The 40,482-nt window shown below is 66.8% G+C and carries 29 protein-coding genes; 13 read left to right on the top strand and 16 right to left on the bottom strand.

The genetic code is table 11. The features are described from left to right. The 3 genes from ACREE8_RS24990 to ACREE8_RS24980 all read right to left on the bottom strand — a co-directional run. On the bottom strand, window positions 1–1,561 hold a 1,561-nt coding region (locus tag ACREE8_RS24990), incomplete at its 3' end, for an MDR family MFS transporter (RefSeq protein WP_431575736.1). A 26-nt stretch (window positions 1,562–1,587) separates the two neighbouring features. Next, window positions 1,588–2,712: an HlyD family secretion protein gene (locus ACREE8_RS24985; RefSeq protein ID WP_431575735.1), complete on the bottom strand. Its 1,125-nt coding sequence runs from the start codon at window positions 2,710–2,712 to the stop codon at window positions 1,588–1,590. Window positions 2,713–2,717: 5 nt separating this feature from the next. Beyond that, window positions 2,718–2,909, bottom strand: a complete 192-nt coding sequence (locus ACREE8_RS24980) for a hypothetical protein (protein ID WP_431575734.1) — start codon at window positions 2,907–2,909, stop codon at window positions 2,718–2,720. Between the two features lie 148 nt (window positions 2,910–3,057). Here ACREE8_RS24980 and ACREE8_RS24975 point away from each other — a divergent pair, with 148 nt between their 5' ends. From ACREE8_RS24975 to ACREE8_RS24965, 3 genes are all read left to right on the top strand, one after another. Then, a complete protein-coding gene (locus ACREE8_RS24975; protein ID WP_431575733.1) occupies window positions 3,058–3,663 on the top strand; it encodes a TetR/AcrR family transcriptional regulator in 606 nt (201 codons plus the stop codon). Between the two features lie 141 nt (window positions 3,664–3,804). Then, window positions 3,805–5,001, top strand: coding sequence for an aromatic ring-hydroxylating oxygenase subunit alpha (locus ACREE8_RS24970; protein ID WP_431575732.1), 1,197 nt, complete (start codon window positions 3,805–3,807; stop codon window positions 4,999–5,001). Window positions 5,002–5,139: 138 nt separating this feature from the next. Continuing rightward, window positions 5,140–6,876: a hypothetical protein gene (locus ACREE8_RS24965; RefSeq protein WP_431575731.1), complete on the top strand. Its 1,737-nt coding sequence runs from the start codon at window positions 5,140–5,142 to the stop codon at window positions 6,874–6,876. A 51-nt stretch (window positions 6,877–6,927) separates the two neighbouring features. Here the strand turns inward: ACREE8_RS24965 and ACREE8_RS24960 are convergent, their stop codons facing one another. Further along, on the bottom strand, window positions 6,928–8,505 hold the full coding sequence (locus ACREE8_RS24960; protein ID WP_431575730.1) for a trimethylamine methyltransferase family protein: 1,578 nt from the start codon (window positions 8,503–8,505) through the stop codon (window positions 6,928–6,930). A 259-nt stretch (window positions 8,506–8,764) separates the two neighbouring features. Here ACREE8_RS24960 and gcvA point away from each other — a divergent pair, with 259 nt between their 5' ends. Then, window positions 8,765–9,670, top strand: coding sequence for a transcriptional regulator GcvA (gene gcvA, locus ACREE8_RS24955; RefSeq protein ID WP_431575729.1), 906 nt, complete (start codon window positions 8,765–8,767; stop codon window positions 9,668–9,670). Here the strand turns inward: gcvA and ACREE8_RS24950 are convergent. The 7 genes from ACREE8_RS24950 to ACREE8_RS24920 form a co-directional block, all read right to left on the bottom strand. Further along, the gene (locus ACREE8_RS24950) at window positions 9,661–10,089 is read right to left on the bottom strand and encodes a low affinity iron permease family protein (RefSeq protein ID WP_431575728.1); all 429 of its coding nucleotides are present in this window, start codon (window positions 10,087–10,089) and stop codon (window positions 9,661–9,663) included. The two genes, gcvA and ACREE8_RS24950, sit on opposite strands and share 10 nt — an antisense overlap. A 31-nt stretch (window positions 10,090–10,120) precedes the next feature. After that, the gene (locus tag ACREE8_RS24945) at window positions 10,121–14,230 is read right to left on the bottom strand and encodes a tetratricopeptide repeat protein (protein WP_431575727.1); all 4,110 of its coding nucleotides are present in this window, start codon (window positions 14,228–14,230) and stop codon (window positions 10,121–10,123) included. A 47-nt stretch (window positions 14,231–14,277) separates the two neighbouring features. Next, window positions 14,278–16,653 carry a tetratricopeptide repeat protein gene (locus tag ACREE8_RS24940; protein ID WP_431575726.1) on the bottom strand — a complete coding sequence of 792 codons (2,376 nt, stop codon included), beginning with the start codon at window positions 16,651–16,653 and terminating at the stop codon, window positions 14,278–14,280. After that, complete coding sequence (locus ACREE8_RS24935) at window positions 16,650–18,443, bottom strand: tetratricopeptide repeat protein (protein ID WP_431575725.1); 1,794 nt, start codon at window positions 18,441–18,443, stop codon at window positions 16,650–16,652. Before ACREE8_RS24935 ends, ACREE8_RS24940 begins: the two co-directional genes overlap by 4 nt. Window positions 18,444–18,462: 19 nt before the next feature. Then, window positions 18,463–19,392 (bottom strand): aminotransferase class IV, encoded by a 930-nt coding sequence (locus tag ACREE8_RS24930; protein ID WP_431575724.1) that lies wholly within the window; start codon window positions 19,390–19,392, stop codon window positions 18,463–18,465. 116 nt (window positions 19,393–19,508) lie between these two features. Further along, on the bottom strand, window positions 19,509–20,651 hold the full coding sequence (locus tag ACREE8_RS24925) for an NAD(P)/FAD-dependent oxidoreductase (protein WP_431575723.1): 1,143 nt from the start codon (window positions 20,649–20,651) through the stop codon (window positions 19,509–19,511). A gap of 25 nt (window positions 20,652–20,676) precedes the next feature. After that, entirely contained in the window at window positions 20,677–21,999 is a 1,323-nt protein-coding gene (locus ACREE8_RS24920; RefSeq protein WP_431575722.1) for an MATE family efflux transporter, read from the bottom strand. Between the two features lie 191 nt (window positions 22,000–22,190). Between ACREE8_RS24920 and ACREE8_RS24915 the strand changes: the two genes are divergently transcribed. The 5 genes from ACREE8_RS24915 to glcF all read left to right on the top strand — a co-directional run bounded on the left by ACREE8_RS24915 (window position 22,191) and on the right by glcF (window position 27,654). Next, window positions 22,191–23,156: an SAM-dependent methyltransferase gene (locus ACREE8_RS24915; RefSeq protein WP_431575721.1), complete on the top strand. Its 966-nt coding sequence runs from the start codon at window positions 22,191–22,193 to the stop codon at window positions 23,154–23,156. A gap of 156 nt (window positions 23,157–23,312) precedes the next feature. Then, window positions 23,313–23,438 (top strand): type B 50S ribosomal protein L36, encoded by a 126-nt coding sequence (gene ykgO / locus ACREE8_RS24910; RefSeq protein ID WP_151119403.1) that lies wholly within the window; start codon window positions 23,313–23,315, stop codon window positions 23,436–23,438. A 163-nt stretch (window positions 23,439–23,601) separates the two neighbouring features. Continuing rightward, window positions 23,602–25,089 carry an FAD-linked oxidase C-terminal domain-containing protein gene (locus tag ACREE8_RS24905; RefSeq protein WP_431575737.1) on the top strand — a complete coding sequence of 496 codons (1,488 nt, stop codon included), beginning with the start codon at window positions 23,602–23,604 and terminating at the stop codon, window positions 25,087–25,089. Window positions 25,090–25,095: 6 nt separating this feature from the next. Beyond that, the gene (locus ACREE8_RS24900) at window positions 25,096–26,337 is read left to right on the top strand and encodes an FAD-binding protein (RefSeq protein WP_431575720.1); all 1,242 of its coding nucleotides are present in this window, start codon (window positions 25,096–25,098) and stop codon (window positions 26,335–26,337) included. A gap of 6 nt (window positions 26,338–26,343) precedes the next feature. After that, window positions 26,344–27,654 carry a glycolate oxidase subunit GlcF gene (gene glcF / locus ACREE8_RS24895; protein ID WP_431575719.1) on the top strand — a complete coding sequence of 437 codons (1,311 nt, stop codon included), beginning with the start codon at window positions 26,344–26,346 and terminating at the stop codon, window positions 27,652–27,654. Window positions 27,655–27,770: 116 nt separating this feature from the next. Here the strand turns inward: glcF and ACREE8_RS24890 are convergent, their stop codons facing one another. Then, window positions 27,771–28,856 (bottom strand): M14 family metallopeptidase, encoded by a 1,086-nt coding sequence (locus ACREE8_RS24890; protein WP_431575718.1) that lies wholly within the window; start codon window positions 28,854–28,856, stop codon window positions 27,771–27,773. Between the two features lie 143 nt (window positions 28,857–28,999). Between ACREE8_RS24890 and ACREE8_RS24885 the strand changes: the two genes are divergently transcribed. Both ACREE8_RS24885 and ACREE8_RS24880 read left to right on the top strand, forming a co-directional pair. Further along, on the top strand, window positions 29,000–29,596 hold the full coding sequence (locus ACREE8_RS24885; protein WP_431575717.1) for a tetratricopeptide repeat protein: 597 nt from the start codon (window positions 29,000–29,002) through the stop codon (window positions 29,594–29,596). 103 nt (window positions 29,597–29,699) lie between these two features. After that, on the top strand, window positions 29,700–30,434 hold the full coding sequence (locus ACREE8_RS24880; RefSeq protein WP_431575716.1) for a hypothetical protein: 735 nt from the start codon (window positions 29,700–29,702) through the stop codon (window positions 30,432–30,434). 20 nt (window positions 30,435–30,454) lie between these two features. Here the strand turns inward: ACREE8_RS24880 and ACREE8_RS24875 are convergent, their stop codons facing one another. Further along, window positions 30,455–32,524 carry a molybdopterin-containing oxidoreductase family protein gene (locus ACREE8_RS24875; RefSeq protein WP_431575715.1) on the bottom strand — a complete coding sequence of 690 codons (2,070 nt, stop codon included), beginning with the start codon at window positions 32,522–32,524 and terminating at the stop codon, window positions 30,455–30,457. A 201-nt stretch (window positions 32,525–32,725) separates the two neighbouring features. Between ACREE8_RS24875 and rarD the strand changes: the two genes are divergently transcribed. Continuing rightward, a complete protein-coding gene (gene rarD / locus ACREE8_RS24870) occupies window positions 32,726–33,619 on the top strand; it encodes an EamA family transporter RarD (protein ID WP_431575714.1) in 894 nt (297 codons plus the stop codon). Between the two features lie 346 nt (window positions 33,620–33,965). Beyond that, complete coding sequence (locus ACREE8_RS24865; protein WP_431575713.1) at window positions 33,966–36,302, top strand: RHS repeat-associated core domain-containing protein; 2,337 nt, start codon at window positions 33,966–33,968, stop codon at window positions 36,300–36,302. A gap of 922 nt (window positions 36,303–37,224) precedes the next feature. Here the strand turns inward: ACREE8_RS24865 and pyk are convergent. The 3 genes from pyk to ACREE8_RS24850 all read right to left on the bottom strand — a co-directional run. After that, window positions 37,225–38,643 (bottom strand): pyruvate kinase, encoded by a 1,419-nt coding sequence (gene pyk / locus ACREE8_RS24860; protein ID WP_431575712.1) that lies wholly within the window; start codon window positions 38,641–38,643, stop codon window positions 37,225–37,227. A gap of 154 nt (window positions 38,644–38,797) precedes the next feature. Next, window positions 38,798–40,072 carry a glycerate kinase type-2 family protein gene (locus ACREE8_RS24855; RefSeq protein WP_431575711.1) on the bottom strand — a complete coding sequence of 425 codons (1,275 nt, stop codon included), beginning with the start codon at window positions 40,070–40,072 and terminating at the stop codon, window positions 38,798–38,800. A 37-nt stretch (window positions 40,073–40,109) separates the two neighbouring features. After that, window positions 40,110–40,482 (bottom strand): DMT family transporter (locus ACREE8_RS24850; RefSeq protein ID WP_431575710.1); only part of this gene is annotated, 373 nt, incomplete at its 5' end.

Raw genomic sequence — 40,482 nt, 5'->3', positions numbered from 1 at the left:
GGATAGCACCCTGCAGATAGAAGGCGTCGCTATAGCCCATGATCGAGGCCTCCTGATGTACGTCGCGGCCGATGGCGACGACGGCGTCCTGCCAGGCGGTGGCGCGATCGGAAATGCCATGGCTGAGGAAATACCGGGTCAGCTCCGCCAGGCGCTGGCGCGTGGCGGGATCGAACAGCGAGACCGAGCTGGTGATGATCTCCGAGTGGAATTTCTCGCGGTTGGTCAGGAAGGTCTGCAGCAGGGCGATGCCGATGGCGCCGCCGAGATTGCGGGTCATGTTGAAGATGGCCGAGGCCGACCCGGCGAACTCGCGCTCGATCCCGGCGACGGCGATCGCGGAGAGGGGTGCCAGCGAGATGGCCTGGCCGACCGCGCGCACGATATTAGGCAGCAGCAGCTCCGGGCCGGCGACGTCGGTGGTCAGATGGATGTTGATGAAGTTGCTGCCGGCAAAGAGGGCCAGCCCGATCCCGACCAGCAGCCGGGCATCGATCCATTTGGTGAGCTTCGGCACCAGGGGGATCAGGAGCAGCTGCGGCAGCCCGACCCAGGCCAGGACCTCGCCGATCTGCTCCGCATTGTAGCCCTGCATCTGCGACAGATAGAGCGACAGCACGAACACCGATCCGTAGAGCACCATGCCGACCAGCATGGTGGCGAGCGTCGCCAGCCCGAAATTGCGCCGCAGCAGCAGGCGCAGATTGAGCAGCGGCTTCTTGACGGTGAGCTCGATCCAGAGGAAGGCCGAGAGCGCGACGGCGGCGATCACCGAGAGCCGGAGGATGAAGGGGGATCCGAACCAGTCGTCCTTGTTGCCCTCCTCGAGCACGGTCTGGAGCGCGCCCAGCCCGATCGCCATTGTGATGACGCCGAGCCAGTCGCCCTGCTTCAGAAGCCCGAGCTGCATCGGTTCGCGTTCGAGCGAGAACCAGAGCATCGCCAGCATCACGACGCCCGGAACCAGATTGACGTAGAAGATGTAGTGCCAGCCGAAATTCTCGTTGAGATAGCCGCCGATGGTGGGGCCGATCGCCGGTGCGAACACGGCCGAGACGGCGAATAGCGCCATGCCGATCGGCTGTTTCGAGCGCGGCAGCATGGTGATGATGATGGTGAAGGCCATCGGGATCAGCACGCCGCCGGCAAAGCCCTGGAGTGCCCGCAGCACGATCATCTGGCCCAGATTCTGCGCCATGGCGCAGGCGGCCGAGAACAGCAGGAACAGGAAGGTGTTGGTCAGCAGATAGGTGCGGGTCGAGAAGACCCGCGAGAGCCAGCCGCTGAGCGGAATGACGATGATCTCGCTGATCAGATAGGCGGTGGAGATCCAGCCGCCATCGTCGATGCCGGCGCCGATGGCGCCCTGGACGTCGGCGAGCGCGGAGTTCACGACCTGGATGTTGAGCACGGCCAGGAAGGCGCCGAGCGCCGAGCCGATGACGGCGAGCCAGGTCTTGGTCGTGACCTTCGGCTCCGCATTCTCGTTGCTGGCGGATTTGGGCAGAGGGGTCGCCGGCAGCATCCGGCGCAAGGGCGGAAGGGATTCGACAGCTGACATGGCAAGGGTTCCGACGCCCGAGCCGGTCAGGGCTCGGCCACCTGTTGTTCGGTTCGCTCGGCGACCTGGGTCCTGGACTGGGCCTCGGCCATCACGGTCGCCTTGGTGTCGATCGAGGCTTCGACCGACATGCCGACACGCAACAGGCCGACCATCGGATCGTTGGTATCGAGCACGATCTTCACCGGGATGCGCTGAACGATCTTGGTGAAATTGCCGGTCGCATTGTCGGGCGGGAGCAGGCTGAATTCGAGGCCGCTAGCCGGCGCCAGGCTGTCGATGCGGCCATGGATGACGGCGCCGGGGAAACTGTCGACCTCGATCGTCGCCGGCTGCCCGTCGCGCATTTCGGTCAGCTGGGTCTCCTTGAAGTTGGCCACGACAAAGGTGGTCTGCAGCGGCACCAGCGCCATGAGCTGGGTGCCGGCCTGAACATACTGCCCCGTGCGCAGGCTGCGCGCGCCGACCACGCCGTCGATGGGCGCGGTGATCGTGGTGTAGGAGAGATTGAGCGTCGCCTGCTGCGCGACCGCCTGGTTGTGGGCGAGCTGGGCCTCGGCCTCGCTGCGCTGGGTCTTCAGGACCTCGATCTGCTTCTGGGTGGCGACGAGCGCCGCGCGGTCATGCTGCAGCAGGGCCGTCTGCTGCTGCAGATCGGCGTTCGCCAGCTGGGCCCGCTGCACCGTGCCGTACCCGGTCTTCATCAGGTCCTGATAGCGCGAATGATCCTGCTTGGCGAAAGTGACCCCGGCCTCGGCCGAGGTGATGTCGGCGGTTGCCTGGTCGACGGTGGCCTCCTGCAGGGCGAGCTGTGCATCGATGTTGCGGATCGAGGCTTCGGCCGCCTCGACATCCGCCTGAGCCTGGGCGAGTGCGGTGCTGAAATCGCGGTCGTCGATCTTCGCCAGCACCTGGCCCGTCTTGACAGGCTGGTTGTCGTCCACCATGACCTCGGCGATGTAGCCCGAGATTTTCGGCGCGATGATGGTGTAGTCCGCCTGTACATAGGCGTCGTTGGTGCTCTCGAGGAAGCGACCGGAGGTCCAATAGCCGTAGCCATAGACCCCGCCCGCGACCAGGATCGCCGCCGCCCCGACGCCGAGGGCGCCGCGACGGGCCAGGCGCTTGAGTGACGGTTTTGTCATCTTCATGGTCATCACCATTCGGGGCAGGGCGCCGGGGCGGGACCGGCCGCGGCACCGTGCCGGCGCTGTCCCACCACCCAGCTCATCCGGGCCAGCAGGCAGCGCAGCGCCGATTCCTTCACATGGTCGCCCGACATCACCAGCTTGGTGGCCGGGTCTTCCAGCAGCTCATCCAGGGACGGTTCGGTGCTCCAGTCGCTCATGACAATCTCCCTGACGTTCCCGTAATTTGGTAAATTCGCTACGGTACGTATCTAAACAGGAAATGCGGCGAAACAAGGCGGGGCAGCCTTGCAAAAAACGCAACGCACCGTATCCTATTTAAGGAGCGTGAGGAGAAGGAGACCATTGATGTCGAATCTCGCCGAAGACCGCGGGCCCGGCCGCCCGCGCTGTCAGGACACGCGCCAGTCCATCCTTCGCGCCGCCTACGAGATGTTCGAGGAGGGCGAAGACCAGCCTTTCACCATCGAGGCCGTGGCCCGGCGCTCGGGCGCCGCCAAGACCACGATCTATCGCTGGTGGCCGAGCAAGGGGGCGCTCGCGATCGAGGCCTTCCTCGCGATCGCCGAGAAGCGCAGCGGCTTTCCTGAAAGCGGCTCGGCGATTGCCGATCTGAGGACACAGGTGAAGCTGCTGGCGAGGCTGCTGCGCGGCCGGGCGGGGCGGCTCGTGGCCGGCATCATCGCCGAGGCGCAGAACGATCCGGAGACGAAGAAGGCCTTCATCGAGGGCTATCTGAAACCGAGACGGCTGTCGGCGGCCCGGCTGATCGAGCGCGGCATGGCCAATGGCGAGCTGCGCCCCGGGCTCGATGTGGAGACGGTCTGCGACGCGCTTTATGGCCCGCTCTATCTGCGGCTCATTCTGAAGAACGGGCTGGGCGACGATGGCGCGATCAATCAGCTCGTCGATATCGTTCTCGACGGGATCCGGGTCGCGCCGGCCCGGCAATAGCTCCAGGAGGGGGCTGGGAGCCGTTCGCTCGCAGCCTCATTGTACCAGGACATGGCTCGACGAGGGCCGGCCCCCGCTCTGGCGGCGGGAGGGTGATTCTCACTACACTCCGGCACCGGTCCCACCTGCTCGAAGTGTCCCATGATCCCCGTCACCCTGCCAGCCTGGATCTACGCCAATGACGAGTTCTTCGCGCTCGAGCGCGAGGCGATCTTCCTCAAGACCTGGCATCTGGCCGGCCATGTGAACGAGCTGAAGCAGCCGGGCGACTTCCTGCGCTTCGACCTGCTGGGCGAAAGCGCCATCGTGCTGCGCGACAAGCAGGGCCGGCTGCAGGCCTTCCACAATGTCTGCCGCCATCGCGCCTTCCGGCTGCTCGAGGGCGACAGCGGCAATTGCGGGCGCGCGGTGCGCTGCCGCTATCACGGTTTCCTCTACGATCTCGACGGCCGCCTGATGGGCGTGCCGAGCGAGGACAGCTTCCCGGGCCTCGACAAAGGCGAGTTCGGCCTGCGGCCGGTCGAGATGGAAATCTTCTTAGGCCTGGTCTTCATCCGCTTCGGTGGCGACGGCCCCTCGATCGCCGAGCAGTTCGAGCCCTATCGCGAGGCGCTGGGTTTCTATCGCATCGCCGAGATGGAACCGATGGGTGCGCACAGCCATACGCCCATCGCCGCCGACTGGAAGGTTGCGGTCGAGAACAACTCCGAGGCCTATCACGTGCCGGTGGGTCATCCGGGCCTGCAACGGCTCTATGGATCGACCTATCGCTATGAGGTGAAGCCGCTCGGCGTCTCCCATGGCGGCGGCCGCCTGATCGATCGCCCTTCGCCCAGCTGGAGCGAGCGCCATTACCTGAAGCTGCTGCCGCCGGTCGAGCATCTGCCGGAGGATCGCCGGCGCGCCTGGCTCTATTACAGCATGTTTCCCAGCCTCGCCTTCGACGTCTATCCCGACCAGATCGACTATTTCCAGATCCTGCCGCTGTCGCCGGGTCGCTGTGTCGCGCGCTCGCGGGCCTATGCCGTGCCGGATGCGCGGCGCGAAATGAAAGCGGCGCGCTGGCTCAATCAGCGAATCAACCGTTTGGTCGGCGCCGAGGACAAGGGTCTGGTCGAAGGCGTCCAGGCGGGTCTGAACTCCAGCGGCTATCGCAGCGGGATCCTCTCGGCCAAGGAGGTCCGGGTGCAGCAGTTCCAGTCCCTGATCCGGGCGGCGATCCCGGTCGCGGGCCAGGAAACGGCGCCCGAGGCCGGCAGCGTCGTGCGGCGCAACCGCGAGCTCAAAGCCGCACAGGTTTTGCGTGAATCGCGCTCGGAAATGTCTGTTTCTGCGTGAATTCGGCGCAACCCCGCGCGCCTTAATCGGCCATTCACCTTCCTGGCGTTGGATCGGTTCCGCGGGCGCCGATAAGGGCTCCCGCAACAGGACCGGTGCGCTCTGCCGGCTGTCCGACCACCAGGCCGCGCGAGGACCATGGCACGTCTCTGGGGTAACATCGCCTCGATGTTCGGGATCGGCGGGCAGCCCGCGACGGCTGGCGCCCAGCCGCCGGGCGAGGCTGCGCCAGTGGACCCGACGCCGGCCCCGGGCGATCCGGCCCCGAGCCCGAATCAAGCCGCCGCCGGCGATGCCGCGGCCACGCTCGAAACCCACACGCGCGTCGAATTCGGCCAGCGTCTGACCACGCTCGCGAGCTATGGCAGCGCCATTTCTGCCGGCCGGGTGAAGCTGATCAATCTCGACGAGCTGAAGCGGGAATTCGGCCCGCGCTGGCATGAGATCGCCGACCGCGTGGCGGTCACGATCGCGTCGGTCCTGAAGAACCGGCTGGGTCCGCGCGACGCCTTCATCCGGCTCGACGAAGCGCATTTCGTGCTGCTGTTCGGCACGCATGACGGCGCGCGCGCGGCCGCGATCTGCAGCCTGATCGCTGCCGAGATCAAGCAGAAACTCTTCGGCGTCGAGCGCGATCTGGGGACAATGAAGCTGGCCACCGCCACGGTGCAGGTCGATGGCAGCGTGGCACTCGATCCGATCGATCCGCTGGCGACCCTGACCTCGATGCTGGATGCGGCCCCGGCGGTGACGGAACATGGCGATGCCAGGGAGGCGGCCGCGCCGAAGGGCAAGCCCGATCCCGAATGGCGCGAGGTGCGATTGCCGCGCGACCTCGCTGCGGGCGACGGACCGCGCAGCGTCCCGATCAGGATCAGCCCGCGCGCGCTCAACGATCTCATCAAGACGTTGGGTGCCGCGGTCGGCGATTGGCAACAGACGGGGACGTGCGCCGAGCACATGATCTTCGATGGGGCCGAGATGCAGCGCCAGATCGCCGAGAGCGCCCGCCGCCAGGAAACGCTGCGCCAGATCGAGGCCGCGGCCAGCGGCATGACCGTTCCGGTCGCCAGGGCCGGCGGCACGCCCGACGGGTCGGAGCGCGACCTGATCGTCTCGCAGCTTCGCGGCGCCAATTTCCGCTATCAGCCGATCTGGCATCGCGAGACCCAGGCGATCACCTCCTATGGTCTCAATCTTCGATTCCTGGTGGGCGATGCCCAGCTTTCGGTGAACGAGCTCATGGATTGGGAGAGCGACCCCGAGGTGGTGGTCGCGGTCGATCTGCTGGTGGCGAAGAAGGCGCTGGCCGATCTGGCATCCATGCTGCGCCAGGGCACCAAGGCGATCCTCTCCTTGCCGATCCATCGCGCGGTCCTGGATCTGCCGGTTGCCCGCGCGCAATTGCTGGCGCTGCTCACGGCAGCACCCGTGCCGATGCGCCAGCTCATCCTGCTCGACATCCTCGATGCCTATGCCGGCGACTGGGCCATGCTGCCAGCTCTGGTCGCCGGTCTCAGGCGCGCGAGCCGCGAGGTGGTGTTGCGGCTGCCGCTCGATCACACCGACTTCAGCCGCGTGCTGGCGGCCGGCGGCCGCACGGTCGGCGGCGATCTGCGCGAGCATGCCTGGCCGCATGCACGGGCGATGCGGGGCCTCGCTGAATTCGGCAAGGCCGCCCGCTCGGCCGGCCTCAAATGCTATGTGCTGGGGATCAACACGCAGCCGCTTGCCATCGGCGCCATCGCGGCCGGATTCGATTTTCTGGCGGGCCACGCCGTGTCGCCGGAGATTCCCGAGCCGGTCGGCGTTGTGCCGCTCGACGCAGCCCACGTCTCCCGCGGCGCGTCGGCCAATCGCAGCCTCAAGCGCTGACACTGCTTATTGGCGCGCGGCCGCCCCACCAACCCCGCGCGCGCCGAACGGCTATTCCGCGGCGGCGGCCGTCTTGCGCATCGCCTCGCGCGGCAGGCGCACCGGGAAGCGCTGGCGGATCGAATCGTCGACCGCCGTCGAGATATGCGCCGGATAATGGTTCGAGAGGATCTGCCGGGTCTTGCGGATCGCGCGATCGACGATCCCCGGGCGGCCCTGCTCGACCCATTCCTTGGGCGTGGTGCGGTCGCCGACCAGCGGATAGACATATTCCGTCTGCATCAGCCGCAAGGTCTGATCGGCGCCAAGATAATGGCCCGGGCCTTCGAGGCAGGTCTGGCGGATGGTCTCCATCGCGATCGATTCGTCGGTGACCTCGATGCCTTTGATGGTGCGCTGGACGGCGCCGATGATGTCGTTGTCGATCAGCAGGCTCTCGAGGCAATAGCCGAGCAGGCTGGCATGCATGCCGGCCGACTCATAAATCAGATTGGCGCCGGCATTGCCGACCAGCGCGTGGTTGTAGGCCTTCTCATAGCCGGCCTGCGCATCGGGCACCTTGGAGTCCGTCATGCCCGAGGCCGTGCCGGCGGTCAGGTCGTAGAACTGGCCCATCTGGGCAGCACCCGCCGAGAGCAGCGCCTGTTCCGGGCTGCCGCCCGACATGGCGCCGGTGCGCAGATCCGAGACGAAGCACCAGGTGCCGAAGATCGCGGGCGCGCCCGGCTTGATCGCGTTGACATAGACGAGACCCGCCAGGACCTCGGCCACTTCCTGCACGATGGCACCGGCGAGCGAGGCGGGCGCCGTCGCGCCGGCCTGGCCGGCCGAGAGCAGCAGCACCGGCATGCCGCCGCGCACGGCGACCTCGAGGCAGCGGCAGGCATCGGCCGCGAACTTCAGCGGCGGAACGACGAAGCAGTTCGACTGGCTGACGAAGGGGCGCTCGCGCCACTTGTCTTCGCCGCCCGCGATCGAATGCAGCATCTGCAGCGAGGCTTCGAGCTGCTCGGGTGCCACCCAGCTGGTGCCGACATGTTTGGTGGTGCCGAAGACGCTGGCGTAGCAGGTGTTGAAATCCATCTCGAAGGGATCGGTCAGCTCGCGGCAGACGATCGCGCGCTGGAAGAAATGGATATGGTCCAGCGTGTCGACGATGCGGGCGACGTCGTAGAGGTCCTTGGTGGTGGACTCGCGATATTCGCCGGTGATCGGATCGACCATATGCACAGCCGCACCCGCCGTGCCGAAATAGACCTTGCTGCCCCAGGGCTCCATGTCGTAGCGCGGATCCTGCGCATAGAGCGGAAACTTGCGCGCGGCTTTGGCGACCGTGTCTTCGATGAGCGCGCGCGGAAAAGTCAGGCGGCCATTGCTGTTGAGCTTGGCGCCGGCCTTGGTCATGACCTCGATGCCGCTCGGGATCGGGTCGGCCATGCCGATATTCTCGAGCACGTCGAGGGCCGCGTGATGGATCTTCTGGATGTCGGCATCGGTCAGCGGTTTGTAGCGGCCGCCTTCGAGGCCCGGCCAGACCGGACGCTGATTGTCCGCCAGAGGTGCCGCCCGCATCGCGCGCCGCGCCTCGCGTCCGCCGCGCCGTCCCGCTCTCGATTCCGTCTCGCTCATGATCGCTCTCTCGCTCCTGGGGCGGCGGGCCCCCCGAGTTCCCTCGAGACCCGCGCAAACATAAAGGGCAGCCCGAAACCGGGGTGCCCTTGTCAGATGATCGTTCCGCTCTGTTTCAGTCGTGGCGGTTCCAAGCCTTGGAAAAGCCCGATCCGCGGGGCCAGCCTCGCAACTGACGGGATCATGAAGCTTTGCGCGGAGGGCGACAAACGACTAAAGTTCCCTCTTAGGCCAAGACTGGCTAATAGGTCAATTATTCATGGCTAAAAAACTACCACCGCTCAATTGGTTACGGACTTTCGAGGCAGCCGCCACGACCATGAGCTTCACCGCGGCGGCGCGCGAGCTGGGGATCACCCAGTCGGCCGTGAGCCAGCAGGTCCGGCTGCTGGAAAGCCACCTCGGACGGCCCCTGTTCCATCGCCTGCCGCGCGGCTTGCGCCTGACCGAGGCGGGCGACGCGCTGCTCCCCCTGCTGGGCGATGCCTTCACCCAGATCGCCAATGGCACGGCCGAGATCTTCGGCGATCTCGCCCGGGTCCGGCTGATGGTGCGCGCCACCACCAGCTTCGCCGCGCTCTGGCTGGTGCCGCGCCTCCCACGCTTTCGCGCGCGCCATCCGGATATCGAGTTCCGGCTGACCAGCTCGATCTGGGCGGTGGACTATCCCGATCCCGCGGTCGATCTCGAGATCCGTTATGGGACGGGCCGCTGGTCGGGGCTGAAATCCGACCGGCTCACCTGGGACGAGCTCTTCCCCGTCTGCAGCCCGGATTGGGCACAAGGCCCGCAGCAGATGAAGCGGCTCGAGGATCTGGGCCGCCGCACCCTGCTCCATGTGTTCGGCTTTCGCGACGGCTGGCCGGAATGGCTCGCCAGGGCGGGCCTCACCGACAAGATCGACGGCGCCAGCGGGCTCGAGTTCGATCTGGGATTGGCGGCGCTCGATCTCGCCGAGCGCGGTGTCGGCGTGGCGCTGGGCCGGACCTGCTATGCGGCCGAACGCATCGCCGCCGGCCGGCTGATCGTGCCGTTCGACATCACGCTTCCGACCGACGAGGCCTTCTATCTGGTCTCGGCCGAAGGCCGTCCCTCGACCGCGGCCGCGGTCGCCTTCCGGACCTGGGTGCTGGAAGAAGCCGCGACGGCGCGCCGTCAGGGCTGATCCTCGTCCAGTTCCTGGCGATCGGTATCGTGGCGGCCCTGCTTGAGTTCTTCGCGGGCTCGCGCGGCGAGCGAGGCATAACGCTTGCGCAGCCGTGACAGCTCATCTTCGTTCAGCTCCTCGAGATCGAGCAGCGCGTTATGAGCGCCTTCGACCGCGCGGATCAGCTCGTCGAGCTTGAGCTGGACCGCGTGTGAGTCGCGGTTCTGCGTGTTCTGAATGAGGAACACCATCAGGAAGGTGATGATGGTGGTGCCGGTGTTGATGACCAGTTGCCATGTATCGGACCAGGCAAAGACCGGCCCCGTGACGGCCCAGACGAGGATGACGAGGACCGCGGTCATGAAGGCCGAAGGATGGCCAGAGGCCCGGGCGGTCCAATTGGCGAAGCTGCTGAAGCGGCTGTTGCGATATTGCATGGGACCGGGCCTCCTGGGCGCGGGATGACGATCAGACCGGGGGTTTGAGCTCCGGAAGATCGATGGGTGCCGGCTTCAAGCCGGCGCAATGGCGCCGCCACATGACGCGATAGGCCGTCTCGAGCTTGCGCGCGAACCCGTCGGTATCGAAGAGCGGCGTCGTCAGGCGATTGCCGGCGAGCTTGGCCCTGAGTGCCGCGAGGGCGCTGGCATCGCGACCGTAGCGCAGCACGATCTCGCGATATTGGTCGAGGTCACGGGCGACGAGCTCCGGCAATCCCACCGCATGTAGCAGGCTGGCCGAGACGCGCGCCGGGAAATAAGCGCCCTCGAGCGTCACCACCGGGACCCCCGCCCAGAGCGCGTCGCTGGTGGTGGTGTGGCCATTGACGATGCGCGGATCGAGCGCCAGATCGGCGAGGCCGATCCGGCGCAGATGGCGCTGCGTGGTGGCGCGATCGGCGAAGATGAGCCGCGCCGGATCGAGGCCGCGCGCGGCGGCCTCTTTCTTGAGGTTCGGCTCGATGCCGTCATTGCCGCGCCAGAGCCACAGCACGGCGTCCGGCAGGGCCCGCAGCAACTCCATCCAGATCCCGAACATGACCGGCTCGATCTTGTAGCCCTGATTGAAGCTCGCCAGCACCAGCGCCTTCTCCGGCAGGCCCTGGGCGGCGCGGCTGGTCGCCTCGGCCCAGATCGGACGTTCCCGGTCATTGACCTGATAGGAACCGGGCAGACGGACGATCTGTTCCGCGAAATAGGACTGCGCCGCGGCCGGCGTGACGACCGCATCGCCCAGCACGTAATCGAAGAAGCGCGCGCCGGTGGTGCCGGGAAACCCCAGCCAGGTCGCCTGCAGGGGCGCCGGCCGCAGCGCCGGGATCTCGAGCCGCGCGCCGCTGGTCCAGCCCTTGAGATCGACCAGGATGTCGATGCCGTCCTTGGCGATCGCCTGTGCCGCGCTGCCGGGGTCGAGCGCCGAGAGGTCGCGGAAATGATCGGGCTCGCTCTGCGCGTTATTCCGATAGTCGCTGCCGTCATCGGCATTGGTGGCATAGGCGAAGACTTCGATCTGCGCCCGGTCATGCCGGCGCATCAGGCCGCGCATCAATTGCATCGTGGCATGGGCGGAGAAATCGCCGGAGAGATACCCGACCCGGATCCGGCCCTCGGGCCCGGGCCGCGTGACGGCCGGGAATTTTTGCCGATAGGGCGCCATGCGCCGCTCCATCGCCTCCGCCCAGGAGCGCGCCACAGCCGCGCAGATCTCGGGCTCTTCGGCGAAGGCCAGGATGGCAAAGGGCGTGATGCCCAGGCGCTGCCCCTTCGCCAGGGCGCGGCTCACCTGCACCCGCAATCGCGACTTGATCTCGGCGAGCCGGCCCCAGTCGCAGACATAGGCGAGCTCGAGCGCATAGGCGGCGGTCGTGGTCTCGTCGTTGGGATCCACCGCCAGCGCGCGGCGGTAAAACTCGATCGCCTGCGACAGCTTGCGCTCGGCGCGCAGGATGTTGCCGAGCAGCCGATACGCATCGCGCTGGTTGGGATCGCGCTCGATCGCGGCCTGCAGCGGCGCCACGGCCTCGGTGGCGCGTCCCAGCGGCATCAAGGCGCCGCCGCGGGCCGTGAGGGCCGGCGGATAACCGGGATTGAGGGCGAGCGCACGATCGGCAAAGGCCAGCGCCTCGGCCAGACGTCCTTCCTGGCGCGAGAGGCGCGACCGTTCGACCAGCGCGTCGATATCATTGGGGTCGCGCTCGATCGCGGAATCGAGCAGGCGTTCGGCCTCGTCCTCGCGTTCGAGATCGATCAGAAGCCCGCCCAGCCGGGCCGCGATCACCGGATGATCGGGCTGTTCGGCGCGCACCGCCTCGAAGCTTTCGAGCGCCGCCGCGCGGTCGCCCTTGGCGGCCTGGACCACGCCGCGCTGCAGCCGCGCCTCGACATAGGTCGGATCGCAGACCAGCGTCTGATCCAACGCGGTGATGGCCTGGTCGTAGCGGCGCGATTGATGGAGGGGCACTGCCTTGGTGACGAGATCCAGCGCATCGGCGGCACGGGACGGGATCGCGTTTTCATCGAAGCGGGTGTGTGCCTTGCCGTCCTCGCCGATGGTGACGGCGATGGCGGCGGGCCCCAGGCCGCGGCGATGGCGCTCCATCATCGCGCCGTAAGCGCCCTCGAGCCCGCGCGCGAAGCGCTGGCTGTCGAAGAGCGGCATGGTCGAGCGATAGGCCGCCAGCCTCGCCCGTAGCCCCGCGAGCTTGCCCGGATCGCGCGCCAGGCTCAGCGCCAGCTCGCGATAGCCGGCGAGGCTGCTCGTCACCAGCTCGGGCAGGCCGATCCCGCGCAGCAGGCTGGCCGAGACGCGGCTGGCGAAATGGCGACCCTCGAGCGCGATCACCGGCAATCCGGCCCAGAGCGCATCGCTGGTCGTGGTGTGGCCGTTATAGATCCGCGTGTCGAGCGCCAGGTCGGCCAGTTGCAGCCGGCGCAGATGCTGTTCCTTGGGCAGGCGCGCCCCGAAATGCAGGCGCGCCGGATCGACGCCGCGTGCCGCGGCTTCGCGCCGGAGATTCTCTTCGATGATGTCGTTCGGCTGCCAGAGCCAGAGGCGGGCCTGCGGCAGCGCCGTCAGGATCTCCATCCAGAGCCCGAACATGACGGGCTCGATCTTGAAGCCCTGGTTGAAGGAGCAGAAGATGAAGGCGTCGTCGGGCAGTCCCACGGCGCTGCGCGAGGCGGGCTCAGAGGCGATCGCGCGCGCATCGTCATTCGGCTGGTAACTGTCCGGCAGCCACACCAGATGCTCGCTGAAATAGCGCGCATCGGCCGGTGGTGCCACGGTGCGATCGACCAGCGCGTAATCGTGATAGCGGCTGCCCAGCGTGCCGGGATAACCGAGCCATGCAGCCTGGATCGGTGCCGGACGGAGGGCTGGAATCTCGAGGCGTGTCCAGGAGGTATGGCCGGTGAGATCGACCAGGATGTCGACCTCATCGGCGACGATCCGCTCCGCCGCACGGCGATGATCCATGGCGCTGATATCGATGAAGGCATCCGCGGCTTGGCGGATGCGCTCGCGCATCGCGCTCGTATCCTCCGAGCCATAGGCATAGGCATGGACCCGGACGGCCTGCCGGTCATGGCGTTCGAGGCAGCGGACCATGAGCTGCGCCACGGCATGATCGCGGAAATCCCGCGACAGATAGCCGACGGTGATCGGTCCCTCGCCACGGGGCGGGCGGGTCAGGACGAGGGGCGCGCCGGCCCGCCGTTCGGCGGCCCGCGCCGGAAGGACCGCGACGCGAAGCGCAGCGCCCGGATCATCGTCATAACCGATCAGGGAGAAGGGCGCCTCGTAGAGAGGACGTCCCGTCATCAGCGCATTCGCCCGCTGGCGCTGCACTTGTCGGCGCAAGGGCCCCAGCTCGCGCCAGTCGCAGGCCTGGTCCATCTGATGCAGGATGCGCGCCGACACCATGTCGTTGCCGGGCTCGAGCTTCACCGCTTCGCGCGCGGCAGCCAGCGCATTGGTGAGCTCCCCTTTCAGCCAGTAGGCGCCGGCGAGATCGCTGAAGGTGAGGGCCTTGGGTTCGAGCTCGGCCGATCGCTTGAGGAGGGCGACCGCGGAGGGCACCCGCGCCAGCGCCAGGAGCACCAGGGCCTTCTGGCGCAGCGCCTCCGCATGATCGGGATTGCGCTGCAGCAGCCGGTCGATCGCGCTGACTGCCTCCTCATGACGGCCGAGCTCGCGCAGGGCCGAGGCGAAATTGATGATGGTGGTCGGGCCGAACGGATTGCGTGCGGCGGCGCGTTCCAGCGCCGGCAGCGCTTCCGCGAGACGGCCCTGGGCCGCCAGCAGCGAGCCCAGATTATGCTGCGCCTCGTCATGGTTGGGATTGATCGCGATGACGCGCCGCGCCATCGCCACCGCCGCCTCGACATCGCCCCGGCCCGCGGCCATGACGCTCGAAAGATGCAGCGCCTCGACGTCGTCGGGCGTCTGGGCCAGGATCGCCTCGCAGATCGCCTTGGCCTCGGCGCGCTTGCCCGCCTGGAAGGCGGCCACCGCCGCCGCCAGCGCCGTGCTGTCGCCTGGCTTTGCCGTTGGCGCTGCGGGGCGCTCGGTCTCAGCCATGACGATGCCGTTCAGCGGATCGCGGGGGAGCGCCGCGCGTTCTCGAGCTAGCCATCGCGGCGCGCCCCGGGGGTCGGTGCCGGAACATCGATCAGGGCCGGTGCCAAGCCTATTTCATGGCGCGCCCAGGCTGCGTGATAGACCGCTTCCAGATTGCGCGCGAAGCGGGGGCTGTCGAACAGCGGCAGCGTGCTTCGATTGCGGGCCAGCCGCGCCTTGACGTTCGCGAGCGCGGCCGGATCGCGCGCGAGCCGGAGCGCGATGGTGCGATAGCCTTCGAGATTCGTCGCCACCAGATCGGGCATGCCGATCGCGGTCAGCACGCTGGCGGAAACGCGCGACGCATATTGGCTGCCCAGCAGCGTCAGCACCGGCAGCTTTGCCCAGAGCGCATCGCTGGTGGTGGTATGGCCGTTATAGAGGCGCGTATCGAGAGCGAGGTCGGCCAGGCCCAGGCGGCGCAGATGGATCGGCTTCTCCGGCCGGTCGGCGAAGACCAGCCGCTCCGGCGCCACGCCACGCTTCTCGGCTTCGCGCTGCAGATTGACCGGCGCCACCTCGTTGACGCGATGGAGCCACAGCACCGACTCCGGCAGATCGCGCAACAGGCCCATCCAGACGTCGAACAGGACCGGCTCGATCTTGTAGGGCTGGTTGAAGGAGCAGAAGACGAAGCCGGTCTCGGGCAGACCATATCCCGCGCGCTTCGAGGTCCCGGGCGCGATCGGCTGCCGATCGTCGTTGGGTTGGAAGGTCTCGGGCAGATAGGCCAGCTGCTCGCTGTAATGGGGGGCCTGGTCGGGCGGCGTGACGATCTTGTCGGTCAGCAGGTAATCGAAGAAGTCGGCGCCGCTGCTGCCCGGATAACCCAGCCACCCCATCTGGATCGGCGCCGGGCGCAAGGCCGCGATCTCCAGCCGCGCACCCGTGGTGTGCAGCGTGAGGTCGATCAGGATATCGACCTCGTCCTTGGCGATCCGTTCGGCCGCCGCCCGGTGATCATGGTCGCGGACGTCGATGAAGGCATCGACCCCGTCGCGGACCCGCTCGCGCAAGGCGCTGCGATCCTCGGACCCTGTCGAATAGGCCCAGACCTTGAACTGGGACCGGTCATGCAGCTCGAGCGTGCGCACCAGCAGCTGCGAGACCGCATGATTGCGGAAATCGGTCGAGAGATAGCCCAGCTTGAGGCGCCGTCCGCCATCGCGGGGCCGCGCCGGCAGGACCAGCCTCGGCCCCGCCCGTTGCGCCGCCAGCCGGCTCATGGCTTCCGCGATGGCGCGGTTGCGGGCCGGATCTTCGGCGTGGGCGAGACTGAGGAAGGCCGCTTCGGCGGGCGCCTCGCCTTTCGCCAGCGCCTCGTCGGTCAAGGCATCGACCATCGGTTTGAGCCGCCGCGCTTCGTCCCAGTCGCAGCATTGCAGCGCCTGATTGAAGAGGCGCGGGATCGCCTGGGGGTGGCGGGGTGCCGCGACCAAAGCGCGCCGGAAGCAATCGGTCGCCTCGCTCATGCGTTTCAACTGCACCAGCGCGTCGCCCAGTGCCACCAGCGTGTCGGGATCTTCCGGGGCCACGGCCAGCGACGCCTTGAACGAGGCGATGGCGGCGTCGCGATCGTTGCGCAGCAGATGGGCCAAGCCGATGCCGCGATGCAGGCTGACGGCATCGCCGCCGGCCTCCAGCGCCAAGCGATAACGGCGGATCGCTTCCTCCCAAGCCCCCCGATCGAGCTCCAGGGTGCCGAGATTGAAATGCGCCGACGACGATCCCGGCTGCAGGGTCAGCGCCCGCTGCAAGGCGAGACGCGCCTCGTCGCCCCGGTTGCTGGCGCGCAAGGCCACGCCGAGATTGACCAGCGTATCGATATGATCGGGGCGCAAGGCGAGCGCGCGGGCGAAGGCCCGCAGCGCCCCGTCGCGGTCGCCGCCGGACAGGCGCAGATTGCCGAGCGTGAACTGCGCGTCCGCATTGTCGGGCGCCAGCGTGGCGACCGCTTCGGCTTCCGCCCGCGCTTCCGCATGGGCCTCCAGCGCGCGCAGGCTGCGCACCAGCATCAGCCGGCCGCCGACATGGTTGGGTGCCAGCTTCACGGCGGCCCCGAGATGGACCCGCGCCTCGGCATGGCGCTTCTGGCTGGCGAGGAGTGCGCCCAGATTGCGCCGCCCCTCGGCATGGTCGGGCGCCAGCTTGATCAGGCGCTGACTGGCGGCGATGGCGGTCGCCGTATCCCCGCTCGAGGCGGCCGCGGCCGCATAGAGATGCAGCACGTCGCGATTGTCCGATGCGATCTCGAGCAGGATCTTGCATTGGCGACAGGCATCGGCGGCGCGGCCTTCGGAGAAGGCCTTCACCGCCGAATCGAACAGGGCGGACGGATCGCCGCCGAGGGCTTTTCGTTCGGGCGGGGGCGTGCCGTTGGTCATCGTCTCGTCGCCTTGAACGCCGACAGCGATGCCAGCATCTCGCCGACCGGAGGCTTCCAGTCGCCGGGGCCGTTCTGGCGGAAGAGGCGGGCGCTCCGATACCAGGGGGTATCGCTGCGCCCGAGCATCCAGCGCCAGTCGGGGATGAAGGGAATCAGGATCCAGACCGGCCGATCGAGGCTGCTCGCCAGATGCGCGACCGCGGTGTCGACGCTGATGACCAGATCGAGCCCGGCGACGACGGCCGCGGTGTCGGCAAAATCGCCCAGCGCCGACTCCAGATCGAGGACGCGATCCTGCCAGCCATTCTCCGCGATCTCCCCGGCCGCCGGTCCCTTCTGCAGCGAGACAAAGGCGGCGTCGCTTCCTTCGATCAGGGGACGCAGCTGCGCCAGCGTCATGGAGCGATTCCGATCGTTGATGAATCCGGGATTGCCGCGCCAGACGAGTCCCACGCGCAGTCCCGGCAGTCCCTTCAGTCGCGGCGCCCAGCGCCCGATCAGGTCCGGCTTCGCCGCCAGGTTCGGCAGCCTAGGCGGGATCGTCGCGAGTGTCGTTTCGAACAGGATCGGCAAATCGAGCAGCGGCACGGCCAGATCGAATTCAGGCGGCGTCGAACCTTGCGGGACGATCGTTATGTCTTCGTGAAAGGGCTGAAACAAACCCGTGAGTGCGGGCGGGCATTCGAACAGGACGCGCCCGCCGCGGGCTGCCGCGAGCGGCAGGTAGCGGGCGAACTGGATGATATCGCCCAACCCCTGCTCCGGATAGACGAGCAGCGTCCGGCCGGCGAAATTCTCGCCCGCCCAGGCCGGCGCCGGATAGCGCCGCGCCAGACCGGCCTGGCGGTCGGTGGACCAGCGCGACCGATAGTCAGGCCAGCCCTCGGCGAAGCGGCCGAGCGTCAGGCGCATCAGCGAGATCGTCAGCCTGGCATCGATATTGGCCGGCTCCATGGCGAGAAGCTGCTCGAAATAGACGATGGCTTCCTCGAACCGGCCGCTGTTGCGGGCGAGCGTGCCCAGCCGATCCGCCAGACCGGGATCCAGCCGGGCGCGCGACAAGCGGTCGAGGATCGCGGTGGCCGCGGCCAGATCGCCGCGATCGACCGCCAGCAGCCCCTGCAAGGCGGTCACCTGGAGATTGTCGGGCGCCAGGGCCTGGGCGCGCACGAGACATTGGGTCGCTTCGTCGATCTGACCGAGACGGCCCAGCGCCGAGCCCAGATTCATCAGCGCATTGACGAAGTCGGGTCGGGCCGCCAGCGCGCGGCGATAGAAGGGAATCGAGTCGGAGATCGCCTCGCGCTTATGCAGGAGGCGCGCGAGGTTGTAAGCGCCGTCCGCGTGGTCGGGCTGGCGTTCCAGCACCGCCCGGTAGCGCGCCTCGGCCTCCTGCCGCCGGTCGGCGTTCTCGAGCATGGTCGCGAGCGTGAAATGGAAATCGGCATTGGCGGGTTGAAGTGCCACCGCGGCCGCCGCGGCCTCGACCGCCTCGGTGCGGTGGCCGGCGGAGCGCAATGCCACAGCGAGGTTGACGCGAAAGAGAGCGACGTCGGGTGCTAGCGCACAGGCGCGTCCGATCAGCCGCACGGCCTCCGGCGACGATCCCTGCTGCTCGCGGACCAGCCCCAGGAGATGCAGGGTCTCGGCATCGTCGGCGTGACGGGCCAGGCGCTTCTCATAGAGCCCGGCCGCCTCCTCGAACCGCCCGGCACGATGCAGCGCCAGGCATTGCTCGATCGAGGGCGCCTCGCCGGCAGCGCGGATTTCCTGATCGGAGCCGGACACCGACGCGGGGACGGGGCTCTCAGCTCTCGATGCGACGCAGATATTGGCCGACGAAATCCATGCCAACCAATTCGGCGTAGGCGTCGATGAGCTGCCGGGTGACGGGGCCCGGGATGGCGGTTTCCGCCACGGCGCGGCCATTGATGCTGTGCACCGGGCAGATGCAGAGACTGGTGGAGGTCAGGAACGCCTCGTCGGCGGTGTAGGCGTCGTAGAGGTCGATGTCGCGCTCCTGATGCGGGATCTTGAGCTTGGCCGCGAGCTCGAGCGTGACCGCGCGCGAGACGCCGGGCAGCACATAGCGCGATTGCGGCGTCATCACGATCCCGTCGCGCACCATGAAGAAGTTGCTGCCGGTGCCCTCGGCGATATTGCCGTCCGCATCCAGCAGGATCGCCCAGCCTTTCGGGTTGCGTTCGCGCACTTCGAGATCGCCCATGGTCAGGTTCAGATAATTGTGGGTCTTGGCGCGCGGGCTCAGCATGTCGGGCGCGGCCCGCCTGACCGAGGGCACCACCACCTCGATGCCGTCGCGGAACAGCGTGGCGCGCTGCTTCAGCGGCAGGGGCTTGCATTCGACGATCACCGTCGGCCGCGCCTCGCTGCTGACCGTCAGGTCGTCCGCCGGCACGCCGCGCGAGATGCGCTGGCTGACCCAGTAATCGTCGTCCTTGTCCAAGAGGTGTGTGTTGCGCGCGAACACATCCTCGGTGATCGCGCTCATTTCCTTGGGGCTCAAGCCCGGATCGATCTTGAGATAGCGCAGCGAGCGGTAGAGGCGGTCGAGATGTTCCTTGAGCCGGAAGATCTTGTGGCCGAAGGAACGGGCCGTGTCGAAGGCGGCGTCGCCGGCGAGGAAGCCGCGGTCGCGGAATGGAATCAGCACATCGCTCTCGGGCACGACCCGCCCGTTGAAATAGGCGACCCGTTCATTCGCCAAGGAGGTCATGGCCGCTCAGCTCCCATTTTTGATGGCCGGGGAGCCTATCATCCCCGACGCTATAATCACCGGGTCGGATCATAGGCGGCGGGTCGCGAGGCCGAAAGGCCCCGTGCCGGAGTGCCTCAGCCGGCGGGAACGAGTCCGGCGCGCCGGGGCGCCAGCGCCGCTTCCGTCGCGCCATGATGGGCGAGATCGGCGGGCAGCTCGCCCGACTCGATCAGGCCCTTGAGGCCCCGGGCCAGGGGCTCGGCCAGCATGATGCCGTAGCCGCCCTGTCCCGCGAGCCAATAGAACCCGTCGGCCAGCGGATCGGCGCCCACGACCGGGCTGTAATCGGCGACGAAGCTGCGCAGGCCCGCCCATTGATGCACCAGCCTGCGGACCTGAAGCGTCGTGGTGCGCTCGAGCCAATCCACCAGATGGGCGACATCCATCTCGTCGGGCTGCGCATCGCAGGGCGGCGAGGGTGTCTCGTCGCCGGGCGAGACCATCAGCCTTGTGCCGCTGTCGGGGCGGAAATAATGCTCGTTGCTGCAATCGTCGAGCGCCGGCCAGCCTGCGGGATCGCTGCCCGGCGGCAGATCGACCAGGATGGCGGTGCGCCGCTTGGGCACCAGACCGACCGGCGGCAAACCCGCCAGCGCCGCGACCTCGTCGGCCCAGGCGCCGGCGGCATTGACGAGGATGGGGGCGCTCGCCGCGACCTCGCCGGCGTTGATCTGCCAGGCGCCCTGGCGCCGCTCGATGCGATCGACCCGCGCATCGCAGACCAGCTCGCCGCCGCGGCGGCGAAACCCGGCGAGGAAGCCCTGGTGGATCGCCGCCACGTCCATATCCTCGATGTCGATCTCGTAAAGCGCGCGGGCGATCCCCTTGCGCCGCAGAATCGGCACCTGGCGAATCGCTTCTTCGGGCGTGATCTCGTGGATCTCATGGCCGGGGCCGGAGAGAGCCAGCCTCTCCTCGAAGCTCTTGATTTCCGTAGGGCCGGCGATGGCGATGGCGCCGCGCGGCTTGACCATCGCGTGCGCGGCGAATCCGGCGGGCGGTCGGTCGAGGAAAGGGCGGCCCGCCAGGATCAGGGCGCGCACCACGTCATTGCCATAGTTGGGCGTATAGAGAGCCGCCGAGCGGCCGGTCGAGTGATAGCCGGGCCGCGACTCCGCTTCGAGCATCAGCACGCGCCGTTCGGCGGCAAGCTCGTAAGCCGCTGCCGCACCCGAGATGCCGGCGCCGATCACGATGGCGTCGAAGGGTCGGGTCATGCGCGCGGGAACTCCGGGAAGGGCATCAGGCGGCGAACGCCACAGTGGCGCGTCGCGAGACGATATGGAAGCGCAGCGCCAGCAGAGCCATGGCGACGATCAGGCTGACGAAGAGTCCCCAGATCAGTCCGACCGTGCCCCAACCGGCAGTGAAGGCCAGTCCATAGCAGAGCGGGACCCCCACCAGCCAGAAGCTCAATCCGGCGATCAAGGTCGGCATGGTGGCGTCGGCGGCACCCCGGACCGCACCGGTCAGCACGCCCTGGGCGCCGTCGGCGAGGATGAACCAGGCGGTGATGGTCATGAGCTGCAAGGCCAGGGCCTGGACATCGGTCTCGTCGCTGTAGAACCCGACCACCCATCCCGGCGCCAGGGTGAGGATCAAGGTGGCACCGATCATCGAGGGGAACACCAGCCCGGCCCCCACCCATCCGGCGCGCGCCAGCCCGACCGCGTCGCGGCGGCCATGGGCGTTGGCGACGCGCACCGCCGTCGCGGTCGAGAGGCCGAGCGCCAGCATGTAGATGAGCGCGTTGAAATTGAGCACGATCTGATAGGCCGCGAGCGAGGTCTCGCCCAGCCAGCCGGCGAAGGTCGCGGCGGCCATGAAGGCCGCGGCCTCGAACCCCACGCTCAACGCCAGCGGCGCGCCCAGCCGGATCATCGCGCCGATCTGCCCGAAGGTTCCCTTGAGCGGCGCCCAGATCCCGAAGCGCGCATGATCGCGCATCGTGAGCGCGTAAATCGCCAGCGCCACGAACATCAGCCAGCGCGTGATCGAGGTCGCGAGCACGGCCCCTTCGGCGCCCATCGCCGGTAAGCCGCCGTGACCGCCGATCATCAGCCAGTTGAGGCCGGCATTGGCGACATTGGCGAGGATGGTGACGATCATGCCGGGCCGTGGCCGGCTGACACCCTCGAGAAACCCCGAGGTCGCCACATAGAGCATGATGCCGGGCATCCCGATCGCCCACATCATCAGCACCTTGCCCCCGGCGGCGGCCAGGACCGGTTCCTGCCCGAGCATCAGCAGCAGCCCTTCGCCATGGGCCAGGATCAGCGCGTCGACCAGGCCGATGCCGCCCCCGAGCATCAGCGCCAGGCGCCAGATCCGCCCGCAGAGCGCCTGCCGGCCCGCCCCGTCGGCCTGGGCGGTCAGCACCGTGGCGCCAATCAGAAGGCCGAATCCGACCGACAGCAGCAGCATCTGGGGGGCGAAGGCGATGGCGTAATGCGCCAGCTCCTCGCCACCGGCCTGGCCGACCATCACCGTGTCGACCGTGATCATCACCACCAGCCCGGCCCGGGCCAGCATGACCGGAAGGGCGAGTGCGACCGTGCGTCGCACGTGATGGCCGATTCCGTGGTCTGCGATGGAGGCCGGCGGCCCCGCTAGGGTTTTGTTGGCTATCGAATCAATCAACTGCGGGGGCCTGCTATCAAATGGCTGTAGCCGCCAAATTGCTGCAAATGCAGGGCGAACTTAACCACGGTTTAAACGGGTCCGAGGGATACAGGAACTCCCGAAGGATCACCAGAATGGCCAGCACCGCCGCCGTTGCCCGAGATTCCCGACCCCCCTTCAAACAGCGCTTCAAGGCGTGGTGGGAAGGCGTGGATCTCGACGACGTGGCGCCGAGCGAGACGGTCAAGCTGGCACCCGGCCAAAAGGACACGGTCCGCCGGGGCAAGAGCGACAAGAAGCCTGCCTTCGAATGGGAGACGCCGCGGATCAGGGTGCTGCAGACCATCTGGGGTCCCGGCTGCGCCGTGCCGGGCGACAAGGATTTCTGCCTGTGGCTGGCCAAGCCCTGTGGCCTCGACCCCACCATGACGGTCGCCGAGCTGGGCGCCGGCCTGGGCGGCTTTACCCGCGCCCTGCACCAGGAGTTCGGCCTCTGGATCACCGGCTTTGAAGAGGATGCGGAATTGGCCCGTGCCGCCATGGAATATTCGGTCATGGCGGGCCTGGGGAAGAAGGCGCCCATCTCGGTCTTCGCTCCCGAAATGCTGGAGCTGAAGGAAAGCGCCTATGACTGTATCTTCTCGCGCGACATCTTCTACGGGGTCAAAGACAAGAACCGGATGCTCCAGACCGTGGAGAAGGCGCTGAAGCCCCGCGGCCAGCTGCTCTTCACCGACTTCGTGCGCACCGGTTCAACCACCGAGATGCGGCCGACCTACATGGCCTGGCAGCCCGGCGAACCGGTGACTGCCGACCCCTGGACCGTCCAGAAATACCAGACCGCCTGTGCGGAACGCAGGCTGGATCTGCGGGTCAGCGAGGACATCACCAAGCTGGTGCGGACCAACGTCATCAAATGCCTGGCCGACCTGCTCGACAAATCCGAGATCTTGAAAAGCGATCCGCGGATGGCCGAGCCCTTGACCCAGCATGTCGCCCTCTGGACCCGCCGGGTGGGCGCCATCGACAGCGGCGATATCGGTTTCTTCCGCTTCCATGCCTTCAAGACCGGCGTCGATAAAATGCTGTCGGATTGGTAGTTTAGGGCCGACCGACCGCCGCACCCCGCGACGGTTGACAGGCCTCGGCGGCCCCACTATGTTCCGGCGCTTCGCGCGGTACCGGAAGGCCCGAAAGGACCTAGCGGAATTGCGCCTCCTGAAACCTCGAGACGTTGCCTAGCAAGGACCGCCATCATGAAGGTCGTCAATTCGCTGAAGTCGGCCAAGAAGCGCCACAAGGACTGCCGCATCGTCCGGCGCAAGGGGCGCGTCTATGTCATCAACAAGACCAACCCGCGGTTCAAGGCCCGCCAGGGCTGATCCGCCGCGCTCCGTCCGGGGCGCCGGTCTCGCAGGTTCCACGATCTTGGACTGACTCGCACGGCCGCATCAGCGGCCGTTGTCGATTCCGGCTGGCTTGCGGCACAGCGCTGCTGAGGCCAGAGTGCCGGGTACGGTCAGAAGCGGAACGCCCCTCATGTCCCTGAAGATGCCGGAGCCCGATCAGGCCACGATTCGCCGTCGCCGCGACATCGCGGCGGCGCTCGGCAAGATTTTGCCGGCGGACGCGATCGTGGTCGAGGAATCGATGCGCCGCGTCTATGAGAGCGACGGGCTCAGCGCCTACAGGCAGCTGCCCTTGCTGGTGACCCTGCCACGCACGACGGCCGAGGTCGCCGCGGTTCTCGCTTTCTGTCATCGCGAAGGGATCAAGGTGGTGCCGCGTGGCGCCGGCACCAGCCTCAGCGGCGGTGCCTTGCCGCTGGCCGACGGGATCCTGCTCGGCATGGCGCGCTTCAACCGCGTGCTCGATATCGATCCGGCCAATCGCTGCGCCGTGGTGCAGCCGGGTGTCACCAATCTCGCCATCAGCGACGCGGTCAAGGCACTCGGCTTCTATTACGCGCCCGATCCCTCGAGCCAGATCGCCTGCACCATCGGCGGCAATGTCGCCGAGAATTCGGGCGGGGTTCACTGCCTCAAATACGGCCTCACCACCAACAATGTGTTGGGCGTCGAGATGGTGCTGATCGACGGCACCGTGATCCGGCTCGGCGGCAAGCATCTGGACGCGGCCTGCTACGATCTCCTGGGCGTGGTGATCGGCTCGGAAGGGCTGCTCGGCGTCGTGACCGAGGTCACGGTGCGCATCCTGCCGCGCCCCGAGACCGCCTGTGCGCTGCTGGTCGCCTTCCCCACGAACGAGCAGGCCGGCAATTGCGTCTCGGCGGTGATCGCCGCGGGCATCGTTCCGGCGGGCATGGAGATGATGGACCGGCTGGCGATCCATGCCGCCGAGGATTTCGTCCAAGCCGGCTACCCGCTCGATTGCGAGGCGCTGCTGATCATCGAGCTCGATGGGCCGCGGGCCGAGGTCGACGAGCTCAAGGCGCGGGTCGAGGCGATCGCGCGCGAGCGCGGTGCCAGCTCCATCTCCGTCAGCCAGACCGAGGAGGAGCGGCTGCGCTTCTGGGCCGGCCGCAAGGCGGCCTTCCCCGCCGTGGGCCGCATCTCGCCCGATTATTACTGCATGGACGGCACCATTCCGCGCCGCGAGCTGCCGCGCGTGCTGACCGAGCTGCGGCGCATGTCGGAGCATTATGGCTTGCGCTGCGCCAATGTCTTCCATGCAGGCGATGGCAATCTCCATCCTCTGATCCTCTACGACGCCAACAAGCCGGGCGAGCTGGAGCGGGCGGAGGCCTTTGGCGCCGACATCCTCAAGCTCTGCGTCAAGGTCGGCGGCGTGCTCACGGGCGAGCATGGGGTCGGCGTCGAGAAGCGCGACCTCATGGGCGTCATGTTCAACGAGGCCGATCTCGCCCAGCAGCAGCGCCTCAAATGCGCCTTCGACGAGGGAGGCCTGCTCAATCCCGGCAAGGTTTTCCCCGAGCTGCATCGCTGCGCCGAGCTGGGCCGGATGCATATCCATGCCGGCCAATTGCCCCATCCCGATCTGCCGCGATTCTGATTCCCCATGATCGAGACGATCAGGCCCCTGAGCATCGAGGAGCTGCGCGCCGCCGTGGCCGGTGCGGCCGAGCGCGCGATTCCGCTCGAGATCCTGGGCCGCGGCAGCAAGCGCGAGCTGGGACATCCGGTCGAGGCGCAGGCCGTGATCGACATGTCGCGGCTCGCCGGTATCCAGCTCTATGAGCCCGACGAGCTGGTGCTCAAGGCCGGCGCGGGGACTTCGCTCGCCGAGATCGAGGCGGTGATCGCGCAGCGCGGCCAGATCCTCGCCTTCGAGCCGCCCGACCTGGCGCCGCTCTATGGCGGGGCGGCCGGCAGCGGCAGCATCGGTGGGGCCATCGCCTGCAATCTCGGCGGTCCGCGCCGTCTCAAGGCCGGCGCCGCGCGCGATCATTTCCTGGGATTCGCCGCGGTATCGGGCCGGGGCGAGGTCTTCAAGGCCGGCGGGCGCGTGGTCAAGAACGTCACCGGCTACGATCTGCCGAAATTACTCGCGGGCTCGCATGGCACGCTCGCCGCCATGACCGAGATCACGGTGCGCGTCCATCCGGCGCCCGAGACGACGCGCACGCTGATGCTGGTCGGGCTCGGTGATGCGCGCGCGATCGAGGCGATGGCGGTGGCGCTCGGCAGCCCGCATGAGATTTCCGGTGCCGCGCATCTGCCGGCGGGCGAGGCGGGGTTGAGCGCGGTCGATCGCGTGGCCGAGACCGGCGGTGGTGTCACGGCGCTGCGCGTCGAGGGCCCGCCCGCCTCGGTCAGCTATCGGGTCGGCGCGCTGGCGGCCTGGCTCCAGCAATTCGGCGTTCAAACGCTTATTCTCGAGCCTGCCGAATCCGCGACCTTCTGGCGCGAGATCCGCGATGTGAGCAGTTTCGCCGCTTCACGCCTCGATCCGCGCATGCCGCTCTGGCGGATCTCGGTCGCGCCCAGCGAGGCGCCTCGCGTCGTGGCCGCGATCCAGAGTGCGCGGCCGGGTGCGCGTCATCTCTATGATTGGGGTGGCGGCCTCATCTGGCTGGCGCTGCCCCACGCGCCCGACGCCCATGCGGCCCTTGTGCGTGGCGCGTTGCAAGGCCAGGACGGTGCGCCCGCGGGCCATGCGACCTTGATCCGCGCCGAGCTCGCCGTGCGCCGTTCGGTGCCGGTGTTCGAGCCGGAAGCGCCGGCGCTCGCGGCCTTGAGCCGGCGGGTCAAGGCGTCGTTCGATCCGCTCGCCATCTTGAATCGCGGACGGATGGGTTAGGAATCGATGCAGACCCACTTCACCCTCTCGCAACTGGCCAATCCGGACAACGAGGCCGCTGAGAAGATTCTGCGGACTTGCGTCCATTGCGGCTTCTGCCTCGCCACCTGTCCCACTTATGTGCTGCTGGGCGACGAGCTCGACAGCCCGCGGGGCCGGATCTATCTCATCAAGGACATGCTGGAGAACGACAAGCCGGCGGATCGGGACACGACGCTCCATATCGACCGCTGCCTCTCCTGCCTCTCCTGCATGACGACCTGTCCGTCGGGCGTGCATTACATGCATCTGGTCGACATCGCGCGTGCCCATATCGAGGAGACCTATGAGCGTCCGCGCGGCGACCGGCTGATGCGCGCGGGCCTGCGCTGGCTGTTGCCGAAGCCTTATCTGTTCGGGCCGGCCCTGGTGCTGGGCGCCCTGTTCAAGCCCTTGCTGCAGCGTCTGCCCGGCCGGTTCAAGGCGCTGGCCGACATGATCCCGGCGCGCCGGCCGCGCCCGGCGCGGGCCGCGACGGCGCCAAGCCTCGATCGCGCGCGGATGACCGGCGGCGTGGCGCGCAAACGCGTCGCCATGCTGGGCTCTTGCGTGCAGCAGGCGATGGCGCCCGAGATCGACCGCGCGACCGAGCGGCTGCTGGCGCGCCATGGCGTCGAGCTCGTGCCGTCACCGGGATCGGGCTGCTGCGGGGCGCTCGCCCATCATCTGGGCGCGGAGGAGGAGGCGCTGGCGCGCGCGCGCCAGAACATCGCCGCCTGGGAGCGCGTGATCGCCGCGGGCCCGCTTGACGCGATCCTTGTCACGGCATCGGGCTGCGGCACGGTGATCAAGGATTACGGCTTCATGCTGCGGACCGACCCGCTCTGGAAGGACCGCGCGGCCGCGATCAGCGCGCTCACGCGCGACATCACCGAATTCATGGCCGAGCTCGGCCTCGATATGAGCGCGCCGGCACCCGACTATCAGCCGGGCCTCGATGTCGCCTATCACTCGGCCTGCTCGATGCAGCATGGCCAGAAAGTGAAGCGTCCGCCGGTGGACCTGCTGTCGGCGGCGGGCTTCGCGGTCAAGGAACCGGCCGAAGGGCATCTCTGCTGCGGCTCGGCCGGCACCTACAATCTGCTCCAACCCGAGATCGCCTCGCAGCTCGGCCAGCGCAAGGCCGGCCATCTGGCCGCCACAGGTGCCGCCATCGTCGCCACCGGCAATATCGGCTGCATGGTCCAGATCGGCCGCTTCGGGAACCAACCCGTGCTGCACACGGTGGAGCTGCTGGATTGGGCCACGGGCGGGCCGAAACCGGCGGGGTTGCCGTAAACGCAATTTGTCCCTTCCCCCGTCTCGGGGGAAGGCTAGGAAGGGGTAGACGCGATCGACAGCGCGGCGGCCCCCTCCTTAATCCTCCCTTGAAGGGGGAGGAGACAGAATGGCGGTTACTCCTCCGCCAACCCCTTCAGCATCCGGCGCGTGACGTCTTCCCCGCGTTCCCACGCCGCGTTCTTCCAGTCGTCATGGTCGGGATAAAAGGCGGCGCGGATTTCCTGTTTGATGGCGCGGCCTTCGGGCGAATCGAGCTTGCCATGGACATGGAGCCAGTTGTCGGCGCGCACGGCGTCGATCATCGCCTTCAAGGGCAGCGTGCCATATTCGAGCGTGACGCCGCTGAGCGTGATGCCGGGCATGGCGCGCTCGATGCCGGTCAGCGTGTCGCCGGTCAGGACCGAGGATGAGGAATCGCCGCTGGCATAGGAGGTCGCCTCGCCGCCGAACCAGTCCTCGATGCGCGCGAAGGCCGGCAGGCCCGGCGCATGGCCGTTCATGATCTCGCCATAGCCATAGGGTCCGAGCCCGCTATGGAGATCGATCACCGCGACCTGGCGCGCCTCGTGCGCGATCTCGCCCGCGAGCCGGGTCAGGACCTGGTTCGACCAGCTCGGTGCCAGGCCGCCATAGAACACGCCCTCGGCATGGACGTACTGGCCCGCCGTGATCGCGGCCTGCAGCGCCGCATCGCCATGCTGCGAGCCATAGGCATAGAGCCGCTCGTCGGCTTCCTGGCGCTGCCCGGCCGTCCAGGAACGCGGGCAGATGAAATTCCTGAGTTCCTCATAGGCGCGGTTATGCGGATGGGGCCGTGCGTGATCGACGAAATTCCGGTTGAGATCGATGTTGCTTTCGTTGGTGCGCCGCAGCCAGGCGAAGCCGAAGGGATTGAGCGCATGGAGCATGATGACGCCGACGCCGTCAGGCAGCCTGCGCAGGACACCGCTCTCGAGCAGCCCGACCTCGATGCCGGATCCCAGAAACCCTTCGACGCCGTGGGTTCCCGACTTGATCAGCAGGATCCGCTCCGCCCGCTCGGGCCCGAACCGCGCGATGTCGGTGAAGAGCGCTTCGCCGCCCGGCCCGCTCGCGGGATTTTGATGAGAGGTCAAGCGGCCGCCGGTGGCCTTCGCCGCGGCCAGGAACTTGCCGCGCGCCTCGGCGTAGTGGACTGAAAAGTAAGTCGATGCGGCCAAAACCGGTCTCCGGAAAGGGGCAGGGTGGGCGCCACTTTCGACCAGCGGTGCGGACCCGGCAAGGGCTCTTGCCGCCGTTGGAGCGGAGGCTGTCGAGGGCCATACTCAATGACAGGGAGATCGGATTCACGAGGCGCCCGACCATGACAAGCCGTTCATTATCCAACCGGTTCAGGACATTGCGGCGTTGCGTGGTGGCCCTGGGGTTGCTCGTCGCGGTCGCGCTGATGACGCCCGGCGCGGCATTCGCGGACCAGAAGGATCCGCGCCTGCCGGAACTGTTCGATCTGCTCAAGAAGGCGCCCGATCCCGGTGCCGCGCAGCAGGTCGAGGGGTTGATCTGGACCTTGTGGTTCCATTCCGACAATCCCGAGGTGCTGAAGCTGATGAACACCGGCGTTGCCGCCATGTCCGCCTCGGATTTCAAGATGGCGATCGACGCCTTCACGCAAGTGACGCAGATCGCGCCCGATTTCGCGGAAGGCTGGAACAAGCTCGCGACGGTTCACTACCTGACCGGCGATTATCGGGATTCGTTGGACGAGATCGGCCATACGCTCGAGCTCGAGCCGCGCCATTTCGGCGCCCTCTCCGGGCTGGGCCTGGTCCAGGTCGAGCTCGACCATACCGAACAGGCGCTCGACGCCTTCGAGCGGGCGCTCGAGGTCTATCCCCTGATGCAGGGGGCCCGCATGAACGCCGACACGCTGCGCAAGCAGCTGCAGGATAAATCGATCTAGCCGGCGTTCCGCCGCCCGATTCGCCCGGAAAGAATTCCCCGCTCAATCTTGCCGCGATCGCGCCACGCATGTCACACTCCGCGCCTTGTTCTGGAGTTGAATCATGCGTCCTTTCTGGATCGCGTTTGCCCTGATTGCGTTCTGTGTCACCCCTCGAGCGGAGGCCGCCGACGTGCAGACGATCCTGACCCAGCGTCTTCAAGGCTATTACGACGCGCAGAAGGCGGGCGACATCGACAAGGCGCTCGGCTTCTTCGCCAAGGAGCAGCAGAAGCTCTTTCGCGGCGAGATCGGCGACGATCCCGACAAGCGCAAGATGGCGTCGGACTGGATGCAGAAGACGGCGCCGAAGAGCTTCACGGTCCAGAAGGTGACCGAGGACAAGGCCGCCCACACCGCCAGCCTCTATACCGTCAACGAGATGCTCGACGACGAAGGCAAGCTCGCCCATGTCGAGATGCAGACCGACTTCGTCAAGGAGGGCTCGGTCTGGGCCATCACCGGCACGATCTTCGGGATGAATCTCGATGCGATCAAACGCGCCAACAACGACGACCCCGAACCCGCCGATGCCTATGACGACAGCACGTCGCTCAATATCGGCGGCCCGATCCGGCGCGTGGCGTTCGAGAAGGATTACACGCTGATCGTCATCCGCGTGCTGGACGAGGAACATGACCTGTTCCTGCCGCCCAAGGCCAAGCTCAAGGCCATGGGCATCGACCCGGCCAAGCTGACCGAAGGCACCATCGTCAGCGGCGACGGCGCCACCAGCCGCAACGACGAGTTCAAGCACCGCATCGATTCGCTGGAGATCCAGCAGGACTCAGCAAACTGAATTTCCGCTGATCGCCGGCGTCACTTTGCCGGCACCGCCGCCTTGACCGAGGCCGTCATGCCGCGACCCAGCGGCACCAGCCGGACCTCGATGCCATGGACCGCCGAGCTCTCGCCCATGTCGCTCTTCTGGCCAGGATTGAGGCTGTTGATGTTGGCGTGACTTCCGCTTTGCGCCTTGGGCCAGCGGCTCTTCGAGCCCAGCAACACGCCGGGCGGTATCAGCGCCGCCACCTCGACATTCATCTCCAGCCGCCCGGTCTCGTTCTCGAGTCGCACGCGATCGCCGGTCTCGATCCCGAGCCGCGCCGCATCCTCCGGATGGATCGTGATCCGCTCCGGCCCCATCTTCGTCTGGATCGCCGGATCGTTGCCGTAGGTCGAATTCATCAGCCAGGGCGAGGCGGGCGACAGCAGGCGGTAATGGCCGGCCGCCGGTCGCGGATCGACGGTTGCCTGCGGAGCCGCCGGATGACCGTCGGCCGCGGCCGACGGGCTGGCGATCTCAATCTTGCCGGAAGGGGTCGGGAATTTGCCGTCGGCGAACTGCGAAACGGGCTGTTCCCAGACGTCGACCGTCGCTTTCGCTTTTAGTTCGCCGAAGCCGCCGGCGACGCCACAGGCTTTGGCGATGCGATCGAGGATCGGCGCGTCGGACTCGGTGAGCGCCGGTTCGCTATAGCCCATCGCGGACGCGAGGCGGCGGAAGATCTCCTGATTGGGCAAGGCCTCGCCCATGGGCGCGATCGCGCCAACCTGCGCCGACAGGGTCAGGTCGAAATAGGAGGAGACGATGTCGTCGAACTCGAGGAAGCTCGCCGCCGGCAGCACGATATCGGCGAGCTCGGCGCTGTCGGTGCGGAAGAGATCGATGACGACCGTGAAGAGATCCTCGCGCTTGAGCGCGCGATGCAGCCGCGCCTGGTCCGGATTGGAGGCGGCGATATTGATGTTCCAGCAGATCAGCGCCTGGATCTTGTCGGGCGCCTCGAGCGTCTCGCAAAGATCCATATGGCTGACGGCATGGCGCGGACGCGTACGCAAATCCGCTCCCTCGATATCCCCGCCATCGACGCCCTTGCGGGCGCCGCCATTGAGGAAGAGGAAGCCGGCACCGGGCTTGCCGAGATTGCCGGTCGCCGGCGGCAGGAGGCCCACGGCGCGGAAGATGTTGCCGCCCAGCGGCTGGCGGCAAAGGCCCTGGCCCAGCCAGAGCAGCGACGGCCCGCGCCCATAGATGCGCGCCGCCTGCTCGATCAGCGCGGCCGGCACGCCGCTCTGCGCCTCGCCCCAGGCGGGCGTGCAGGCATCGAGCTGCGTCTCGATCTCTTCCCAGCCGATGCTGTTGCGCGCGAGATAGTCACGATCGAGCAGTCCCTCGCGCCGGATCACATGCAGCATGGCGAAGGCCAGCGCTGCGTCGCTGCCGGGGAAGGGCTGCAGATGGAGATCGGCCTCGGCCGCGGTCGCATGACGGACGGGATCGACCACGATCACCTGGCCCGGCGCTTCCTTGAGCCAATGCTTGTGCGCATGCGGCGCCGAATGGGACGGGTTGGCGCCCCAGAGCATGATGCAGGCGGCCTCCTTGGCCATGCGCGGATCGAAGCCCAGGCCCGAGGTCCCATAGAGATAGCCGAAGGCGACATGGGCCGAGAGATTGCAGATCGAATCCGGCTCGACCTCGCTGGCGCCGAGCTTGTTGAAGAAGCGCATCGGGAAGGCCGTCGCCAGCAGCGAGCAGGTGCCGGTGTAGTGGCAATGAAAGATCGGCTCGGGACCGCTCTTGGCGACGATGCCCTTGAGCCGGCCGGCGACGATCTCGAGCGCTTCCGCCCAGGAGATCGCCTGGAACTCGCCTTCGCCCTTGGGGCCGACGCGCTTCAGCGGCTGCATCACCCGCTGGCGGGGATCGCGCCAGGCGCCGTTATAGGCGATCGCGCATTTGCCGCAGAGGGCACCGCGGCTCACCCGGTGGTCGGGATCGCCCAGCACCTTCACATGGTCGCCCCGCCGCACCACCGCGATGCCGCAGGCGTCGTAGCAATCGCGCGGGCAGGTGGTGCGGATGATGGTCTTTTCGCCGGCCATGGAAGGGCCCTCTCCTGCCGCTTCGCCGTCTTTTTGGGCGGCAATACGAGTCTAGGGGTTGAAGGGCCATGGCGGCAAGCCGCCTCGCCATGCGGGCGCTTCTCGACTAGACTCGCGGGCATCCTCCCAAGCGGTTCGCGATTGGCCTGATTTTCCAAGGCGCCGCACGCATCCCCAGCATCCGGCCCGTCCTGATCCCTCATGACCCGCGATCCAAATCCTGAGCGCAAGACGCTGATCGGCGCCCTTTATGCGCTGGGCTGCTTCTGTCTCTGGGGCCTCAACCCGGTCTATTTCAAGACGGTCGCCTCGGTGCCGGTGATCGAGGTGCTGGCGCACCGGGTGGTCTGGTCGGTGCCGTTCCTCGTCATTCTGGTCGCCCTGGCGCGGCGCTGGCCGCATGTGGCCGATGTGCTGCGAAACCGGCGCGCCCGCTCGATCCTGATGCTGACGGCGCTGATCCTCGCCACCAACTGGTCGCTCTATATCTGGGCGGTGGCGAGCGCGCAGATCGTCCAGTCGGGCCTCGGCTATTACATCAATCCGCTGGTCAACATGCTGCTGGGCACCTTCGTGCTGCGCGAGCGGTTGCGACCCTGGCAATGGGCGGCGGTGGGCCTCGCCAGCGCCGGCGTGCTCAATCTCGCCCTCGCCTATGGCCAGTTCCCTTGGCTCGCGCTCAGCCTGGCGGTGACCTTCGGTGTCTACGGGCTGTTGCGCAAGATCGTGGCGGCGGAGAGCCTCGACGGGCTGATGGTCGAGACGCTCCTCCTGCTGCCCTTCGCGCTGGCGCTGCTGATCTATCTCGCGGTCATCGGCGCCGGCAGCTTCGGCATGGTCTCGAGCCATCTCGATTTCATGCTGATGCTGGCGGGACCGGTGACCGCGGTGCCGCTGCTGCTGTTCGCGGCCGCCGCGAGGCGATTGCGCCTGGCGGCGCTGGGCTTCTGCCAGTATCTCTCGCCCACCTTGCAACTGCTGTTGGCGGTCGTCGTCTATGGCGAGCCCTTCACTCAGGCGCATCTGGTGACGTTCGGCTGCGTCTGGGCCGCGATCGCGATCTACAGCGTGGACTCGCTACGCGCGCGGCGGTGAGGGAAAGAGCGCTCGTCGCTTTATTTTTCCTCTCCCCCTCCCGTCTTCAGGAGGGGGAGAGATGCTATGGGACGCGCTCCATCGGTTGGTTTTGCAACACCAATGGGTGCATCACTTCGCCGCCCACCCCATAGCATCTCTCCCCGCTGACGCGCGGAGAGGGTGCATCTTCCGAATCCCGAGAGACGAATGAAGGAGTGGGAGGGGACCTACTTCTTCTTCGGCTGCCGGAACTCCAGCGTCGCGCCGGGTGGGCGTCCAGGTGTGTGCAACTTCGAAACGCGCATCGACCTTCTCCAGATGGAAGAGGATGAACTTGCTGTGCTTGTCGTAAACTCAAGTCGAGTTGGGCCGGCCGATCACCACTCAGCTCGATGCTTACGGGCGGACCATTCGCGAGAGCCGTACACTCGGGGCGGCGACCATCTCGGTCTCCTACCAGTACGATTTGTTGGGCCGGCGGATCGGCATCACGGACAATGCCGGCAACCAATGGACCTACACTTATGATTCCCTGAACCGGAAAACAGCGACTTCCGATCCCGATCTCGGCAGTTGGGCCTACCAATATGACAATGCCAACCGGTTGATGCAGTCGACCGACGCCAAGGGACAAATCACCCGCTTCACCTATGATCGTCTTGGACGCATGCTGACCAAGACGGTGCTCTATGGCACCCCCCAGGCCGCAACCACGACCGACACCTATGACGAGGCGCGCGCCGGCTTCTACAATGTCGGCCAGCTTACGACGGCAGCCAACGCCGCCGCGACGATCCGCTACAATTACGACCAGGCCGGCCGGCTGACGAAGCAGGACTACGTCCTGAGCAGCACGACTTACACCATCACCCAGGGCTTCGACGCCGGCGATCGGTTGCTGTGGCGGCTATATCCCGATGGCGACAGCGCCGGCTCGGCCGCGAGCCCGCTTCTCTATGATGCCGCCGGTCGCCTCAAATCCGTGCCGGGGCTCGTTACGACCACGGTCTATAACGCCCGCGGCCAGACCACGAGCCTGACCCGCGCCAACGGCGTGGTGACAACTTATACCTACCAGGACTCCCGCGGCTGGCTCACGGACATCGATGCGCTGGCTGGATCGACCGTTCTGCAGGACATCAATTACGCCCGTAACGCGACGGGCCGCATCGGCACCACCACCTCGAGCGTGACTGGGGAGAGTTGGACTTACGGCTACGACAATCTGGATCGGCTGCTCACCGCCACCAATACCAACACGCCAACCCTGACCCAGACCTTTACCTACGATACTGTCGGCAATCTCACCTCGAACTCGCTGATCGGGACCTACACTTATCCGGCGACGGGATCGCCAAGGCCCCACGCCGTGACCTCGACTCCGCTGGGGGCCTACGGCTACGACGCCAATGGCAGCATGACGACAGCGCCGGGTGATACGCTTACCTACGATGGCGAGAACCGTCTCATTTCGGTCAACAGCGTTCAGTTCGTATACGGCCCCGACGGGGCGCGCCTGAAGAAGATCAATGGCGCCACCACCACGATCTATCTGGGCGCCGACATCGAGATCGCCGGCTCGACTACCACCAAGTATCTGCCGGGCGACGCGAGACGAGCCGGCCTTGGCACCACCGACTGGGTCCATCGTGACAATCTAAGCTCGTTCCGGGTCGAGACCGGTAACACCGGCGCCATTGCTTGGCGCGCGAACTATCGACCCTATGGTGAGCGGCTAGTGTCAGTTTCGGGTGTAGCCGAGAGCAAGAGTTACATCGGTGAACGTCTCGACGACGAGACCGGGTTGCTCTACCTCAACGCCCGTTATTACGACCCGGTCCTAGCTCGGTTCGTCCAAGCTGATCCGTCGGATCCTAGCCAGCCCAGCGTTGGACCCAATCGCTATGCATATGCGTTGGGCAATCCGATTGGCGCGATCGATCCGTCGGGGCTGATGTCAGGTACTCCTGCACCACCCGCCTTCCAGATCAACATCATCCTGCCCAGCTATTGGCAGTACACGCATATGGCTCTTCCGGAGGTTCCAGTCGGGAGTTCCGGTTTCGGGTTCGGTTATCTGGATGGCGTCCAGGCAAATTCTGGGAGCTGGAGTCTGAGTGCTCTGGGGCAAGGTCTTGTGTCTTCGTTCTCCGATTTCTTGGGATCTCCCAGCCATTATTTCGGCGTGACGATACCAGTTCAAATCGGTAACGGATTGAGTGGCTGCGGTGCTCTGTGTGATCCGGCCTTTCAGATGTCGATTGGGGATGTTCCCGGTGCGGCTCTATTTCAGGGGCTGCGTGCCTTCGCTGCGCTTGGACGTGCGGGAGAAGGCACTCTTCTGGATGCGAGCCTGATACGATACAGCCAGAGAAGTGTGGGCTCCGACTGGGCAGAAATAGCAAGCTCCATGGAATCAGTGGGTTGGCAAGGTAAAGCTATTGATGTCGTTCGTATGCCTGACGAACTCTTGACGTCGCTCGATAACACCCGTCTCCTTGCAGCTCAGGAGACTGGAACCAACGTACTTGCAAATATCAGGAACTTTTCTGATCCAATCGGTGATGTGGTAGGGAGATTCTCGAATCGCTTCGGTGTGCCAGCGACATGGGGCGATGCCGTGACATTTAGGATACAGAACCAAGGCGCCCTGTTCAGCGAAACGTATCCGATGGGTTCGCCGTTTACTGGAGCTCCATGACTGGGTGGAATCGGATGCGCATAATCGATGGCGAGGTTAGAAATGACAGAAGAATGGTTGGAACCGTGGCGCCGCGTTAGCGATGAACAGCAACGCTTGAATTTAGAGGCGGAACTCGAAAAGGAAATTTGTGAAGGCCATGTGCTTTCAGGCTTGCCTCGACATGTCCTTGCAAAGAGAGACGATCAGGACGACGTCCTCGTCTCCTTGGAGAACGGAGAAAATGGTCGCGTGGCGGAGGTACACTTGACCTGGTCAAGCAGCAAGGAAATGGACACAAGATGGCCGAGGACCCTGCTGTTTAATTCTATCGGAGAGTGGCGAATCGCGAGAATGAAATCTATGTACGAAGAATCAGATTCGGCGTAGTGCTGGTGTATTTCCAAATTCCGCAGGCAGTAAACTCAGTTACCAGCCCGTCAGTGAACCGCGCCGGGTTTGCCGGAGGCTCCAACTCCTGAGAGGATGGAGCCATGACAAGCAAGACGACGAACAAGTTTTCACCCGAGGTCCGGGCCCGTGCGGTTCGGATGGTTCTGGATCACGCGAGCGAGCACCCCGCGCCATGATCGAGAGCTCACCCATATTCCTTCGGATTCCCGCCGCGGGCAGCTTCCTGCCCGAGCGGGCTTCACGATCCGAGGTGGCGATGACCCGCCGCATCCCATGGCTGCCATGCCGAGGGAGAGAATGGGCTCGCCACGTCGGAGCCTCGCTGCCGATGCGCATGGCTGCATCATGGTTCGGGTCCTCAGCGGCCCACCGAATACAAGGTTGTGGCGCGAGGTCTCGCGCCCGGGCACCGGCTCCCCTCGGATCACCAATCACGGAGACCCAAATGATCTTGACAGAGCCCACAGTCGCTCACCCTGCCCTCTCCCCCGCTATGCGGGTGGAGAGGAAAGAGGAGAAGAGCGCGTCTCTATCCATCCACCCAGGCGATGCGCAGCACGTTGGTCGATCCCGGCGTGCCGAAGGGAACGCCCGCGGTCACCACCAGCCGCTGGCCCGCCTTGGCGAAGCCTTCGGTCAGCGCGATGCGGCAGGCCTTGTCGACCATCTCGGAGAAGCTGCGGATCTCGGCGGTTTCCATGCAATGGGTGCCCCAGACCAGCGACATGCGCCGGGCCGTCTCGCGCTTCGAGGTGAGGCAGAGGATCGGCACCTCGGGGCGCTCGCGCGCGGCGCGGAAGGTGGTCGAACCTGATGTCGTGTAAGTGACGATCGCGGCGGCCGAGATTGTGTGGGCCACCTGCTGCGCGGCATAGGTGATGGCGTCGGCGGCGGTCGCTTCGGGCTCGGGGCGCTGGGCCGCCAGGATGCGGCGATAGAGCGGATCGCGTTCGACGCGCTCGATGATGCGGTTCATGATCGAGACCGCCTCGATCGGATAATTGCCCGATGCCGTCTCGGCCGACAGCATCAGCGCGTCGGCGCCGTCATAGACGGCGGTGGCGCAGTCCGAGGCCTCGGCGCGGGTGGGTGCGGGCGCGCTGATCATCGATTCGAGCATCTGGGTCGCGACCACCACCGGCTTGCCCTTGAGGCGGCAGGTCGCGACGATGCGCTTCTGGATCGAGGGCACGTCCTCCGGCGGCATCTCGACGCCGAGATCGCCACGCGCGACCATCGCCGCGTCGGCGAGGTCCAGCAATTCCTCGAGCCGCTCGATCGCCGAGGGCTTCTCGAGCTTGACCATGATGGCGGCGCGGCCCTGCACCAGGCGGCGCGCCTCGGCCACGTCCTCGGGCCGCTGCACGAAGGAGAGGCCGATCCAGTCGACGCCGAGATCGAGCGCGAAAGCGAGATCCTTGCGGTCCTTCTCGGTCAAGGGCGAGAGCGGCAGCAGCACGCCCGGCAGATTGACGCCCTTGCGATCCTTGAGCCGCCCGCCAAGCAGGACGGTGGTATCGGCATAGCCCTGGCCGGTGCGCTCGACCTTGAGCTTCAGCCGGCCGTCGTCGATCAAGAGATCGGCGCCGGGTGTCAGGGCGGCGAGCACCTCGGGATGCGGCAGGCGCACGCGCGTGCTGTCGCCCAGCCGGTCCTCGAGATCGAGGCGGAAGGGCTGGCCGCGTTCGATCTGCGCTTCGCCGCCAGTCAGCGGACCGATGCGCAGCTTCGGCCCCTGCAGATCCACCAGGATGCTGATGGGGCGGCCGGTATCCTGCTCGATCTCGCGGATCACGGCATGGCGCGCGCGATGATCCTCATGCGTGCCATGGCTGAGATTGAGCCGGAACACATCGACGCCGGCATGGAACAGGGCCAGAAGCTGCTCGCGGGTCGAGCTGGAGGGCCCCAGGGTGGCGACGATCTTGGCCAGGCGGTTACGTCTCATGCGCGCAACTCTACTTTCGGCTTTGTTACCGCTGAAAGCGTCCTTGCGTTCAAGGGGGGCCTTCAAGCGGGGGGCCTTCAAGCGGGGGCCTTCAAGGGAGATCAGCGAACCGGGAGGCCGCGCCGCCCCCAGGCGGGGGCAGCGAGCAATGCCATTACCCTAGCCGCTTCCCGATCAGGATGGCGCGGAAATCATTGACATTGGTGAGGGTGGGACCGGTCTTGACCAGGTCGCCAAGTGCCTCGAAGAAGCTGTAACCGTCATTGTTGGCGAGGAAGGCCTTGGCATTGACGCCTTTCGCCCAGCCCCGGGCCAGGCTGTCGGGGGCCATGAGCGCGCCGGCATTGTCCTCGGTGCCGTCGATCCCGTCGGTATCGCAGGCGATGGCATGGATATCGGGATGGCCATCGAGGGCGACCGCGAGTGCCAGCAGAAACTCGGCATTCCGCCCGCCGCGTCCCTGGCCCCGGACCGTGACCGTGGTCTCGCCGCCCGAGAGCAGGACCAGTGGCGGCTCGCCGGGCTGCCCGTAGCGCGCGGCCTGGCGCGCGATGCCGGCATGGACGAGCGCCACGTCGCGCGCCTCGCCCTCGATCGAATCGCCGAGGATGAGCGGCGTGATGCCGGCGTTGCGCGCGGCCTTGGCCGCCGCCTCGAGCGCATCCTGCGGTCGCGCGATCATGATCGTGTGCGCGCGCGCGAAGCGCGGGTCGCCCGGCTTGGGCGTCTCGTCGCGGCCGCGCCTGAAGCGGTCGATGACGGCGGGCGCCTCGGTGATCTTGTATTTCTCGATCACCGCCAGCGCGTCGGCGAAGCTGGTGGGATCGGGCACGGTCGGGCCCGACGCCACCACGGAGGGATCGTCGCCGGGCACGTCGGAGATCAGCAGGGTCACGACCTGCGCCGGAAAGGCCGCGGCGGCCAGCCGCCCGCCCTTGATCGCCGACATATGTTTGCGCACGCAATTCATCTCGGCGATGGTCACGCCATATTTGAGCAGCGCCTTGTTCATCGCCTGCTTGTCGGCGAGCGTGATGTCGGGTGCGGGCAGCGACAGCAGTGCCGAGCCGCCACCCGAGATCAGGCAGAGCACCAGATCGTCGGCGGTGAGGCCCTGGACCTTCTCGAGGATGCGCCGCGCCGCGTCGCGGCCGCGTTCGTCGGGCACCGGATGCGAGGCCTCGACGATCTCGATCTGCCGGCAGGGCGCGCCATGGCCGTAGCGGGTGACCACCAGCCCTTCGAGCGGGCCCTGCCAATGGCGCTCGACCGCGGCCGCCATCGCCGCCGAGGCCTTGCCGGCGCCGACCACGATGGTGCGGCCCTTGGGCGGGGCGGGGAGATGCGGCGGCACGGCCTGCATCGGATCCGCCACCGCCAGCGCGGCGCGGAACAGGCTCAGCAGCAGATCGCGGGGGGCTTGAGACATCGGGAGCGGTCTCGACGGTTGGTGCCTGTCTAGAGAATCAGCCGCGGCGTTCGCTGTAAAGCCGGGCGATCAGAATGCCCGCCAGCACGACGACGCCGGCCAGGATCTGCCAGGGCGTCAGCCGCTCGCCGATCAGGAACCAGGCGAAGAAGAAGGTCGCCACCGGATTGATCAGCATGCTGACCGAGGAGAAGGCCACGGGCAGATGGCGCAGCGACCAGGCGATCATGCTCTGGCCGCCCACCTGGGAGATCCAGGCAAGGCCGATCAGGATGGCCCAGCCTTCGAGGCTGGGCGGGATCAGGCTCTCGCGCGAGACCAGGGCCGCGATCAGCATGACCACGGTTCCCGAGATCGCGGTCCAGCTCATGACCTGCGCGGTCGAGAAGCGCTCGCGCGCGGTCTTGATG

Source organism: Hypericibacter sp., assembly GCF_050729195.1.
In the GTDB taxonomy this organism is placed as follows: Bacteria; Pseudomonadota; Alphaproteobacteria; order Dongiales; family Dongiaceae; genus Hypericibacter.
The sequence above is the reverse complement of the archived record's forward strand: the minus strand, read 5'-3'. Positions and strand labels throughout refer to the sequence as shown.

What these genes read in the sequence shown, in the direction of transcription:
- ACREE8_RS24985 (WP_431575735.1), bottom strand. Translation starts at nt 2,712, where the DNA reads ATGAAGATGACAAAACCGTCACTCAAGCGCCTGGCCCGTCGCGGCGCC.
- ACREE8_RS24980 (WP_431575734.1), bottom strand. Translation starts at nt 2,909, where the DNA reads ATGAGCGACTGGAGCACCGAACCGTCCCTGGATGAGCTGCTGGAAGAC.
- ACREE8_RS24975 (WP_431575733.1), top strand. Translation starts at nt 3,058, where the DNA reads ATGTCGAATCTCGCCGAAGACCGCGGGCCCGGCCGCCCGCGCTGTCAG.
- ACREE8_RS24970 (WP_431575732.1), top strand. Translation starts at nt 3,805, where the DNA reads ATGATCCCCGTCACCCTGCCAGCCTGGATCTACGCCAATGACGAGTTC.
- ACREE8_RS24965 (WP_431575731.1), top strand. Translation starts at nt 5,140, where the DNA reads ATGGCACGTCTCTGGGGTAACATCGCCTCGATGTTCGGGATCGGCGGG.
- ACREE8_RS24960 (WP_431575730.1), bottom strand. Translation starts at nt 8,505, where the DNA reads ATGAGCGAGACGGAATCGAGAGCGGGACGGCGCGGCGGACGCGAGGCG.
- gcvA (WP_431575729.1), top strand. Translation starts at nt 8,765, where the DNA reads ATGGCTAAAAAACTACCACCGCTCAATTGGTTACGGACTTTCGAGGCA.
- ACREE8_RS24950 (WP_431575728.1), bottom strand. Translation starts at nt 10,089, where the DNA reads ATGCAATATCGCAACAGCCGCTTCAGCAGCTTCGCCAATTGGACCGCC.
- ACREE8_RS24945 (WP_431575727.1), bottom strand. Translation starts at nt 14,230, where the DNA reads ATGGCTGAGACCGAGCGCCCCGCAGCGCCAACGGCAAAGCCAGGCGAC.
- ACREE8_RS24940 (WP_431575726.1), bottom strand. Translation starts at nt 16,653, where the DNA reads ATGACCAACGGCACGCCCCCGCCCGAACGAAAAGCCCTCGGCGGCGAT.
- ACREE8_RS24930 (WP_431575724.1), bottom strand. Translation starts at nt 19,392, where the DNA reads ATGACCTCCTTGGCGAATGAACGGGTCGCCTATTTCAACGGGCGGGTC.
- ACREE8_RS24925 (WP_431575723.1), bottom strand. Translation starts at nt 20,651, where the DNA reads ATGACCCGACCCTTCGACGCCATCGTGATCGGCGCCGGCATCTCGGGT.
- ACREE8_RS24915 (WP_431575721.1), top strand. Translation starts at nt 22,191, where the DNA reads ATGGCCAGCACCGCCGCCGTTGCCCGAGATTCCCGACCCCCCTTCAAA.
- ykgO (WP_151119403.1), top strand. Translation starts at nt 23,313, where the DNA reads ATGAAGGTCGTCAATTCGCTGAAGTCGGCCAAGAAGCGCCACAAGGAC.
- ACREE8_RS24900 (WP_431575720.1), top strand. Translation starts at nt 25,096, where the DNA reads ATGATCGAGACGATCAGGCCCCTGAGCATCGAGGAGCTGCGCGCCGCC.
- glcF (WP_431575719.1), top strand. Translation starts at nt 26,344, where the DNA reads ATGCAGACCCACTTCACCCTCTCGCAACTGGCCAATCCGGACAACGAG.
- ACREE8_RS24885 (WP_431575717.1), top strand. Translation starts at nt 29,000, where the DNA reads ATGACAAGCCGTTCATTATCCAACCGGTTCAGGACATTGCGGCGTTGC.
- ACREE8_RS24880 (WP_431575716.1), top strand. Translation starts at nt 29,700, where the DNA reads ATGCGTCCTTTCTGGATCGCGTTTGCCCTGATTGCGTTCTGTGTCACC.
- ACREE8_RS24875 (WP_431575715.1), bottom strand. Translation starts at nt 32,524, where the DNA reads ATGGCCGGCGAAAAGACCATCATCCGCACCACCTGCCCGCGCGATTGC.
- rarD (WP_431575714.1), top strand. Translation starts at nt 32,726, where the DNA reads ATGACCCGCGATCCAAATCCTGAGCGCAAGACGCTGATCGGCGCCCTT.
- pyk (WP_431575712.1), bottom strand. Translation starts at nt 38,643, where the DNA reads ATGAGACGTAACCGCCTGGCCAAGATCGTCGCCACCCTGGGGCCCTCC.
- ACREE8_RS24855 (WP_431575711.1), bottom strand. Translation starts at nt 40,072, where the DNA reads ATGTCTCAAGCCCCCCGCGATCTGCTGCTGAGCCTGTTCCGCGCCGCG.